Raw genomic sequence first — 56732 nt, 5'->3', positions numbered from 1 at the left:
TAAGGGGCAGGTTTCCGGCGTGTTCTGCTGCGGCGCACCGCCCACGTCACAGTTGCGTGGTACTGGCGGCCTCCTCGCCCACGGCCGCACGTCTGCGCGCACTGACCCTTGGGCATCCTGCTAGCATGGCACTTGTAGCGCCGAGGGGTTGCATGCGAGCGACCAGGCGCATTCTGAAACCGACGAACGTGGTTACGCCCCGGCATCATCTGCCACGGCTTGCCGATCAGGTGGGTCTTGAAACCATCGTTGCATGCACCAGGCCCTCGAAACCGAACCTGGTCCATTGCCGGGCCTGCCAGACGGCAGCCCCGGCAATGGGCTGCCATCCAGCATGGCGACGGGGCAGAACGCGACTGAGTTCAGTCGGTAGACTGCACCGTTGCGGTGTCGGCGGCGGGGGCCGGAGCCTGGGCCTGGACCTGGGCCTTTGACTTCGCACGATTGCGTCGATCCTGGCTGCGTTGCCGCGCAGCCTGCTGCTTGGCATGCAGCGCCTGAGCGGCGGTCACAGTACCCGCGGCCTGACCGTTCAAGTCAAGGCGCGGAGCATTCTCCACCATGCTCGCCCAGTATCGAGCGCCCCGGCACCACGTGGAAATGCCCAGCTTGAGCTGTTCACGGGTTAACCCAAGCAGCTCCAGGTGTTGCTCGGCATCCTTGAAAATGCCCTCCTTGAGCGGCACCTTGGGGGCCGGGTTGACCGGGAAAGCCAAGGGAAAATGCTTCTGCAGTGGCCAGATCGCTGCCACCGCCGGGTCCATCTCACGCGGCTTCGCCTGCGGGGGCGACTTGCGCTTGGGCGGTTTCGCGCTCTCGGCCTTTACCTGCCCTTTTTCCGCCCGCAGGCGGTCTCGTAGCTCAGCTAGTTGTTCAAAACCCATTGTTCATTCACTGCTTCGAAGTTGATTGCGTGGTGCAAGGATACCCCATGCAGCCAGCACATTGCTTGCGGGCCAACTTTCCCGGCCAGCCCAGGCACAAGCGCATGCCTGTGCGACGGCCCTCAGCTGAACACCCAAAGCACGCGTGTGGGCTTGTCGGTCAGGTTGGCATACCGAAAACGGGCGTGGGGTTGCAACTGAAAACTGTCATTGGCGTACAGCGTGACCGGGTCAGCATCGCCCAACCATACGGTCAGTTCGCCTTCGAGCACGAAGCAGCCCTGCTCCGAGCTGTCGTCCAGGTACTCCTCGCCACTGCTGGCCCCCGGCTGCAAATGGCTATCCAGCATGGAAAACGCGCCCGTTATGGAGGGCGATGCCAGCACATCGGTGATGCCACCTGCCAGGTGCAGCGTGCGACGCTCGTGCGGGCGGGTCACCCAGTCGAGCTCACGGGGTTTGTCCAGCTTGTAGAAGTAGGCTGTGGATACACCGAGCTCTTCGCTGATGGCTGTGAGATCGGCCACGGTCGGGCGTGACACGCCGCGTTCGACCTGGGACAGAAAGCCCACCGAACGGCCGATGCGCTGTGCCAGCTCGCCCAGTGTCAGGCCCTTGAACTTGCGCAGGTCGCGAATCAGTACTGCCAGGCCTTCGATTTCTTCGTGCACTTTCATGGTTGAATCGCGACTTTCAGACGGGAAATGGATGCCCAGAAAAGTACAGGATTCATTTCACAAAGCAAAATGCTTTGCGGAAGGTGCCTGACGTGAAATGTACGATTGCGGCACCGATCGAGCACCGCGCAGGCGGCGCTCGATCTCACAGGTGCTGAGAACAGCTAACCAGGCCCTCCGTCCTTACCGAACAGCCTCATAGGTCAGGTCCAGGCACTTGCGGGCTTTCTCCACCAGTTCGTCGATCTCTTCGATACTGATCACCAGCGGTGGGGCGATGATCATGGTGTCGCCTACAGCGCGCATGATCAGGCCGTTGTCGAAGCAGTGCTGGCGACAGATCATGCCGACACCTTTGCCTTCATAACGGGCCCGGGTGGCCTTGTCTTTCACCAACTCGATCGCACCGAGCATGCCCAGGCCGCGCACTTCGCCTACCAGCGGGTGGTCGGCCAGTTCGCGCAGGCGTTGTTGCAGATAAGGCGCGGTTTTATCGTGCACCTGCTGGATGATCTGCTCGTCACGCAGGATCCGCAGGTTCTCCAGGCCTACCGCTGCCGCCACCGGGTGGCCGGAATAGGTGAAGCCGTGGTTGAAGTCGCCGCCTTCGCTGATCACCTTGGCCACCTCGTCACGCACGATCACCCCGCCCATGGGGATGTAACCGGAGGTCAGGCCCTTGGCGATGGTCATCAGGTCAGGCTTGAGGTCGTAATAATCGGTGCCGAACCACTCACCGGTACGGCCGAACCCGCAGATCACTTCGTCGGCGACGAAGAGGATGTCGTACCTGGCCAGGATTTCCTTGATCTTCGGCCAATAGGTCTGCGGCGGAATGATCACGCCACCGGCGCCCTGGATCGGCTCGGCGATGAAGGCGGCGACGTTGTCCACGCCAACTTCGAGGATCTTCTTCTCCAGTTGCTCGGCCGCCCACACACCGAAGTCGGCCTCGCTCATGTCGCCGCCTTCGCCAAACCAGTACGGCTGCGGGATGTGCACGACATCCGGAATCACCCCGCCCTGCTGGTGCATGCCACTCATGCCGCCCAAGGCCGCGCCCGCCACGGTAGAGCCGTGGTAGCCGTTGATGCGGCCAATGATGACCTTCTTGTTCTTCTGGCCCTTCAGAGCCCAGTAATGGCGGACCATGCGCAGCACGGTATCGTTGCCTTCGGAGCCGGAGCCGGTGAAGAACACGTGGTTCATGCCTTGCGGGGCCACCTCGGCGATCGCCTTGGCCAGCTCCAGCGCGGGCGGGTGCGCGGTCTGGAAGAACAGGTTGTAGTAAGGCAACTGCTTCATCTGCTGGCTGGCGACATCGGCCAGCTCATCGCGACCATAGCCGACCGCCACGCACCACAGGCCGGCCATGCCATCGAGAATCTTGTTGCCCTCGCTGTCCCACAGGTACACGCCCTTGGCCGAGGTGATGATGCGCGGGCCTTTCTCGGCCAGTTGCCTGACATCGCTGAACGGGGCCAGGTGATGGTCGCGGCTCATGGTTTGCCAGGCAAGGGTCTGCGAATTCTGTTCACTCATTGACTTCACTCCATCAAGTTGCGCAGCCGCGCTGCGAGGGTATTTTTTACAGGTGGGAAAGGCCGCTGCTCAGGCAGACAGCAACAGCCTCTGGCGCAGTACCGAGCGGTGCCGGCAGGCCTTGCCAAAGGACTGGAAGATGGCCAGGTAATGGGGGTTATCCATGACCTGGAACTCGGGGTGCCATTGCACACCCAGGGCAAAACCCTTGCTGTTCTCGACCGAAATCGCTTCCACCAGGCCATCGGGCGCCAGCGCTTCCACCCTCAGCCCGGGGGCCAGTACGTCGATGCCTTGGCCGTGGATGGAATTGACGTCGAATATTGCCGGCAAGCCCATACGGTCGAGCATGCCGCCAGGCTCTACATGCAGGGTGTGGCGCGGCCCATATTGCTTGTCGAGGGGCTCATCCTTGCCTTCGCGGTGGTCCATGAACATGCCGGTCTCGTGGACCTTCTGGTGCAGGGTGCCACCCAGCGCCACGTTCATTTCCTGGAAGCCACGGCAAATGCCGAGTACCGGTACACCGGCGGCGATGGCGGCGCGCATCAGCGGCAACGTGGTGGCATCGCGCAGAGGGTCGTGATGGGTGCCCGCAGCACTGGCCGGGCCGTTGTAGTGGTACGGCTCGATGTTGGACGGCGAACCGGTGAAGATCAGCCCATCCACCACGTCAAGAATATCGGCGCTGTCCATCAACTCACCGAGGCTGGGAATGACGATGGGCAGCCCACACGCCGCCTTGGCTGCCGCGCGCGCGTACTTCTCGCTGATGGTCTGGGTTGCATGCAGCTCAATCATGCTGGTGCATGCGGTAATGCCGATCACGGGCACACGTGGCATATCTTCCTCCGGCAAATCCATATTGCGCGTTGTATTGAAACGGTAGAAAGGGAGGGTGCAGCGTCGCTGTTCCAACCTCGGCACCTACAGGAACCAGCGGTATTCGCGGGCATCGATGTGGTGCATGAAGTCCAGTTGCTCCTGGTATTTGTTTTCGCAATAGACCATCACGAACTCGCTGCCCAGGCCTTCGTTGACCACCGGGTGGTGACGCATGGCGGCCAAGGCGCTGAGGGCATCCTTGGGGAAGTCGATGCCGCTCTGGCGGTTGTCGTTCAGCGGGGCGATGGGCTCCACGCCACGATCCAGACCATGCTCCATCCCGGTCAAAATGGCCGCCAGTACCAGATACGGGTTGGCGTCGGCGCCAGCGAGGCGGTGCTCGATGCGCAGGTTGCGCGGGTCGGACTCGGGGATGCGGATGCACGCGTCACGGTCTTCGAAACCCCAGCTGGCCTTGCTCGCCGCGTTGACCATGGCGCCATAACGTCGGTAGGCATTGTGGTTGGGGGCAAAGATCGGCATGCAGTGCGGCAGCAGCTCCAGGCAGCCTGCCACCGCATGGCGCAGCTTGCGCTGTTCACTTCCCGCCAGGATGTTATTGCCGGCGGCGTCGTACAGGCTGACGTGCACATGCATGCCGCTGCCTGGCGCGTCCAGGTAGGGCTTGCTCATGAAGCTGGCACGGTAGCCGTGCTTCATCGCGATACCGCGGGTACTGCGGCAGAACAGTGCCGACCAGTCCGCCGCACTGAGGGCATCGTCGCTGTGCGAGAAGTTGATCTCGAACTGGCCTGGGCCCAGCTCTGCGGTGATGACGTTCGCCGGCACGCCCTGCTCGTTGGCGCCATCGACCATCTCGTGCAGGACCGACGAGAAGCGCGACAACCGCTCGATGTGCATGTTTGGCTGATCGTCTTCATCCTCGGTTGCCGTGTCACGTGGGTACTGCGGCAGGCCGTTATCAAGCTTGCGGTCGAACAGGTAGAACTCCAGTTCGAACGCCACCACCGGGCGGATGCCACGCTTGGCCAGACGCTGAAGCACACGCGCCAGCACTTCACGGGGCTCGAATTCGATCGGCTTTGCGGTGCCGTCGGACGTGATCAGCATCTGGGCGATCACTTCCTTCTCCCAACGCACCGGCTTCAGCGTACCCGGCACCAGGCGCCGGGCGGCATCCGGGTCGCCGTCGGCGAAGCAATAGTCACCAATCGGGTAAAGGCCGCCCTGGGTCCCCAGCAGCACGCAGTTCTGCGGCAGCTTCAGTGGCGCACCGGCTGCGACTTTTTCCAGCATGTCCATGGGGTAGCGCTTGCCGTAGAAGTGCCCGGGGATGTCCAGCGCAATCAGGTCGACATAGCGAATTGCCGGGTGTTCTGCTCGGAACGAGCGCACTTCAGCCAGCAGGTCCGGAAAGATGACACTCATCTTCTTATCCTTGTGAGGTGAACGAATTCAATTGAAGACCCAGAGCACACGGGTGGTTCTGTCCGTCAGGTTGGCGTAACGGAACGGCGCATGGGGTTGCAGCTGGAAGCAGTCGTTGGCTTGCAGGGTCACGGCATCGCCCTGGTCCAGCCACACCGTGAGTTCGCCCTCGAGCACGAAACAGCCCTGCTCGGAACGGTCGCTCAAGTACGCCTCCCCACTGGTGGCGCCCGGCTCTAGAAGGCTGTCGAGCATGGAGAAAGCGCCTGCGATGGTCGGCGAAGCCAGCACGTCGGTGATGCCCGACTCCAGGTACAACGTGCGCCGCTCGTGGGGGCGCGTGACCCAGCCAATGCTGCGGGGCTTGCTCAGGTTGTAGAAGTACGCGGTTGATACGCCGAGCGCTTCGCTGATAGCGGTGAGGTCTGCCACGGTCGGGCGCGAAACGCCGCGTTCGACCTGGGAGAGGAAACCCACCGAGCGGTTGATGCGCTCGGCCAGTTCACCCAAGGTCAGGTTCTTGAATTTGCGCAGGTCGTGAATAAGGATCGCGAGGGCTTCAACCTCTTCGTGTCTCTTCATCGTTTCGGACTGCCGTGAAATTTTTAGACTTATTTTTCATGAAAATTTACATGAAAAATTTCACGCGTCAAGCTGAACAATGAAAATGTGCAGCCGCCAACAGAGGGCTTGCTGCGCAGCGTGGCGGATTGCCTGCGGTGGCGCGGGTTTCTTTACAGGCGCTCGGCGAGTAGCCTCGTGGGTGAATCCTCCAGCCCGACCCTGTCCATCGCCATGCCAAACGGTTTCCCTGATTTGCCCTCACTCAATGCGCTACGTGTGTTCGAAGTGGTTGCCCGCCACCTGAACTTTCGCCTGGCCGCCGACGAGCTGGGGGTGACCCAGGCGGCAGTTGCACAACAGATACGCGGGCTGGAAGCGAGCCTGAACCTTCGTTTGTTCGAGCGCCTGCCCCGGGGCCTGGCACTGACCGATGCGGGGCTGGGCTACAGCGGCAGCATTCGCAACGCCTTGGCGATGATCGATGAGGCAACCCGCCTGCTGCGGCCACAAGCGTCTCATCTGACGGTCAGCGTGACACCGACCTTTGCCTCCAAATGGCTCATTCCCCGGCTGGGCCGCTTTGCGCACAGCCATCCGGACATTGATTTACGTGTACTGGCCACAGATCGGCTGTCCCACTTCAATACCGACGGCGTGGATCTCGCAGTCCGCTATGGCAAGCCCGACATCGGCGCGGGTTTGAACAGCGAACTGTTGATGGAACAGCATATCGTCGCCGTGGCCAGCCCAAGGTTGTTCGAAGCCAGCAAAGTCCCCACCAGCTTCGAGCAGCTTCAAGCGTTCACCCTGCTTCACGATGCCCATGATTTCTGGCCTCGGTTCCTTGCACAACTGTTCCCGCAACACGGGCAAGCGACTGCCAAAAACCTGCGGTTCAACCAGACTTCATTGGCCATCGATGCGGCCATCAGTGGTCAGGGTATTGCGTTGGCAAGCCTGGCGTTCGTCAGTGATGACCTCGTCGCGGGCAGGCTGACCCAGGTCTTCGCTCAGCAACTCAGGCTCGATAAGTCGTTCTACCTGGTGTGGCCACGAAAGTTGCAGCAGCCGGAGTCGCTAGGCATTGTCCAGCGCTGGTTCAAGCAACAGGCAGGCAATAGTTAATCTACTGCCTTGGTGAAGTTTAGCTGTCTCCCTCGCGGCCACGACTGCTGCTAATTTTAGTGCACCTAAGCATTAGGCCATTAACGTTCCGGAGGCAGCATGTCAGTAGAAAAAGTTGCGATCATCACAGCAGGTGGCAGTGGTATGGGCGCGGCAGCGGCACGGCGCCTGGCCGCTGACGGGTTCAAGGTTGCCATCCTGTCCTCCTCGGGCAAGGGCGAAGCACTGGCTGCCGAGCTTGGTGGTATTGGCGTAACAGGTAGCAACCAGTCGATTGAGGACCTGAAACACCTGGTCGATGCCGTGGTGGAGAAGTGGGGGCGCATCGACGTGCTGGTCAATAGCGCCGGCCATGGTCCGCGCGCGCCAATTCTGGAAATCAGCGACGAAGACTGGCACAAGGGCATGGACACCTATCTGCTCAATGTCATTCGCCCGACTCGCCTGGTGACGCCCTACATGCAGCGCCAGAAAGGGGGGGTGATCATCAACATTTCCACCGCCTGGGCGTTCGAGCCGAGTGAGCTGTTCCCGACGTCTGCAGTGTTCCGTTCGGGCCTGGCCGCATTCACCAAAATCTTCGCCGACCAATTCGCCGGGGACAACGTGAGGATCAACAACGTCCTCCCCGGCTGGATCGACAGCCTGCCAGCCACCGAACAGCGCCGCGACAGCGTGCCGCTCAAACGCTATGGCACCTGCGAGGAAATCGCCGCCACCATCGCGTTTCTTGCCAGCGAAGGCGCTGCCTACATCACCGGGCAGAACATCAAGGTCGATGGCGGCGTGACACGTAGCGTTTGATTGCCCGTTGGCCGCAGCATACGCAACGGCGACCCCCACCTCCTTCGAAGCTATCGGTCAGCGTCACCCTTGCTGGCCGGTGGCGGGTATTAGGTTAGCGAGACGGCGTGCCCATCTGCTGCTGATGCTGCATCATCTGATCCATCATCATCTGTTGCATTCCCATGTATCTGTCCATCATGTATTGGTGCTGCTTCATCTGCTCAGGCGTCATTCCGGCGTAATGGCTGCTCATCTGCCCCCAGCCCATCATGTGGCCGCTCCCCATCATGCGACCGCCCATCATGCCGCCGCAGCACCCCATCATTCCCTTCATCATGAGCATTCCTTGCTGCATCATGGCCTGGTGATCTTGCATGAGTTTCTGGCGCTGGACTGGATCGGTAGTTTTGTGGATCAGGCTCATTTGATCCTGCATTTTTTTCAGGTTTTCTTGAGCCTTCGCCATCTCCTGATCAAATTGCTCAATGTTCATCGACTGTTGAGTCGGCTCGGCGGCGCTGGAGGCCTGCTGGGCAAGGGTTAGAGCAGGAAAAAGAACACCCGCCAAAGCCAGGGCGACGAGTTTGGATGCTGTCATGGTTCAGATCCTTATAGGGAATGGCGGGCAGGGAATGGAACGTTGCTGTTCAGTATAGGTCTCGATTAAGGACGCAAACTGGTGCACGTTGAAAGGTGTCGCTGACACCTAAGCAAGTCGTGAGGGGCGCGCGCAAGCATTCATGGGCTACCGGCGCAAAGTTAAATAATGCGCCATCACCCAAACACTGTGTGTCGACAAGGGTTGTGCCGGCGGCGCCGATGGCAATCCAAACCGCCTCTTCGCGTGGAACGGCCCAACCTTCTGCCGTTCATGCTCGCCCCTGGCTTCATTTTTTAACGCGGGAGGATCGCCAAGAAGACCTCATGCGCATCATCAGGCGTAACTCAACCAAGCCGATGCGGCTTCGCCAGCGTCATTTCCACGCATCAAGACCGCCAGTAGGGTTCTCAGCTTTGCTTTTGAAAAACTCTCGTAAATGATCAACAAAATAAGCGACTTTCGCAGATAAATTCAGGCGTTCTAAATAGACAGCGTAAATGTCTGCCGGCTCGGTCTCATAATCGTTCAAGACTTCCACAAGCTGACCTGTACGTAGATAACCGGCCAGGTTCCATTCCGCTCGCATCAATATCCCATGCCCGTCCAGCGCCCAAGTCAACGCTACCTCTCCATCGTTAGTACTCAAGCTCCCGTGGACCTTGATGGCGTCGAACTGTTTGCCTTTAGACATACGCCATATCCCGAATGCGGATTCATTTTGACGCAACACGATACAGTTGTGCCGGACCAGGTCTTTTGCCGTCTCAGGAGTTCCGTGGGTACGTAAGTACTCAGGGCTTGCACACAAACGTCGGCGATTAACCGCTATTTTCCTGGCAATGAGCCTTGAATCAGGCAGTTCACCAAAACGGATCGCCACGTCAATTGCGTCATCAGGGAGATGGATAGGCCGGTCCGTCAGGTGAAGCTGAACTTCAACCTCTGGATAGCGCTTGGCGAAGAGTGAGATGGCTGGCCCTACATGGGTGCGGCCGAAGCCCAGCGGTGCATTCACGCGCAACAAACCCTTTGGCTCGGCCCTGCTGCTGGATACCTGCCGCTCCATCTCCTCGATCTCGCCGAGAATGCGTTTTGCATTGATCAGGTACGTCTCACCTTCGGCCGTGAGGCTGATGCTGCGCGTCGTTCGGTTCAACAAACGAACGCCAAGACGCTTCTCCAATTGCGCAAGCCGCTTGGTTACAGCGGGGGGAGTGAGGTTCAGCTCACGGGCTGTCGCTGCCAGGCTGCCAGCCGCCACCAACTGGCTGAAAAAAGCAAGTTCCGACACAGGATTCATAATTAACCTCAAGGAAATAATGTCTTAAATCTGAGTCTATTACACCACTCAGAAAAAACCATTACCTTAGGCCTGCCTGATTAACCACAAAAACGCTGGGCTATTTAGCTTTGCCGGTCTTGCCTGTCTGCCGCTTAGCCCAGTCGCCACATAAATCCGACTCACAACAATAATTCGGAGACGGCAATGGCCAAACGATGGATAAGTAAGCTGTATGTGCAGGTACTGATTGGCGTCTCAATTGGGGTACTGCTAGGCGTGCTCTGGCCGGAGGTCGGCGCAGACATGAAGCCACTGGGTGATGCCTTCATCAAACTGATCAAGATGGTTTTTGCACCGATCATCTTTGCAACCGTGGTTCTCGGCATCGCCAAAATGGAAAACATGAAGGAGCTCGGCCGTGTCGGTGCCCGGGCCCTGATCTACTTCGAGGTTCTCTCCTCTTTCGCATTGGTGCTGGGCCTGATCGTTGTGAACCTGGTGCAACCTGGCCAAGGCATGAACATCGACCCTGCCACCCTGGATAGCAATGCCATCTCTACCTACACCGCTGCTGCCGTTAGCGGATCGGGCGGCTTCACCGACTTCTTGTTGCATGTAATCCCCGGCAGCGTAGTGGATGCCTTTGCCAAGAACGAAATCCTGCAGATTCTGCTGTTCTCGACCTTACTCGGCATTGCGCTGGCCAATCTAGGAGAACGCGGCAAGCCCGTAGTCGATGTGCTCGAGTCGTTTTCTCACGGCATGTTCTACATCGTCGGCATGGTGATGCGCATTGCTCCGCTGGCAGCCTGTGGCGCCATGGCTTTCACCGTCGGCAAATATGGCCTGGGCTCCATCGTTTCGCTGGGCAAGCTGATGGCAACTATGTACGTGACCTGCTTCCTGTTCGTGGTGATCGTTCTCGGCTCAATCGCTCGGATGTCTGGGTTCAGCTTGTGGAAGTTCCTCAAGTACCTGCGGGAGGAGCTGTTCACCGTATTGGGCACCAGCTCATCGGAGTCTGTTGTGCCACAAATGATGAACAAACTGGAGAAGGTCGGCGTCTCGAAACCGGTAGTAGGCCTGGTCATTCCTTCGGGGCTGACTTTCAACCCTGACGGCCAATGCATCTACTACACAATGGCGGCGATATTCATCGCGCAGGCAACCAATACCCCACTGACCCTCATGGACCAGCTGATCGTCCTGGGCGTGCTCCTGCTCACATCCAAAGGTTCTGCAGGCGTCACGGGTTCGGGCTTCATCACCCTGGCCGCAACCCTGGCCACCATGGACAACATCCCTGTAGCCGGCATGGTTCTGCTTCTTGGCGTAGACCGCTTCATGTCTGAGGCTCGCGCCATTACCAACACCATCGGCAACGCCGTGGGCACCATGGCCATCGCCAAATGGGTCGGCGCCCTCGATAGCACCAGGATGAATCAGGTCTTGGATGGCCAAGTGGTGGGCGAGCCAGAAAAAAGCGAATCACTGCCTTCGGCTACCAAGCCTGCCATTGACTCTGACCCAAAAAACCTTGTGATGCACTGAGGAAGTAAACATGGAAACCGTAGACAAAGAAGCCGCTGTGGAATCGCTGACCGACGTCTTGGCGAAGTTCACCGCCTACATCGGCAAGCGCCTGCCCAAGGATGTAAAAGAAAAGACCGCCAAGCTGCGCGCAGCGGAAACCAACCCGCTGGCCATCGCCGTCTACGACTCGATGGCCGACAACCAGGATTACGCTGACAAGCTGAACCGCCCCAGCTGTCAGGATACCGGTGTGATCCAGTATTTCATTTCCGCCGGTGCACGCTTCCCGCTGCTGGGCGAAATGGAGGGCATCCTCGAGAACGCCACCAAGGAGGCGACCATCAAGGGCCCGCTACGCCACAACGCAGTTGAAACCTTCATCGAAAAGAACACCGGCACCAACACCGGCTCGAAGATCCCGTGGCTGGACTGGGAAATCATCCCCGATGCCGACTACGCCATTGTCGATGTGTACATGGCGGGTGGTGGCTGTACGTTGCCGGGCTCGGCCAAGGTGCTGATGCCAGGGCAAGGCTACGAAGGGGTCACAGAGTTCGTCTTCGATGTCATCACCTCCCGCGGTGTCAACGCTTGCCCGCCTTTGCTGGTAGGCGTGGGTGTATCGACCTCGGTCGAGACCGCGGCACGCCTTTCGAAAAAGGCCATCCTGCGCGAAGTGGATTCCAGCCATCCCAACGAAAGTGCAGCGATGATGGAGAAGCTGCTGGAGGAAGGCCTGAACGAAATCGGCATTGGCCCCCAGGGTTTGACGGGCAACAGCAGCGTGATGGGCGTGAACATTGAATCGTCGGCCCGACACCCCTCGACCATCGGCGTCGCGGTATCGACAGGTTGCTGGGCGCACCGCCGCGGCAAGATCCGCATCAATGCCGACCTCACTTATGACATCCTCTCCCATGAAGGCGTAGTACTGTGAAAAAGATCCTGACCACTCCAATAAGTGACGAAGATTTGGCAAGCCTGAACGTTGGCGACGTGGTTTACCTCACTGGCCAGTTGGTGACTTGCCGAGACGTTGCACATCGCCGGCTTATCGAGTTAGGCCGGGAGCTTCCTGTAAATCTTCGCGGCGGCGCGATCTTTCACGCAGGCCCCATCGTCAAGAGAAAGGACGATGGCAGCTTTGAAATGGTGTCGATCGGCCCGACGACTAGCATGCGCATGGAAAAGTTCGAGAAACAGTTCATTGAGCAAACTGGGGTAAAGCTGATCGTCGGCAAAGGCGGCATGGGCCCGGAGACCACCACGGGCTGCCTTGAGAACAAGGCGGTGCATGCAGTGTTTCCAGGCGGCTGTGCAGTCTTGGCAGCGACCCAGGTGGAAGAGATCGAACGCGCCGAATGGCAGGACTTGGGCATGCCGGAAACGCTATGGGTCAACCGTGTACGAGAGTTCGGCCCGCTGATCATTTCTATCGACACCAAGGGCAATAACCTGTTCGAGCAGAACAAAGCCCGGTTCAATGAACGCAAAGGCGCGGTGATCGAGAAGATCAATAGCCAAGTACGGTTCATCAAATAAGCGAATGGGCGGTGAAGGTGATCAACTCCACCGCCCAACACCGCCATCCCCTGCCCTCTCAACGTACTCGCTGAACGTCCAAAGTAGTGGAACGCGACGCGTCATACATCCCAAATACGCCCAGAGACAGCCATGCACAACCGCAGTCATCATCAATTGCGAAATGACTTCCGTGTTCTTCTCAACGGTCACGCTTGCCTGAGTACCGCTTCGGTTTTTGACCCTTTATCCGCACGCATCGCTTCGGATCTCGGCTTCGAAGTTGGCATACTGGGCGGCTCTGTTGCCTCCCTGCAAGTGTTGGGTGCTCCTGACATCGCTTTAATCACCCTTAGTGAATTCGCCGAACAGGCCACCCGAATTGGCCGCGTGGCTAGCCTTCCGATAATTGCTGACGCTGATCATGGATATGGCAACGCCCTTAACGCCATGAGGACAGTTGTCGAGCTAGAACGGGCTGGGGTTGCAGCACTCACCATCGAAGATACCCTCCTGCCTGCCCGATTTGGCAGCGGTGCCCTGGAGCTGATCAGCACCGAAGAAGCCACCGGTAAACTGCGCGCGGCGCAAGAAGCAAGGATTGATAGCTCACTCGCCATCATCGCCAGAACCCACGCTGGTGTGCAGCCGCTACAGGACGTTATCCGTAGAACCAGGGAGTTCGAGCGATCGGGTGCCGATGCGGTGTGCCTCGTTGGTGTGAAGGATGTTCATGAACTCGCCGCCATCGCCGATGGATTGACCCTTCCAGTGATGCTAATCACCTATGGCAACAGCGAGCTTCGGGATGCACCTGGCCTGGCAGAACTCGGCGTGCGCATCGTGGTGGATGGCCATCAAGCATACTTTGCCTCGGTTCAGGCCACCTATGAAAGCCTGCGCATACAGCGCCGTCGCCAGGTTAACGCTGACAAATCGGCCTCAACGCTCGTTGCTGGCTATTGCTTGCAAAACGAATATAAAGACTGGGCAGCAGAGTTCATGCTTTTCTCAAAGTAACAACTCAGCACTGTTGAACGCCCCTTTCCGATCCAGGCGACGAATCAATCAAGGGATGATCGCAAACCAGTCCCATCAGTGTCGGCCAAGGTCAGTTATCCCGCCATGTGTCTGGAGGCGTGTTTGCTTGCGGTAAAAGGCGTGAATAGCCCACACCACCCCTACGAACAACATGCCTATTCCAAGCGCTTCCATAGGAGACGGCCAGCGTTGGTTGATGAGCAGGCCCATCGTAGTTGCATAAATGGTCCCGCTGGCGATCAATTGCCCGCTCAGCGCCAGCGGTAGACGCCGCGTTGCGATTGACCATGCCCAGGCACCTGCAAGGGTGGCCCCTAACCCCTGAATCAGCCCACAGACGATCAGCGCCTGAGTACCTGCCAATCCGCTCGGATGGCTAGCGAAATGAGACAGTTTCAAGTACAGCCCAACCGGGATGAACGCCAGCATTTCGACACTGCACATGAAGATCAACATGGCTGACCACAACATGGGAGACATGCTTGGGCGTCGAGCCAAAGCACTTTCATTCAATAGACCAAAACCGGTCCAGAATGCGATTGCCAGCAATGATGCAAGCAGCCCAAGCAGTAACGATGCGGTTGGGAGCACTGCCGCCGCACGGCTAGCATCAAACACACTCAGATTGACCAGGCTGATGCCCAGACCCGCCACCAGCAGTGGCCCGGCAATGGCGCGCCAGGGCACGCTGGCACTGCGCAGGTTGCCGGCAATCGCAAGCACGATCGGTACTGACCCCATCATCACCGGAGGGATCACCGGCCCGGCTGCCAAGACCGCAGTGGTGATCAGGAAGAAGTAGCCAATGTATCCCAAGAAGCCCAGCAGTGCGGCACAGGCCCAGTCAATCAGTCGCAATTGCCGCACTGCGCTACGGTAAACGAACAGCACCAGCAGGCTACCTAACCCGGCAAAGGCATAGCTCACCACCGCCAGGTCAAAAAGGCTGTAGTCACCGACCAGCCCCGGAAAGATGTAGAGCAGTGACCAGGAAAAGGTGGCGGCAATGGCCGCTAACAAGCCCAGGGTCATACGCCCTGCTCCTGCCTCTGGATCCAGCAATGAGCTATTTGTCGGGCAGTGTCGAATACCCGCATGTCCTGGCCCATCGCGCCGCTGACAAAACTGCCCTCCAGCAAGATAAACAGCCCTTGGGCAACTGCGTCGGGGTCGTTTATACCGGCGCTCATGGCCAAGGCAGCAAGGTTTTCGCGTATCCCTTGCTTATGCCGGCTCACTGCCAAATGCACGGGGTGGCTAAACTGGGGGAATTCAGCCGCACTGTTGACGAACAGGCACCCGCGCTCGCTATCTTTTAAAAGAAAGCGTTCATACAGATCGAAAAAAGCGAGCATGCCACTGACCGGCTCAGGATGCCTGGCCAAGGTGCACGCTACCTCTTCACGCCAGCGTCGGTCACGCTCCTCAAGGCACGCCACTATCAGCGCATCCTTGGAGGGGAAATGGCTGTAGAGCGTCATTTTGGTAACACCCGCCATCGCGGCAATGGCCGTTACCCCCGTCACGTATACACCTTGCAACAGAAACAGCTTCAGCGCGGCATCAATCAAACGCTCACGGGTATTGTCCAATTCAAGGCACTCCGGCAAAGGGACGGAGCTGACTATACTGACCGGTAAGATTCAGGCCGCATCCAGATACGACCTGAAGCATGGCCGCTACGACACAGAGCGCAGCAGCAAAACGCAGGCCTGGCCAATCAGAAACTTGCTACGCCAGCTAAGCGCCCCCTGTACTTGGGATGCGAATCGGGGCTGTGTGGCTGATCGTGCCGTCTACCCGCTTGCGAAACACCGCTTGGCCCAACGTGTCTTGGGCATGCCGGTGGCAACTGTGTTTACCGAGATCGATCCCGACCCGTGCTGACTCGCTCGTGATGATGGCCTCCAAAACAAAACACCCTGCGAAAGCTTAGCCCTCGCAGGGTGTGGGGGTGACCCATTCATTTAGCCCGGCCTACGCTGGGCTTTCGTGCACGCTAAAGCCGGTGCTGCATGGATGTGGTCAAATCATCGATCATTTTTTGAAGAAGACCCGACAGCGTTGCTGAGGCCTTTCGAATTATGATCGCCTGGCGTCGTTCCAGAGATGGCCGTGGACTTGGCTAAACCGCGAGTGTCCTTGGAGTGAGCGACACCCGAGGTGGTGGTGCCATGACCGTTGTCGCTGTTGCGCGAGCTTCCGTAATGATTGCCGCTTACCCCATGATCGCGGGTCGCCTTTCCAGCGTGATCACTTCCAAGGCCCTTCCCGCTTCCACTATGCCCTCCCATGCCACCGCCATGTCCGGCGCCGTTTCCACCGCCATGTCCGCCGCCACCGCCATGACCACCGCCGCCGCCGCCACCGCCACCGCCACCGCCACCGCCACCGCCACCACCCTTGGCATAGGCGGAACTGATCGGGGAGATATCGGCGGGCAAGAATGCCGTCATCCCGAGTGCCAATGCACAAGCAAAGACAGCAACCAAAGGTTTTTTCATTTTTTGTTCGGCTCCGGAGGCGCGAGTGGGTGGCTAAAGTGCAGATTGGACCTGATACAGCCACCAAAGTTCTAGCATTCCGACAGACTGCCAGGGTAACGTCGCAGCGGCCGTGTCCGGCGTGGCGTCCGGCGCAGGCATTCTGTTTCACGTTGCAGCCGCCTCGTTAGGCCTTACCCTACTGATGCAAACCTCGGTGCTCGCATTTTGGGTGATCAAGCTCTGCCGGCTATCTGCTCTGGCTAGGGATCAAGGTGCTGCGCGCTCGTAGCCTGATAAGCTTTCAGCCGGCGTCCAGGCAATCGCTATCCAGCATTTTTCTGACCGGTCTGCTTTCGGCTGCGCTCAACCCCAAGCCAGGTTTGTTCGTGCTGGCGCTCATTCCCCAGTTCGTCGACCCCGCACGCGGGTCGGTCAGCGTGCAGATGTTGGTTTACGGCGTGTGGTTCGCTGCACTCACGGCATTGGGGTTTGCCTTGATGGGCATTTTCGCCACGGGACTGTCTCGCTACCTGTACCGGCGGCCACGGCTGGTGAATGGGCTGAACGTGGGCGCAGGCCTCACCTTCGTTGCGTCTGGCGTCTCGATTGCGGCGTTGAGCCAGAGATAGCAAGCAGGAGAAAGCGGCGGGGCTGCGTATGAGCCCCGCGTTTCATCACGATGCTGAAGCCTCGACGGCCAGCTTCGCATGGGTGTTCAGTTCCTCGGCGATGAAGGCCGAAATCATCGCCCGATAGACCTGTTCCACCACCTCAGCCGAGGCACCGGTTTCGTCAGCCATCTCACGAACCTTCTTGATCACTTGCTCGACCCGAGCGGGTGCACGCACATCATCGGTGGTTTTCTTGAAGCCCGCTGCTTGCGTTACAAGCCTTCCACGTTTGGCGAGAAGCGAAACGAGGCTGCGGTCGATTTCATCGATCCGTTGACGGACTTCGTCCAGAGAGGTGCAAGGTACATCCATTTACTTGACTTCCTTTTCATGAGCCTGCGATGGATTGGAGCAGGCTGTCGTGGGTGACTGGGTCGTGCAGTGTAGCTTCTATGCTAGGTTCGCTTCACGCTCCTTAGAGGGGTGTAACGCCGCAGCGAGTGGCCCGTCACGATGACCGGAAACACTGCATGCACGCGGGATATCTCACTCCTTATCGAACAACCAGCTCACGCCTGCGTGGCGCATGTCGTGAAAATGCAGATCGTCCACGCCAATCATCTTTCGCCCTGGCTTGAGCAGCCTGCTGGCGGGCGAATGTCTGGGACCTTTGGTAGACTAGGACACCCTTTTTCTTGAGGCGGATCTGGACGGTATAGCTAACCATTCCATCGGCCTTTTTCCTTGCTCTGATCGTTGCCATGATTTCCGGTGGTACGAGTGTGTTTGGCGGCGGTAGCCCGCACCACTATCAAACCCAACACGCCCCCGGAAAATGGTGCATAAATGCGTAGACCAGAATGCCCCTAGAATCAGCTTCAAAGCCACAAACCACGCGCCCTGAGCCGTCACGCCGCTTCAGCGTTGCCCCTATGATGGACTGGACCGACAGGCATTGCCGGTTCTTCCTGCGCCTGCTCTCCCGGCAAACCCTGCTCTACACCGAAATGGTCACCACCGGTGCCCTGCTGCACAACGACGCCCACCGTTTCCTGCGCCACGATGCTTCTGAGCACCCGTTGGCCCTGCAACTGGGCGGCAGTGTGCCGGCCGACCTGGCCGAGTGTGCGCGCCTGGCTGAAGAAGCGGGCTACGATGAGGTCAACCTCAACGTTGGCTGCCCGAGCGACCGGGTGCAGAACAACATGATCGGCGCGTGCCTGATGGCTCACCCGGCGCTGGTGGCCGACTGCGTGAAGGCCATGCGTGACGCCGTATCGACGCCTGTCACGGTGAAGCACCGCATTGGTATCAACGGCCGTGACAGCTACGCCGAACTGAGCGACTTCGTCGGCCAGGTGCGTGAGGCCGGCTGCCGGAGTTTTACCGTGCATGCACGCATCGCGATTCTCGAAGGGCTGTCGCCGAAAGAGAACCGCGAGATCCCGCCGCTGCGCTATGACATCGCAGCGCAGTTGAAGAGGGACTTCCCGGACCTGGAGATCGTGCTCAACGGCGGGATCAAGACCCTGGACGAATGCCAGGCACACCTTGAAACCTTCGATGGCGTGATGCTGGGGCGCGAGGCGTATCACAACCCTTATCTGCTGGCCGAGGTGGACCAGCAACTGTTTGGCAGCGATGCGCCGGTGGTCAGCCGTAGCGAGGCATTGGCGCAACTGCGGCCTTACATCGTGACGCATATGGAAAGTGGCGGTGCGATGCACCACGTTACCCGGCATATTCTGGGGCTGGCCCAAGGATTCAAAGGGGCGCGGCGCTTCCGCCAGTTGCTGTCGGCAGACATTCACAAGGCGGCCGAACCCTTGGCGGTGTTTGACCAGGCCGTGGAGTTGTTGCAGGGGCGGTGACCTCAGAGGGAGGGAACCTCGGGCTTGCTTGCGACTCGAATCTTCACCTTTCGTACAGCCCTGTGCGGGCCAGCGGGTCCGCAGGGTTTCGGCGGCCCTTGAGCGGCTGTCGGGGCTCGGGTAATGTCGAGTAAATGCACAGGACAGAGCACGCCCATGACCTCCAAGCTGGAACAACTCAAGCAGTTCACCACCGTGGTCGCCGACACCGGGGACCTGGACGCCATCACCCGCCTGAAGCCGGTCGATGCCACCACCAACCCGTCACTGCTGCTCAAGGCTGCTGCCATCCCGGGCTACGCCGACCTGCTGAAACAGGTGAAGGCCGACGCCAAGGGTAATGTCGACCTGGCCTGCGACAAGTTTGCGGTGGCGGTAGGCTCGGGCATTCTCAAGGTCATCCCGGGGCGAATCTCCACCGAGGTGGATGCACGCCTGTCGTTCGATGAGCCAGCCCTGCTGAACAAGGCTCGTCAGCTGATCGCCCTGTACGAGGCGGCCGGAGTGGCAAAAGAGCGTGTTCTGATCAAGCTGGCCTCCACCTGGGAAGGCATTCGCGCCGCCGAGCAGCTGGAGAAGGAAGGCATTCAGACCAACCTTACCCTGCTGTTCTCCTTCGCCCAGGCCCAGGCTTGTGCCGATGCCGGGGTGTTTTTGATTTCGCCGTTCGTGGGCCGTATCTACGACTGGTACAAGAAGAGTACCGGCCAGGAATACGTGGGCGCCGAGGACCCAGGCGTGCAGTCGGTTACGCGCATCTACAACTACTACAAGGCCAATGGTTACAACACCGTGGTCATGGGCGCCAGCTTCCGCAATATCGGCCAGATCGAACAACTGGCCGGCTGTGACCGCCTGACCATCAGCCCCGAGCTGCTGCAGCAGCTCAGCGATGACCAGGGTGAGTTGCCGCAGGTGCTGAAACCGGGCAACGCCGGTGAAGCCAAGCAGCACCTGAACGAAAGCCAGTTCCGCTGGGCGATGAACGAAGACGCCATGGGCACCGAGAAACTGGCCGAAGGTATCCGCCAGTTTGCGCGGGACCAGGAAAAGCTGGAGAAGTTGATGGCTGAAAAGGCCTGATACAGTTCGTGTTTGCCTGACGGGCGGGAAGTGTTCAGTATTTTTCGCCCGTTTTGTTTGCCACGCCTTAGTTGTGTATTGAATTCTCGGGCCTGTTCGCGGGCAAGCCCGCTCCTACACCGATCGATGTAAGGGCGGGCTTGCCCGCGAACAGGCCGCCATAGCCACCCGAGCTGTCGATGACCTCCCCTAACCCGTTGCCCCTCGTTCTCGCCGGCCCGGTACTGCGCCGCCTGGAACCCCAGCGTCTGGCCGTCTGGCTGGTCACTACCCAACCACTGCAGCCCGAGTTCGTCTGCCTGGCAAGCGAGGCCCAAGTCGATTGCCAAGTGGTGCCGATTGGCCGGCATGCCTACGTTCACCTGCTGGACATCCAATTCGCCAGCCCCCTGCCCTGCAACCAGCTGCTCGACTACGACCTGCTGATCAATGGCCAGGGTATCGCCGACTGGGCCCCACACCTACTCTACCCCGGCAACCCACGCCCGAGCCTGGTGCTGCGTGAGCGCCTCGACCATTTGCTGCACGGTTCCTGCCGCAAGCCGCACCACCCTGCTGCCGACGGCCTGCTGTGCGCCGACCGGCTGCTGCAAGGGTGCAAGAAGCCCGAAGACCGCCCCGCCGTGCTAGTGATGACGGGCGACCAGGTTTACGCCGACGATGTCGCTGGCCCCATGCTGCGCGCCATCCATAGCCTGATCTCGCGCCTGGGCTTGTTCGACGAGCAACTGGAAGGTGCGGTGGTAGCCGACAGCCAGGCGCTGTACCAGCACCCGGCCAGCTACTACCACCGCGCCGACCTGCTGCCGGCGCTGGAACGCAACGACACCCTGCGCGAGCGTTTTTTCGGCGGCAAGCGCAAGCCGATCTTCTCGTCCAGCAACGCCGACAACCACCTGGTGACCTTCGCCGAAGTCATGGCCATGTACCTGTTGGTGTGGTCGCCGGTGCCCTGGCAGCTGGTGGACCTGGGCATCCCCAGCGGGCTCAGCGACGAGCATCAAGCCCGATACCAGCAAGAGCTGCCGCTGATCCAGGGGTTTGCCGACAATCTCGGTCAGGTGGCGCGGGTGATGGCCCACCTGCCCTGCCTGATGATCTTCGACGACCACGACATCACGGACGACTGGAACCTCTCGGCGCAGTGGGAGGAAACGGCCTACGGCCACCCATTCTCGCGAAGGATCATTGGCAACGCCTTGCTCGGCTACCTGCTCTGCCAGGCCTGGGGCAACAACCCGGACGGTTGCAATCCGCTGATCGAACAGTGCCAGGTGCTGACCCGCCAGAACCAGGATGAGCTGATTGGCGAGCTGCTGCGCTTCCAGGGTTGGCAGTTCAGCCTGCCTACACAACCACCGCTGCTGGTACTGGATACCCGCACCCGCCGCTGGCGCAGCGAAAGTAACCTGGCCAAGCCGTCCGGCCTGCTGGACTGGGAAGCGCTGAGTGAATTGCAGCAAGCACTGCTCGATCATCCCTCGGCAGTCATCGTGTCGCCTGCGCCGATTTTCGGGGTGAAGCTGATCGAGACGGTGCAGAAGGTGTTCAGCTGGCTGGGCTACCCGCTGCTGGTGGATGCCGAGAACTGGATGGCCCACCGCGGTGCAGCGCAGGTCATCCTCAATATCTTCCGCCACTCGCGCACGCCGGGGCACTACGTGGTGCTGTCGGGAGATGTGCATTACTCGTTCGTGTATGAGGTGCTGATTCGCCACCGCCAGCGCAGCCCGCACTTGTGGCAGGTGACCAGCAGCGGAATCAAGAACGAGTTCCCCCGGCGTTTGCTGGATGTGCTCGACCGGCTCAACCGCTGGTTGTATGCGCCGCGCTCGCCGCTCAACTGGTTTACCAAGCGGCGGGAGATGGAAGTGGTGCCGCGCACGCCGAACCATAGCAAGGCGGGGGAACGGTTGTGGAATGGTGCCGGGCTGGGACAGGTGTTTTTTGATGAACAGGGGCGGCCGGCGCGGGTGTACCAGCTGGATGCGGGCGGGGGTGAGGCTACAGAGTTTAAAAACCGGGCGTAGTGAGATTCAGAGTTTTTACAGCCTGTGCCGGCCTCTTCGCGGGTAAACCCGCTCCTACACCTGATTGGGGGTGGACACACATTGGTGTTTGGGCGCAGGCCGTCGTAGGGGCGGTTTTACCCGCGAAGAGGCCGGCACAGGCCAGAGATCAGCCCCGCTCCAGCGCATTGACCAGATCATGGAAGGCTTCGCGGTTGGAGTCATTCAGGCCCATGAGGATCTTGTGCGCCTCCAGCACCTTGGAGCGCACCACCTCTTCATTCTGGTCCTGCGACGGCAAGTCGGTCAGGCAATCGGTGCAGGGTATCGGCCGATCGACAATGTTGAACACCTGATCGAAGCCCATCGACTGCAATAGCCGTGAAATGTCCGGATTGGTAGTCACCACCGTCGGCAGCAGGCCCACCTTCTGCCGCGACAGGATCGACAGCTTCGCCAGCAGGCCCAGTGTGGTGCTGTCGATACTCTCGGTTTCAGTCAGGTCGATGACAATCGCCGAGAAGTTCAGCGCAGTGAAAATCTTCTCGATCGTCGCATCCAGCGCCGAACACAGGGTCAGGCGCACTTCACCAACGAATTTCAGTACGAAGGTACCGCTCTGCTCGGCGAACTGAATTCTACCGGTACTCATTGAAGGTTCCTGCTCAACACCAATAGGGCGATATCATCCGGCATCTCCCCAAGCGTAGCCAATCCAAATCGTTGACGCAGCCCATCCAGACTGCCACCTGCTGCCTTGACGATCTCCGGCAAGGCGGCTTCTTTATCTTTGAGCGTATCACCCGGCAAAAGGTCCAGAATGCCATCGGACATCAGGCTGAGGCTGAACTGCGGGGGCAGCTCCACCACCAGGTCCTGGTAGGTGGCCTCATCGAACAACCCCACCGGCAGGCCGCGGCCTTCCAGGTAGCGGCAATGCTCGGGGGTATACAGTACCGGCAACGGCAAATGGCCGCCGACAGCGTAGGTCAGCAGGCCGGACTCTTCGTCGATCACCCCGCCGACCATGGTGACGTGCTTGCCCAGCTTGCTGTTGATCAGGCCGCGGTTGATGTGGCTGAGCACTTCAGACGGCTTGAACTCACGCATCCTGCTGCGTTTGAGCTCGAACATGAGGCGCGTGGTCATGAATTTCAACAGCACGGTGACAAAGGCCGACGACGCCCCATGCCCGGATACATCGGCGAGGTAGAAAGCAATGCGCCGCTCGTCCACGCGGAAATAATCGACAAAATCACCCGATAGGTACAACGACGGGATGATCTGGTGCTCGAAGGCGAACTCACCGGCCACCCAGGGGCTTTCCGGCAACATGTTCATCTGCACCTGGCGACCGGCGGTCTGGTCCTCCTGCAACAGGTGCAGGCTAGCCTCCAGTTCACGGTTGGCGGCTTCGAGCTTGTCGCGGTAGCGCTGGTTTTCCAGCACAAGGCGCGAGCGGTCGAGGGCGCGGCGCACCGAATGCTCGAGTACGGCCAGGTCTTCCAGCGGCTTGATGAGGTAGTCGGCGGCGCCCAGGCGCAACGCTTCCACCGCATCACTCATGACGCCGGCACCGGACACCACGATCACCGGCAACTGCGGCGCACGCTCGCTGACCTGACGGATCAGTTCGAGGCCGCCCATCTGCGGCATGCGCAGATCGCAGATCACGAGGTCGGGCTGGTGTTCTTCGAAGACCTGAAGCCCCTGCTGGCCATTACTGGCCTGGAGGACGCTGAAACCACTGTCTTCAAGGTAGGCGGCGAGGCTGGCACGGACCACGTCGTCGTCATCGATGATCAGCAGCGTTGCACTGGTTTTCTGCATGTGGGCGAACGGCGCCGATTTAGGTTGGTGCAGCGGTGTCGGCAAGGCAGACGGCCAGCTACGGGAATTCTTTATGGTCACACTCTACTTGAGTTGTAGGACAAGAACACCTGCCCGGCAACTGTCAGAGGTACCTTGTAAGGCGCAGACGGTACTCCCATCCGGCAGGGGTTTCAAGCATGCTGGGGTCGACCTCGCCGCTCTTTACAGGGCAAATCACCGGGAGTTATAAGAAAGTCGACCAGCGCAACCCGACGGGAAGGATGCAGCATGCCCCACACGCCCTCCAGCCATAGCGAAAAACGCGACTTCATTCGCATGCGCATCGACACCGAGGTCAGCCTTTTGCACGAAGGCCAGGTCATTGCGGCGGTGTGCCTGGACCTGTCCAGCGGCGGCATGCAGGTACAGGCGCCGCAGCGCTTTCTGGTGGGTGATCTGATCGAGGTACGGATCGACTCCGACCATCCGGCGCTGAAGGGGCTGCATGCCAGCACCGAAGTGGTATGGATTGCCGACCAGCCGGGCGGGCAGCAGAAGTTCGGGCTGCGGATTCTGGCCATGCATTGATCCTGAGACCGCTTTGCGGCCCCAGGTTCACAGATCAGAAGTCGTCTTCGACCTCGCCATCCTTCACCTTGAACTCGCGGTTTTGCAGGTAGGCATTACGAATGAAGATGTACTTGTCACCCTGAATCAGCTTTTCGGCCGAGAGCAGGCTGGCGCGGGTGTCGATCACGTCCAGCGCAAAGATCGAGTTGCGCGTAGGCACGTGGTCGATATAGCGATAGGGTTTGGTATAGGTGTCCGGGTACTTGGCCACACCGTCACGCACGGTGCTTGGGCCCAGCAGCGGGATGACCACATACGGCCCGCTCGGCACACCCCAGTAGCCCAGGGTCTGGCCAAAGTCCTCGTCGTTGCGCTGCAGGCCCATCTTGGTACCCACATCGAAGAAGCCACCCAGGCCGAAGGTGGTGTTGACGATCAACCGCGCCGTATCCACGCCCGCCGCATGCGGCTTGAACTGCAGCACGTCGTTGGCGAGGTTGGTCACGTCCCCCAGGTTGCGAAAGATGTTGTGGATGCCATCTTCGAGGAACTGTGGAGTGACCGCTTGGTAGCCCTTGGCCAATGGTTTGAGGGCATAGGTGTCGAGGGTATCGTTGAAGCGGAAGATCGGGCGGTTGACCGCTTCCCAGGGATCTTCCTCGGTGGCGGCCTGGGTGGCTGCCACGGGCGCCAGCAGCATGCTGGCGCAGACACAGGCCTGGGTGACTCGTTCGATCACACTGGCACCGATCCTACGCATAGATGTTTCTCCATCGAATTTCTCGGCCGCAAGCGCAACAGGTGGCGCTGCTGTTAAGGCGGCAGTATAGAGACTTGCGGGCTGATAAACAGCCTTACACATTTTTGCTGAATATTTTGTGAACAACTGTTGCGCAGCGGCCGATGTCACAAGACGGTAACAATCAACGCATAGCCTTCGAACCATTTGGGGGAAGTTGCCATGGACACTGCGCCCGCCTTCACTGCTGTGCTGTTCGGCTTGCGCGGCTGCCTGGTGCAGGCTACCCATGGCGCGCCATCACCCGCCCCCGGCGCCCTGGCCACGCTTGCCAGCCTGCGTCAGCGCCAAGTGCCGTGCATCTGGGTGGATGACCTCAATACCGCGCAAAGCGAGCGCCTGGCCCATGTGCTGCCCGACTGGCTGCCAGGGCATACGGTCAATGGCGTGCGCTGGCCAGCGCCGAACGCTTGCTGGCAGGCACTGATGGCGCTGGACAGCGAGCGCCTGGATGGCTGCGTATTGGTCAGCGGCGATCCGCGCCTGCTGCAGTCTGGCCTTAACGCCGGCTTGTGGACAGTAGGCCTGGCCGCCTGCAGCCCGTTATGCGACCGCACTTCTACACAATGGCAAGCCATGAGCCCGCAAGAGCAGGATCTGGCGCGCAGCAAGGCGACACTGGCGCTGTTCAGCCTGGGCGTGCACTCGGTGATCGACCATCTGGAAGCGCTGGACACCTGCCTGGTGGACATCGCCCAGCGCCGGCGCAAGGGTGAAAAACCCTGATACAGCAGCCTTGACGCGGATCATGCAAATCACCAGCAGGTAGATTACCCTGAAGACAGGCCAGAACCTTTGCCACGCCGCCGAGGTCCATGGCTTGCCAAGCCATTGATGGAGAATAGCCAATGCCTGCCCGCGAATTGCAAGAGCGCCTGAACAGCTTGCGCGAGCAACTGGACCGCAACGTACCGCTTTCGGAAGAAGAGCTGGCCGCCCTGCACGAAGAGGCGCGCCAGATCGAGGCGCAACTGAAACTTGAGGAAGCCACGCCAGACAACAACCTGGTGGACGGCGTGAACCTGGCAATCGAGCGCTTCGAGGCCGACCACCCCGACCTCACTGCCACCCTGCGCAGCATTGCCAACTCACTGCACAGCATGGGGATCTGAAATAGCGGGGGCCGCTAAGCGGCCCCCCTGTATTACTGCCGAACCAGGCGTTTGTTATCCGGGCTGATCGCCCCGGTGCTGCGATACGGGTTGATGTCCAGCCCACCGCGGCGCACATAACGTGCATAGACCGTCAGGTGCTCCGGCTGCAGCAGATTCTTCAAGTCCAGGTAAATCCGTTCCACACACTGCTCATGGAAGTCGGCATGCTGACGGAAGCTGATCAGGTAGGTCAGCAGGCTGGCGTGGTCCAGCGCCCTGCCCTTGTACTCAACCACCACGCTACCCCAATCCGGCTGGCCGGTGACCGGGCAGTTGGACTTCAGCAGATGGCTGTGCAAGGTTTCTTCCACCACCCGCGCCGGGTCGCAGCGCAACAGCTCTGGCTGCGGCTGCTCGTAGTTGCTGATGGCCACATCCAGTGCATCGATGCACTGCCCCGGTAACGCCACCACACCCTGGGCTTCAACCTCGGCCAAAGTGCGCACCTTCACCCCCACCGGCTTGCCGGCAGCGGCGGACAGGTCTTTTTCCAGGCATGCCTGCAACGCGTCCAGCGAGGCGAACACCGTCTGGTTCAGCGAGTTGAGGTACAGCTTGAATGACTTGGACTCGATGATGTTTGGCGAGTCCGCCGGGATGGCGAACTCGCCGATCGCCACCACCGGCTTGCCCGAAGGCAGCAACCAGCTCAGCTCGAAGCAGTTCCAGAAATCCACCCCCAGCCAGGGCAAGGTCTGTGCAGTGACGCCCAGCTCGGCCCACTTGGCAGTACGCGGGATCGGGAACAACTGCTCCGGGGAGTAGGTGGCGATGTATTCGCTGGACTTGCCCAGCGGGGAATGTTCGGCAGCGGGATGCATGGAAACTGACCTAGAGGTTCGAAAATGCCCCTAGTCTACCGGTTTTGCACACTGCCTTGCAGGGCCAGTCACTCAATGGTCAATGCCCCCACCATACCCGCCTGATAATGCCCCGGCACGTTGCAGGCAAACTCGATGGGCGCCGATTGGCGGAAGGTCCAGGTCAGCTCGGTGCGCTGGCCGGGCATGACCATCACAGTGTTGCCACCCCCGTGACCATGGCCGTCACCATGGTCCATCATTTGGCCGTGGTTCATCATCTTGCCGTGATCCATGCCTTCGTGGTTCATCGCCTGGGTGAACATCTTGCCTTGCATGGCGACCATTTCCTTCTGGTGTTCGGCATGCATGGCCTTGTCGCCCAGGTTGAATTCGTGCGGCAGCTTGCCCTCGTTGACCAGCACGAAACGCACCGTCTCGCCGGCTTTTACCTGCAGGCTTTTTGGCTCGAAGGCGATGTCCTTGAGCACCACGTTGACCGTGCGAGTGGCCTGGGCCGCCGGGGCAGGCTCGCCAAAGGCGAAGCTCTGCGCCTGGCCAGCGAAAGCCGGCAGGCTGCCCAGGATAAGGGTGGCGGCAATGAACAGGTGTTTCATGATGACTCCGGGGTTACACAATCGGGATTAAGCCACATTAGCCGGGGGCGACTGGCAGTTACCTGACAGGCACATTACAACTTTGTCAGCTTGGGCGGGCCGGCACATCGTCACGTATCATTTCACCCATCCCATTGCCCCTGTGCTAGCAGTAAAGCGACGCCATAGGCTACGCACAACCTTTCAGAATATGGACAGTGCATGAAACTGCTGATCGTCGAAGACCAGGCCCGCACCGGCCAGTACCTGAGCCAAGGCCTGAGCGAGGCCGGCTTTGCCACCGAGTTGGCTACCGATGGCGAGACCGGCCAGTTCCTCGCCCTGACCGGCGACCACGACCTGCTGATCCTCGACGTGATGCTGCCTGGCCGCGACGGCTGGCAGATTCTTCAGGCCGTGCGCCAGGCAGGCCTGGATACGCCAGTGCTGTTCCTGACCGCCCGCGACGCCGTCGAGGATCGCGTGCATGGCCTGGAACTGGGCGCCGACGACTACCTGGTCAAGCCGTTCGCCTTTTCCGAACTGCTGGCCCGGGTACGCAGCCTGCTGCGCCGTGGCACCAGCCCGAGCCAGGACACGACCCTGAGCCTGGCCGACCTGCGCCTGGACCTGATCCGACGCCGCGCCGAGCGCGCCGGGCTGCGCATCGACCTGACCGCCAAGGAGTTCTCACTCCTTGAGCTGCTGCTGCGCCGCCAGGGTGAGGTGCTGCCAAAATCGCTGATCGCCTCGCAGGTGTGGGACATGAACTTCGACAGCGACACCAATGTGATCGAAGTGGCCATCCGCCGCCTGCGCCTGAAAATCGACGACCCGCACCCCAACAAGCTGATCCACACCGTACGCGGCATGGGTTACGTACTCGAAGAGCGCACCGAGTGATGCGCCGGATTTCCCTCGGCAGCCGCCTGGCCCTGCTGTTCGCCGCCTGCACGGCCACCGTCTCGCTAGGCGCCGGCCTGCTATTCAGCCGGGCCAGCGAGCAGCACTTCGTCGAACTTGACCAACAACTGCTGGACTCGCGCCTGTCCTTGTTTCGTACGCAACTGGCTGATGTCAGCACGGCTGATGAGCTTCAGGCCCGCCTGCCTGCCCTGCGCGATGAACTGAGTCACCAGGCCGACTTGGCCTTGCGTATCAGCGCCAGCAATGGCGCCACCTGGTTCGAAAGCCGCAGCGGGCTGCCGCAAGCAGCGCTGGCCACCGGGCTGGCCACCCTGCATGCGCAAGGCATCGACTACCGCAGCCTGTCCGTGCCCCTGAAACAGGGCGCCATGCAGTCGCCGCGACTGACCCTGTACCTCGACATCACCCACCACCAGCACTTCCTGCAGGGCATGCAACGGCTGATCTGGCTGACGGTCGGCCTGTCGGCGCTAACCACCGCACTACTGGGTGCCTGGGCCGCCCGCAGCGGCCTGCGCCCATTGCGGCAGATGGGCCAGGTGGCCGCCAGCGTGTCAGCGCGTTCGCTCACCACCCGTCTGCCGGTGGCGCAGATGCCCGAAGAGTTGGCCGAGCTGGCCAGCAGCATGAACGCGATGCTGCAGCGCCTGGACGATGCCTTCCAGCGCCTGTCAGCGTTCTCGGCCGATATCGCCCACGAGTTGCGTACGCCGCTGTCCAACCTGCTGACCCACACCCAGGTCACCCTCACCCGCCCACGCAGCCTCGAAGAATACCGAGAGGCGCTGCATGGCAACCTGGAAGAACTGCAATGGATGGCGCAGATGATCAACGACATGCTGTTTCTGGCCAAGGCCGACCACGGCCTTCTGGTACCGGGGCACGCGCCTTTGACGCTGCATGACGAGGTGGATGCGCTGCTGGAGTACTACGCGCCTCTGGCAGAAGACAACGACGTGCAGATGCTGCGCGAGGGTGAAGCCGTACTGCACGGTGACCGGCATATGCTGCGCCGGGCGCTGTCCAACCTGCTGGACAACGCCATGCGTTTTACCCCGGCAGGAGGACAGATCAAGGTAACCCTGGGGCCGGGGCCGACGATCAACGTGGCCAATACCGGGCTGGCTATCGACCCGGCCGCTCTACCGCGGCTTTTCGACCGCTTCTACCGGGTGGACCCGGCGCGGCGGGAAGGCAGCAGCGAGCATGCGGGGTTGGGCTTGGCAATTACCCGGTCGATCGTGCAGGCCCATGGCGGGTGCATACGGGCGGAGTGCGAGGGTGGGTGGACCCGATTCGTGATCGAGTTCGCTCAAGATCGGTAACCCTGGGGCGCTTTACGCCCCCAGGATCTCAGGCAAACATCAAACCGCCAGGCCAATCGCCGGCTGCACCTGCGACGCCCGGTAGGCCGGGTAAAGGGTCGCCAGGAAACTCATCACCAGGCCGGCGGTGCAGATGATCGCCACATCCCCCCACTGCAACTGCGACGGCAAGCTGCTGACGAAGTACACATCCGACGTAAAGATGTGCTGCCCGCTCACCCGCTCCAGCCAGCCGACGATCTGGCTCACATTGAACGCCGCAATCACGCCCAGTACGCCACCAATCAGCGTGCCGACAATGCCGATCAGGCTACCCTGGACCATGAACGTGCCCATGATCTGCGCCGGCGTGGCGCCCAAGGTACGCAGGATGGCAATGTCCGGCCCCTTGTCGTTCACCACCATCACCAGGGTGGCGATGATATTGAACGCCGCTACCGCGATGATCATCATCAGCAACAGGCCGATCATGGTCTTTTCCATCTTCATGGCGCTGAACAGGCTGCCCTGGGTATGCGACCAGTCATCGGCCCGGTAGGCGTCCCCAAGCCCGGCAGCAATCGCCTTGGCCACCTGCGGAGCGGCATACAGGTCGTGCAGCTTAAGGCGCACACCTTGCACCTGGCCCGGCGCCCAGCGCTGCATCTCAGCTGCATCAGCAACATGGATATAAGCCTGCGACCCATCCAGCTCGGCGCCGACCTTGAAGATGCCGACCACGGTGAGGCGCTGCATGCGCGGGGTGATGCCACCCGGTTCCTTGCTGATTTCCGGCACGATCAAGGTCAGCTTGTCGCCGGCGTTCAGGCGGAAGCGGCGTGCGGTCAGCTCACCGATGACCACGCCGAACTCACCGGGCTGCAAGCCCTGCAGACGGCCCTGGACGATGTGCTGGCCAACGATGGAAACCTTGCCCTCCTCGGCCGGGTCGATACCACCCACCTGGATCGGCTGCATGGCGCCCTTGTACGACAGCATGCCTTCCATCTCGGTAATCGGCGCCACAGCCATCACCGCCGGATTCTTCATGGCAGCGTCGGCCACCTTGTGCCAATCGTCCAGCGGCTGCACGCCCAGGATGGCGGCATGCGGCACCAGGCCGAGAATGCGCGAGCTCATTTCGCGCTGGAAGCCGTTCATCACCGACAGCACCACGATCATCGCCAGCACGCCCAGCGACAGGCCGATCATCGAAGTCATCGAAATGAACGAGATGAAATGGTTGCGACGCTTGGCTCGGGTGTAGCGCGCGCCGATAAAGATGGGCAAGGGTCTGAACATGTACGAAATCACCCAATGGAAACAGGAAAACGGGGCAGCACCTGCCACCCCGGCAGTCGATCAGATGGCCACCAGGTGGCCATCGTCGAGCTTCAGCACACGGTCCATCTGCCGCGCCAGGTTGAGGTCGTGGGTGACCACCAGGAATGCCGTGCGCGAAGCGCTGGACAGCTCCTGCATCAGTTCCTGGATGCCTTGGGCGGTATGGTGGTCGAGGTTACCGGTCGGCTCGTCGAGCATCACCAGGCCGGGGCGGTTGACCAGCGCCCGGGCAATCGCCACACGCTGGCGCTCGCCGCCGGAAAGCTCGGCCGGCTTGTGGTTCAAACGGTGGCCCAGGCCTACCCGTTTGAGCAGCGCCTCGGCACGCTCCCGGGCCTCGGGGATGGGCGTTCGGCCGATCAGCAGCGGCATGCACACGTTCTCGATGGCGGTGAATTCCGGCAGCAGGTGGTGGAACTGGTAGACAAAGCCCAACTCACGGTTGCGTAGCAGGCCACGGGCACGCTCGCCCAGTGCCGACAGCTCTTCGCCAGCCAGCCACACGCTACCCTGGGTCGGCCGGTCGAGGCCGCCCAGCAGGTTGAGCAAGGTACTCTTGCCCGAGCCGGAACTGCCAACGATGGCCACCCGCTCACCGGCCTGCAGTTCCAGGTTGAGCCCGGACAGCACCTGCACCGACTCCGGGCCCTCGTCGTAGGACTTGCCCAGGTTGCGGCAACTCAGAACGGCTTTATCACTCATGCGCGACTCACTCATAACGTAGCGCCTCTGCAGGCTGGGTGCGGGCCGCACGCCAGGCCGGATACAGGGTGGCGAAGAAACTCAGGACCAGTGCCGCACCGCAGACCATGTACACGTCCTGGGCCAGGATCTGCGACGGCAGGTAATCGATGAAGTACACGTCGGCGTTGAGGAACTTGTGGCCGATCAGTGTCTCGATGCCGGCGATCGCCGCGCTCACGTTCAGGGCCGCGAAGATCCCGACGACGGCGCCGATCAGGGTACCGATCACCCCGATCACCGTACCCTGGACCATGAAGATGAGCATGATCTGCCCGGGCGTGGCGCCCAGGGTGCGCAGGATGGCGATGTCGCCGCGCTTGTCGTTGACCACCATCACCAGGGTGGAAATGATGTTGAACGCCGCCACCGCCACGATCAGCAGCAACAGCAGGCCGATCATGGCCTTTTCCATACGGATCGCCTGGTACAGGTTGCCGTGGGTACGGGTCCAGTCACGGCTATAGAACTCCTGTTCGCCCAGCTGCTGGGCGATGCTCCAGGCTACGCGCGGCGCCTGGAACAGGTCGTCGAACTTCAGGCGCAGGCCCTGGACCTGGTCGGGCTTCCAGCGGTGCAGGCGGGACAGGTCGCTGATGTTGGTCAGGCCCAGGTAGCCGTCGATCTCCCCCGCGCCAACGTGGAAGGTGCCGACCACGGTGAAGCGCTTCATGCGCGGGAACATGCCAGCGGGGGTCACGCTGACCTCGGGGGCGACGAAGGTGAGCTTGTCGCCGATGGCAACGCCCAGCTTGGCCGCCGCCTTGTCGCCGATCATGATGCCCCACTCGCCCGGCGCCAACTGGTCGAGGCGGCCTTGCAGGACGAAGTTGTCGATGATCGACACCTCGCGCTCGCGAGCAGGGTCGATGCCGTTGAGCAGCACCTTCTGCACCTTGCCATCATGGGTCAGCAGGCCCTGCATCTGGGTGAACGGTGCAACCGCCACCACCTGCGGATTCTGCTTTACTTGTTGGGCAAGGGCCTGCCAGTCGGCAATGGGCTGGCCGCTCTCCAGCGTGGCATGGGGAATCATCCCCAACACGCGGGTGCGCATCTCGTGGTCGAAACCGTTCATCACCGACAGCACCACGATCATTACCACCACGCCCAGGGCGAGGCCGATCATCGAGGTCAGGGAAATGAACGAGACGAAGTGATTGCGACGTTTGGCACGGGTATAACGCGTGCCGATGAATGCGAAAAGAGGTCTGAACATGTCGGGGCTTGTTCGGATGAAAGGGAACGTCCTTGTGGCGAGGCGCCTACGGCGGCTTTACACTCGGACCACCGCCGCTACCTTGGGTTCGCCATGACGACATTAGACGAAGAAGATCGCCGCGAATACTACCGCATCGAAGATCGGATCGCACTTCAAATAAGCCCCCTTAGCGCGGCCGAAGCCCTTGAACCAGATGTGTTGCAAGATGATTCGCCGTTGTTCAACCTGCTCAGCGAGCTGCACCTGTCCGACTTCGAGTCGCAACACCTGTTGCGCCAGCTAAGCGACAAGGACCGCACCCTCGCCGCGTTCCTGCGGGCACAGAACAAGCGCCTCGACTTGCTCAGCGCGGTGGTTGCACAAACCCTGCTTGGCGAGGTCGGCGAGCCGCTGCCGGTGGTCATTTCCGAAGGCGGCATCGAATCCGCCCAAGCCACACAGATTGCCCCCGGCACCCGGGTGAAAGTGAAAATGGTGCTGATGCCGCGCGCCCATGGCCTGCTGCTGCGCGGCAAGATCACCCATTGCGACCCTCGCCCGGAGGGCGGCTTCGAAGTCGGCACCGAGTTCATCGACATGACCGATGCCCAACGACAACTGCTGGCGCGTTACATCCTGCAGCGCCAGCAACAGCAACGGCGCCAGCAGCTGGAACTGAACGACCCCGCCTCCTGAGCCAATTTCTCCCTGATTTGAAGGAACGAACGTGACCCTGATCTACGGCCATCGCGGCGCCAAGGGCGAAGCACCCGAGAACACCCTGAAGAGCTTTCAGCAATGCCTGTCCCATGGCGTGACCCGCTGCGAGCTGGACCTGCACTTGTCATCCGACAACGAACTGATGGTCATCCACGACCCCACCCTCAAGCGCACCACGGGCCGGCGCGGCAAAGTGGTCGAGCACCCGGCCGCCGAACTGGTCAAGATCGATGCCCGCAAAGGCGGCCCGGGCCATGTGCAGCCCTGCCCGATCCCGAAACTGGAAGAGCTGTTCGAAAAATGCCCGTTCGAACACTGGCAACTGGAGGTGAAAAGCGCCTCGCGCACCCGCGCGGCCACCACCGTCCTGGCGATCCGTGAACTGGCCCAGCAATATGGCCTGCTGGACAAGGTGACCATCACCTCCAGCTCACGCGAAGTACTGGGCGCCGCCCAGGAACTGGTGCCAGATGTGAAGCGCGGGCTGGTGGCCGAATACGCCTGGCTCGACCCGCTGAAGGTGGCACAGAACTACGGCTGCGAACTGCTGGCATTGAACTGGACGCTGTGCACCCCCGAGCGCCTGCTCAAAGCACAGGGCCAGGGTTTGCATGTGTCGGTGTGGACGGTCAACGAGCCGGCACTGATGCGCCGGCTTGCTGACTTTGGTGTGGACAGCCTGATTACAGACTTTCCCGGTTTGGCCAAGACCACCCTCGGGTAGGGTTGAAATCGGTCTCTCCGACCGGCTCAGGCCACCGGTCGGAGCCGCTCAAAAAAGCCGGTTCAGGCCGTCATAGGCAGCTACCCGATAGGCTTCGGCCATGGTCGGGTAGTTGAACGTGGTGTTGACGAAGTACTTCAGGTTGTTCTGCTCACCCGGCTGGTTCATGATCGCCTGGCCAATGTGGACGATCTCCGAAGCCTGGTAGCCGAAGCAATGCACGCCGAGGATTTCCAGGGTTTCGCGGTGGAACAGGATCTTCAGCATGCCCTGCGGCTCGCCGGCGATCTGCGCACGCGCCATGCTCTTGAAGAAGGCCTTGCCCACTTCGTACGGCACCTTGGCCTGGGTCAGCTCCTGCTCGTTCTTGCCGATCGAGCTGATCTCGGGAATGGTGTAGATACCGGTCGGCACGTCGTTGACGAAGCGCCAGCTGCCGTTATCGACAATGCTGCCAGCGGCCGACCGGCCCTGGTCATGGGCGGCACTGGCCAGGCTTGGCCAGCCGATCACGTCGCCGGCACCGTAGATGTTCGGCACGGTGGTGCGGTAGGCCTCGTCGACCTCGATCTGGCCGCGGCTGTTCACCTTGATGCCGATGTTTTCCAGGCCCAGCTTGTCGGTGTTGCCGGTACGGCCGTTGCACCACAGCAAGGCGTCGGCCTTGATTTTCTTGCCCGACTTGAGGTGCAGGATCACCCCGTTGTCCAGGCCTTCGACGCGCTCGTACTCTTCGTTGTGGCGCACAGTGATGTTGTTGTTGCTGAAGTGGTAGCTCAGCGCCTGGGAAATTTCCGAGTCGAGGAAGCTCAGCAACTGGCCACGGTTGTCGACCAGCTCGACCAATACGCCCAGGCCACTGAAGATCGAAGCGTATTCGCAACCGATCACGCCGGCACCGTACACGATCAGCTTGCGCGGGGTATGGCTGAGGCTGAGGATGGTGTCGCTGTCGTACACGCGCGGGTGGTGGAAGTCGATGTCGGCCGGGCGGTAGGGGCGCGAGCCGGTCGCGATGATGATGTGCTTGGCGTTGAGCTTCTCGACCACGCCGTTCGGGCACACCACTTCCACGGTTTGCTCGTCGGCAAAGCTGCCGGTGCCGAAGAACACGTCGACGCGGTTACGGGCATAGTAGCCGGTGCGCGATGCCACCTGCTTGGCGATGACCTTCTCGGCGCTTTTCAGCACGTCCGGGAACGAGAACCAGCGCGGCTCGCCGATGGCACGAAACATCGGGTTGGTGTTGAACTGCATGATCTGCCGCACCGAGTGACGCAGTGCCTTGGACGGAATGGTACCCAAGTGGGTGCAGTTGCCACCGACCTGGCGACGGTCATCGACCATCGCTACCTTGCGCCCTGCTTTGGCGGCATTCATTGCCGCGCCTTCACCGGCCGGGCCGGAACCCAGCACCACTACGTCGTAGTTGTAGACAGCCATGCGTACTCCTTCAGAACTGGCCCGCAAGCCACGGTCGCTCGCGGGGCACGATCATGCCGCCGGGGCGCCATGAGAAAATTCGGGTGCAGTCTAATCAACCCTGAACGCCGCGCACATTAACCCTTGGTCGCGTCGTAGGCCAATTTTGCCCGCACTACATATGCTTCACCCATTCCGTGGCGGCAATCATCCCTGCTTGTGCTTTCACTGGCCTTTCACTGCCCGTTCGAACGCGGGCGTAGCTCGGGAGACGAAGCCTCCCTCTGCTCGAGTCACCAAAACCGCAGCCAAGTCATGCGCCACGGCAAAATCCCAGCCTTGCTGTGGGCCCAGGATGAGTAGCAGCGTCGAATAGCCATCGGCCAGCAGTGCTGAGGCGTCCAGCACCGTAACAGCAGCCAGGTCATGTTCGACCGGGCGCCCGAGGCGGGCATCGAAGGTGTGCGAATAGCGCCGGCCATTCTGCTCGAAATAGTGCCGATAGTCACCCGAGGTTGATACTGAAAGGCTATCGACCGGGATGATCTGACGGGCGATTTGACGGTCTTCGCGAGGCAGTTCCAGGGCAATACGCCAAGGGCTGCCGTCAGGCTTGCGGCCAACCGCCTTCAGCTCGCCAGTGGCCTCGGCGACAAAACTGCTGACACCCATGGCCTGCAGGCGCGCAGCGATCAAGTCGACAGCATGACCGGCGACGATGCTGTTGAAGTCGAGCTGCACAGGGGCATCCTTGCACAGGGCTCGACCTTTGACGCGCAGGTGCTGGTAGCCCACACGCTGGCGTACCTGGGCCAGTGCCTGTGGTTCGGGCACCTGCTGGTGACGGGCCTGAGGGCCGAAGCCCCACAGGTCGAGCAAAGGCTCTACCGTGAGGTCGAAGGCGCCATCGCTCTGCTCGGCAAGGTGCTGGCCCAGGCTGACCAACGCGAGCATGTCAGGCGGCAGGGCCAGGCACTGGCCGGCAGGTAAGCGGTTGAACTGGCTTACGATGGAATCGCCGCGGTAGGTCGAGTAGTGGTGGTCGATGTCGTGCAGGATGGTTTCCACCGCCCTCTGCACCTGGGCCGGCTCCGGGCCACCAGGCTCGCGGACGTACTGGATGCTGTAGCTGCTGCCCATGGTCGGGCCACCCAGGCGTTCCAGGGTGGGGCCCTGGTTGCAGGCGGTGAGTAGCAGCAGAATGAACAGTAGGGCTGTGCGCACAGTAGGGTTTCTCGGTTGCCAGTGCTGGCCTCTTCGCGGGTAAACCCGCTCCTACAGGGGCAGCGATAATCCTGTAGGCGCGGGTTTACCCGCGAAAGGGCCGGCACTGACAACACACATTCAGAATAAAAAAAACGGGAACCCGAAGGTTCCCGTTTTTTCATTGCCTTACAAGCGAATCAGCGTGGAAACGCTGGCGGGTTCACACCGGCCATGTCTTCCATCACACGAACCACCTGGCAGCTATAACCAAATTCGTTGTCGTACCAGACGTACAGAACAACGCGGTTGTCGTTGGCGATGGTCGCCTCTGCGTCAACCACACCGGCGTGGCGCGAGCCGACGAAGTCGGTCGAAACCACTTCCTGCGAAGCCACGTAGTCGATCTGCTTGTGCAGCTCCGAGTGCATGGCGATCTGGCGCAGGTACTCGTTGATCTCGTCGCGAGTGGTGGCCTTTTCCAGATTCAGGTTCAGGATGGCCATCGAAACGTTCGGCGTCGGAACACGAATCGCGTTGCCGGTCAGCTTGCCCTTCAGCACTGGCAGTGCCTTGGCCGCAGCGGTGGCGGCGCCGGTTTCGGTGATTACCATGTTCAGCGGCGCGGCACGGCCACGGCGGCTGCCCTTGTGGAAGTTGTCGATCAGGTTCTGGTCGTTGGTGAACGAGTGAACGGTTTCGACGTGGCCGTTGACGATGCCGTACTGGTCGTTGATGGCCTTGAGCACCGGCACGATGGCGTTGGTGGTGCAGGAGGCCGCCGAGATGATCTTGTCATCGGCAGTGATGTCACCGTGGTTGATACCGTGCACGATGTTCTTCAGCGCGCCCTTGCCAGGTGCGGTGAGGATCACGCGGGCAGCACCCGGGCAGGCCAGGTGCTGGCCCAGGCCGTCGGCGTCACGCCATACGCCGGTGTTGTCGACGATGAGCGCATTGTCGATGCCGTACTGGGTGTAGTCGACTTCGCTCGGGCTCTTGGCGTAGATAACCTGGATCAGGTTGCCGTTGGCGGTGATGGTGTTGTTGGCTTCGTCGATGGTGATGGTGCCATCGAACGGGCCGTGCACCGAGTCACGGCGCAGCAGGCTGGCACGCTTGACCAGGTCGTTTTCGGCGCCTTTGCGCACGACGATGGCACGCAGACGCAGGCCGTCACCACCACCGGTCTTCTCGATCAGGATGCGCGCCAGCAGGCGGCCGATGCGACCGAAGCCGTACAGGACAACGTCGGTGCCTTTGCGCGCCGAAGCGTTCTGCTGACCGACCACGTCGGCCAGCTCTTCACGGACGAACTGCTCGGCAGTGCGGCCATTGCCTTCCTGCTTGAACTTGTTGGCCAGCTTGCCCAGGTCGACCGATGCGGCGCCCAGTTTCAGCTCGCTCATGGCCTTGAGCAGGGGGAATGTCTCGTGGACGGACAGTTCGGTTTCGTCGGTTTGGCGGTGGCGCGCAAAGCGGTGCGCCTTGAGGATCGAGATAACCGAACGGTTGATCAGGCTGCGGCCATAAATCGAGCTCACCACATTGTTATTGCGGTAGAGCTGACCGATAAGCGGGATCATCGCTTCAGCCAGGGCTTCACGATCAATCCACTCACCAAGACACTGGTCGGGCTTCTGAGTCACGGGAACCTTCCACATGTAGGGACAGAAAAAAGGGGCTACATTATGACGCCCCAACGCGGAACCGGCAATGAGTGCCTGTCACAGTGACGCAAGCCAGCGTTCATGCCCTTTCGAGCCTGACAGCCGGCACTGTCACCGGTACAATCGGTCTCTTTGCCGCAACGCTTGGAGTGCAATCTCCCGTGTCAGTTCTGCGCCTACCGCAAATGTCGGCCACGGCCGGCAAACAAACCTGGGGCAACCTGCCCGGTGCCGCCCTCAGCCTTGCCATCGCCGAAGCCGCCAGCAGCGCTGGCCGCTTCACCCTGCTGCTGACGGCCGACAGCCAGGCCGCCGACCGTCTGGAGCAGGAGCTGCGCTTCTTTGCCCCAGACCTGCCAGTGCTGCCGTTCCCCGATTGGGAAACCCTGCCCTACGACCTGTTCTCGCCGCACCAGGACATCATCTCCCAGCGCATCGCCAGCCTGTACCGTCTGCCGGAGCTGAGCCACGGCATCCTCGTGGTGCCGATCACCACCGCCCTGCACCGCCTGGCACCCACGCGTTTTCTGCTGGGCAGCAGCCTGGTGCTGGATGTGGGCCAGACCATCGACGTGGAACAGATGCGCCTGCGCCTGGAGGCCAGCGGTTACCGTTGTGTCGACACCGTCTACGAGCATGGCGAGTTCGCCGTGCGCGGCGCGCTGATCGACCTGTTCCCGATGGGCAGCAAGCTGCCCTACCGCATCGACCTGTTCGATAACGAGATCGAAACGCTGCGCACCTTCGACCCCGAGACCCAGCGCTCGATCGACAAGGTGGATTCGGTGCGCCTGCTGCCAGCACGCGAATTCCCGATGCAGAAGGAAGAAGTGACCCGCTTCAAGGCACGCTTTCGCGAGCGCTTCGACGTCGACTTCCGCCGCAGTGCAATCTTCCAGGACCTGGCCAGCGGCATCATCCCCGCCGGTATCGAGTACTACCTGCCGCTGTTCTTCGAAGAAACCTCGACCCTGTTCGACTACCTGCCGACCGACACCCAGGTGTTCTCGCTACCCGGTGTGGAACAGGCCGCCGAGCACTTCTGGAACGACGTGCGCGGGCGCTATGAAGACCGCCGCGGCGACCTCAGCCGGCCGCTGTTGCCGCCGGCCGAGCTGTTCCTGCCGGTGGAAGATTGCTTCGCCCGGCTCAAGCAGTGGCCCCGGGTGGTGGTCAGCAGCGAAGCGCTGGAGCCTGGCGTGGGCCGCGAGCGCTTCCCGGCGCGCGCCTTGCCCAACCTGGCCATCGAGGCCAAGGCCAACCAGCCGCTGGCCGAGCTGGCCAACTTCCTCGACCAGTTCCCCGGCCGCGTGCTCTTCACCGCCGAATCAGCGGGCCGCCGGGAAGTGCTGCTGGAACTGCTCGAACGGCTGAAGCTGCGCCCGCATACCGTCGAAGGCTGGGACGATTTCATTACCGGTGCCGAGCGCCTGGCGATCACCATCGCCCCGCTGGACGACGGCCTGCTGCTGGACGATCCAGGGCTGGCCCTGATTGCCGAAAGCCCACTGTTCGGCCAGCGAGTGATGCAGCGCCGGCGCCGTGACAAGCGCGGCGAAACCGCCAACGACGCGGTCATCAAGAACCTCACCGAGCTGCGCGAAGGTGCGCCGGTGGTGCACATCGACCATGGCGTCGGGCGCTACCTGGGCCTGGCCACCCTGGAAATCGACGGCCAGGCTGCCGAATTCCTGACACTGGAATACGCCGAGAACGCCAAGCTGTATGTGCCGGTGGCCAACCTGCACCTGATCGCCCGCTACACCGGCAGCGACGACGCCCTGGCACCGTTGCACCGGCTGGGTTCGGAGGCCTGGCAGAAAGCCAAGCGCAAGGCCGCCGAACAGGTCCGCGACGTGGCCGCCGAACTGCTCGACATCTATGCCCGCCGCGCCGCGCGCAAGGGCTACGCGTTTGCCGACCCGTCCGCCGACTACGCCACTTTCAGCGCCGGCTTCCCGTTCGAGGAAACCCCGGACCAGCAGGCCGCCATCGAGGCCGTGCGCGCCGACATGCTGGCACCCAAGCCAATGGACCGCCTGGTCTGCGGCGACGTGGGCTTCGGCAAGACCGAAGTGGCCATGCGTGCGGCGTTCATCGCCGTGCACAGTGGCCGCCAGGTGGCCGTACTGGTGCCCACCACCCTGCTTGCCCAGCAGCATTACAACAGCTTCCGCGACCGCTTTGCCGACTGGCCCGTGACCGTGGAAGTGATGAGCCGCTTCAAATCGGCCAAGGAAGTGGCCGCCGCCGCCGCGGACCTTGCCGAAGGCAAGATCGACATCCTCATCGGCACCCACAAGCTGCTGCAGGACGACGTACGCTTCAAAGACCTGGGCCTGGCCATCATCGATGAAGAGCACCGCTTTGGCGTGCGCCAGAAAGAACAGTTGAAGGCGCTGCGCAGCGAGGTCGATATCCTCACCCTGACCGCCACGCCGATTCCGCGCACGCTGAACATGGCGGTGGCGGGCATGCGCGACCTGTCGATCATCGCCACACCGCCAGCACGCCGCCTGTCGGTGCGCACCTTCGTCATGGAACAGAACAAGAGCACGGTCAAGGAGGCGCTGCTGCGCGAACTGTTGCGCGGTGGCCAGGTGTATTACCTGCACAACGATGTGAAAACCATCGAAAAATGCGCCGCCGACCTTGCCGAGCTGGTGCCCGAGGCACGCATCGGCATCGGCCACGGGCAAATGCGCGAACGCGAGCTGGAACAGGTGATGAGCGATTTCTACCACAAGCGTTTCAACGTGCTGGTGGCCTCGACCATTATCGAAACCGGTATCGACGTGCCCAGCGCCAACACCATCGTCATCGAGCGCGCCGACAAGTTCGGCCTGGCCCAGCTGCACCAGCTGCGTGGCCGGGTTGGCCGTAGTCACCACCAGGCCTACGCCTACCTGCTCACACCTACCCGTCAGAAGGTGAGCGCCGACGCCGAAAAGCGCCTGGAGGCGATCGCCAACACGCAAGATCTTGGCGCAGGCTTTGTGCTGGCCACCAACGACCTGGAAATCCGCGGTGCCGGCGAGCTGCTGGGCGAAGGCCAGAGCGGGCAGATCCAGGCAGTGGGCTTCACCCTGTACATGGAAATGCTCGAACGTGCGGTCAAGGCAATCCGAAAAGGTACCCAGCCGAACCTTGAGCAACCCCTGGGTGGCGGCCCGGAGATCAACCTGCGCCTGCCGGCACTGATCCCCGAGGACTACCTGCCTGACGTGCATGCGCGCCTGATCCTGTACAAACGCATTGCCTCGGCTGCCGACGAGGAGGGCCTCAAGGACTTGCAGGTCGAGATGATCGACCGCTTCGGCTTGCTGCCAGAGCCGACCAAGAACCTGATGCGCCTGACGTCACTCAAGCTGCACGCGGAAAAGCTCGGCATCAAGAAAGTCGATGCGGGGCCCAACGGTGGCAAGCTCGAGTTCGAAGCCGAAACACCGGTCGACCCACTGACCCTGATCAAGCTGATCCAGGGTCAACCCAAACGCTACAAGTTCGAAGGCGCCACCCAGTTCCGCTTCCTGGTACCGATGGAACGCCCCGACGAACGTTTCAATACCCTGGAGGCGCTGTTCGAGCGCCTGACCCCACAGCCTGCCTAAGGAAGACTCATGCGTGCCATCCGTTGCCTGACCCTGCTGCTGGCGCTGTTCGCCCCAGCGGCCTTCGCCGAAGGCCTGTATCAGGTAGAAATGATTCTGGTGCGGCAGAACAGCGTGCCCGCCTTCACCAGCCCGTTCGCCCCCGAAGACTGGAGCGCTGGCGCCCCACGCCTGGCGAAAGAGGCCGAGCGCCCCCCAGCACTTGAAGATGAAGCCACCCGCCTGGAAGCCACCGCCGACTACACGGTGCTGATGCACAAGGCCTGGCAACAGCAGGTGGGCAGCGAACCCAGCCGCATCGCACTGGGCGGAGGCACCGAACAGTTCGGGCACTTCCCTATCGAAGGCAACCTGAGCATCGCTGAAGGCCGCTTCATCACCGTCGAGGCCAACTTCTGGGTCAACCAGCTGGATGGCAACGGCAACGTGCTGCAAAGCGAGCAGTTCAGGCAAAGCAACAGCAACGTCAAGGGCGGCCAGCTGACCTTTCTCGACGGCGGGCACCTGGCGGTGCTGCTGAAGGTGACCCCACCAGGCACGCCGAAAATGCCGGTGATGGACCCGGAGATGATGGAGCAGTAAGCCCATGAAGGACGATGCCGCCGAAATGGTGAACGCCTATCCGAACTGGATTCAATCGTTCAGCAAAGCTGCCCTGCAGCGCGGTGAGCGCTATGCCGAGGAAGGCAGGGCCGAACTGGAAGGCATTCATGGGCCAACCATAACGGCCAGTTGCCAGGGGAGCGGCAACAACCACTACCGGCAACACATCAAGTTGCACGTAGCGGGCGGCCGGTGCCATGTGCGCGGTGACTGCGATTGCCCGGTACGGCAAAACTGCAAGCATTGCGCCGCTGTCCTTTTTTGCGTCAGCGAGCGCTTTTCCAGCAGTAAGGACACGCAAGCCAACCCGGGCGCCTTGTCCGCCGAACTGCAGCACTGGTTGAGCGGCCTGGAGCAGGCCCCACCCAAGACCGACGCGACCGAAGACAAACGCGGGCGCATGGTGTGCTATCAGCTGCAGCTCACCGACGATGCGGGCTGCGCCCTGCTTGTGCGCAAGGGCACGCGAACGGAGGACGGCATCCGCTTCAGCCGCGTCCAGTCCCTTTACGATTTCCTCTACGAGCCACCGCGCTTCGTAACAGACGAAGACATCCGCATTCTGCGCCTGCTCTCGGCCCTGAATCAGGGCGGCGGCCAGGATCGCGGCTACCGACTGAAGGGCCATGAAGGTGGCGAGCTGTTCCAGCGCGCCCTCGAAACCGGGCGGATGTTCTTCGACACCGACCTACCCCTGCTTCATGAAGGCCCGGTGCGCCACGCCGAGTTTCGCTGGGTACGCCTGGACAACGGAAATTACCGGGGGCGGTGGTACAGCGGCGAAGCGATGCTGCGCTGCGTCATCCCGCTGCTGCCGCTTTACTACCTGGACCTGCCGACCCGTGAAGTGGGCAAGGTCGAGCACAGCCTGGATCCCCACGTCGCCGTACAGCTGACTATTGCACCCGACGTGCCGGAACACCTGGTCGTACCCCTGAGCCACAAGCTCAATGCCCTCAGCCATAAGGTGCCGACCCCGACGCAAGTGCAGGAGCAGTTGCTCGATAACATCCAGCCAAAGCCCCTTCTTGCTCTCGGCAGCCTTGAATACACCGCCTACATGCCGAAAACCGGTCGCATGCAACGGCAAATGCAACACCGCGCCGCATTGGCGTTCGATTATGACGGCTTGCAGGCCAGCGGCACCGACGAAAAGCCGCTGACCCGCCTGGCAGGCAGCACCAGCCAGCGCATTCGCCGCCAGACTCAAGCCGAGCAGGCGCTGCGCAAGGTACTGCGCGATTTCGGCTTCAAGCCCGCCACACGGCAGAGCAAGGCCCTACCCGACAGCGCCGGCGAAATGCACCAGTTGCCTGACGACGAAGCCTGGCTGCGCTTTGCCCGCGAAGGCCTGCCGCGCCTGCGCGAAGCCGGCTGGGACATCGATATTCATCGCGACTTCGCCTTCAACCTGCAGGAGGTGGACGACTGGTATGCAACCATCGACGAAGCGCCTGGCCATGAATGGTTCGACCTGGAACTCGGCATCGTGGTCGATGGCCAGCGCCACAGCCTGCTGCCGATCGTGTTGCACCTGCTGCGCAGCAGCCCGGAGCTGCTACGCCCTAGCGAACTGGCCCGGCGCAGCGATGATGAACACCTGCTGATCGACCTCAATCGCGGCCGTCTCGATGCCCCGGCTTTGCGCGTCGCCCTGCCCTATGGCCGCATCAAGGCAGTCATGGGCACCCTGGGCGAGCTCTACCTGCACGAGGACACTGCAGGCCCGTCCCTGCGCATGGAGCGCGCCGACGCCGCGCGCCTGAACGAAATAGAAGGCCTGCCCCTGCACTGGGAAGGTGGCGAGCACGTACGCGATCTGGGCCGGCGCCTGCGCGATGCCCGGGACCTGCAGGTAGAACCGCCCACAGGGCTGCAGGCCAGCTTGCGCCCCTATCAGCAGCAAGGCTTGAACTGGCTGCAGGCCCTGCGCGAGATGGGTACCGGCGGTATCCTCGGCGACGACATGGGCCTGGGCAAGACCCTGCAGGCCTTGGCCCATCTGCTGCTGGAGAAACAGTCCGGGCGCCTGAATGCACCGGCCCTGGCAGTCATGCCGACCAGCCTCATACCCAACTGGCTGGACGAAGCCCAGCGCTTCGCCCCCGACCTGCGCGTCCTGGCACTGCATGGGCCGGGGCGCAGCAAGCACTTCACCAAACTCCATGAGTACGATCTGGTCCTGACCACTTACGCCTTGATGCCACGCGACCTGGAACAGCTGCGCCCCCAGGCTTGGCACGTGCTGATACTGGACGAGGCGCAAAACATCAAGAGCAGCAGCAGCAAGGCTGCCCTCGCCGTCTGCGAGCTACAGGCCGGGCAGCGCCTGTGCCTGACCGGCACGCCAATGGAAAACAACCTGGGCGAACTGTGGTCGATCTTCCACTTCCTGATGCCCGGCTGGCTGGGCGACCTGAAGCGCTTCAACCAGGATTACCGCAACCCGATCGAGCGCCACGGTGACAGCGAGCGCATGGCCCACCTGGCCAGCCGCATCCGGCCGTTCCTGCTGCGCCGCACCAAGGAGCAGGTGGCCACAGAACTGCCGGCCAAGACCGAGATGGTGCACTGGGTCGAGCTCAGTGATGCCCAGCGCGATACGTACGAAGCCGTGCGAGTGGCCATGGACCAGAAAGTCCGCGACGAAATCGCCCGCAATGGCGCCGCACGCAGCCAGATCGTGATCCTCGATGCGCTGCTCAAGCTGCGCCAGGTGTGCTGTGACCTGCGCCTGGTCAAGGGGGTAGAAAGCAAAGGCAACCAGGCCGACAAGGGCAAGCTGGGTGCGCTGCTGGAGATGCTCGAAGAACTGCTCAGCGAAGGGCGCCGGGTGTTGTTGTTCTCACAGTTCACCTCGATGCTGGCACTGATCGAGCAGGAGCTCGAGAAGCGCAAAATCCGTTACAGCTTGCTGACCGGTGATACTCGCGACCGTCGCGCGCCAGTGCAGCAGTTCCAGCAAGGTGAAAGCGAAGTGTTCCTGATCAGTCTCAAGGCAGGGGGCGTAGGCTTGAACCTGACGGCGGCGGACACCGTGATCCACTTCGACCCCTGGTGGAACCCGGCCAGCGAAAACCAAGCTACCGACCGTGCCTACCGCATCGGCCAGGACAAGCCGGTGTTCGTGTTCAAGCTGATTACCCGGGGTACGGTGGAAGAGAAGATCCAGTTGTTGCAGCAGGAAAAGGCTGCATTGGCGGCCAGCCTGCTGGACGGCGGGCAGGCTGGGCAATGGCGGCTTGGCGATGAAGAAATCGAGGCCCTGTTTGCGCCATTGCCTGGAAAGCGCGGGCGGTAGACCAAAAGCGGATACAGCCTGTGCGGGCCTCTTCGCGGGCAAGCCCGCGCCTACACACGCATCGGTGGTTCGGCACAGGCCGCTGTAGGAGCGGGTTTACCCGCGAAGAGGCCGGACCTGCCGGCCAATTACCACCCGCCGTTCACCGTTGCCGCCGCCACCGTATCCGCGGGTAAACCCGCGCCTACAGGCACGCATCGGAGGTTCGGCACAGGTCGTCGTAGGAGCGGGTTTACCCGCGAAGAGGCCGGACCTGCTGGCCAATTACAACCCGCCGTTCACCGTTGCCGCCGCCACCGTATTCGCGGGTAAACCCGCGCCTACAAGCATGAGATGCGGTACCTGTGAGCGCGAACAGGCCAGCGCAGTCAATCGACCAGCTGAGCTTCCTTCAACGCCCCCAACGCCTCCAGCCAGCGCGGCTGCTGGCGATAATCGGTCCGCGCAAACCCTTGTCCACGCATCCGCGCAATCCGCGGCGATGGCTTGACCTTCATGCGCTGCGCCGCACTCAGCGCCAGCTCCGCCGCCGCCCGGTCATTGCACACCAGGCCCATATCACAACCGGCGCTCAGCGCCGCCTCGATACGGCTGGCCGCGTCGCCCACCACATGCGCACCGGCCATCGACAGGTCATCACTGAAAATCACCCCATCAAAGCCCAGCTCGCCACGCAGGATGTCCTGCAACCAACGCCGCGAGAAGCCAGCGGGCTGGTTGTCAACCTGCGGGTAGATGACATGCGCCGGCATCACTGCCGCCAGCTGCCCACTCAGGCGGGTAAACGGCACCAGGTCGGCCCGGCGCAGTTGTTCCAGGCTGCGCTCATCGGTGGGGATGGCCACGTGCGAATCGGCTTCGGCCCAGCCATGCCCTGGGAAATGCTTGCCACACGCGGCCATACCTGCCGCATTCATGCCTCGGATGAACGCGCCGGCCAGTCGCGTTGCACGCAGCGGGTCACCCTCGAAGGCGCGGCTGCCCACCACGGCGCTACGCTGGTGGTCCAGGTCGAGCACCGGAGCGAAGCTGAGGTCCAGGCCAACTGCCAGTACCTCGGTCGTCATCAGCCAGCCGCACTGTTCAGCCAGGTATTCAGCATTGTCGTTATCGGCCAGCGCACGCATGGCCGGCAGGCGCACAAAGCCCTGGCGCAGACGCTGTACGCGACCACCTTCCTGATCCACGGCCAGGATCAGCTCGGGGCGAATGGCGCGGATGGACGCGCACAGTTCGCGCACCTGGCGCGGGCTGTCGATATTGCGGGCGAAGATGATCAGGCCAGCCACTTCCGGCTGGCGAAGCAGTTGACGGTCTTCGGCGGTCAGCCATTTACCGGCGATATCCACCATCAGGGAGCCTTGCAGGCTGACAGTCATGGGTAATCCTTCATTGAAGACAGAGAGAAGCCCACCGGGGGGCAGCAGACACCGGCAGACACGCGCTGTTGGCCACAGGCGAAGCCATAAAGGCGCTGGTCAGCAAGGGAAATGTGAAGTAGATCGAGATAGGGCATGGGCGCTAGCTTAGCGGAAGCGCCCCGCCACGCCCAGCCTTCAGGCCTTGGCGGTAGCCGAACTGGTCTTGGTTCGCGGACGCAGCTGCGCAGTGGCCATCGCCTCGTCGGTCACACCGCTGTCAGCGCGCATGCCTGCCGCCAGGAACGGCACCATCAGGCGCATCACCTGCTCGATCGAGGTATTGATGCCGAAGTCAGTCTCGGCAATCGCCCGCAAGGCCTTGATACCGGACATGCTGAAGGCCGCGGCACCCAGCATGAAGTGCACACGCCAGAACAGTTCCAGTGGCGGAATGCGTGGCGCAGCCTCGTTCACCAGCAGCATGTAGCGGCGGAACACCTTGCCGTACATGTCTTCCAGATAGCGCCGCAGGTGACCCTGGCTCTGGCTGAACGCCAGACCCAGCAGGCGCATGAAGATCGACAGGTCGTTGTTGCTACGCGGCTGCACGGCCAGCGCCTGCTCTACGAGCATTTCCAGCAGTTCTTCAAGGCTGGGCTTTTGCTCCGGCTTGGCCTGGCGGCGCTCCAGCTCACGCTCGAGACTGGCGCAGAATGGGCCGAGGAAACGCGAAAAAACAGCCTGGATCAGCGCCTTCTTGGAGCCGAAATGATAGTTGACTGCCGCCAGGTTGACCCCGGCCTTGCTGGTAATCAGCCGCAACGAGGTTTCGGCGAACCCCCTTTCCGCGAACAGCTGCTCGGCAGCATCGAGAATGCGTTCAACGGTTTCCGATTGGGCCATGACTACTCCGACTACTCCGCCAGACAAACAGGTGTTTGAAACATACGTTTCAGCCCTGCTTCTGTCAAGGCTCGGTGACTGGGCGGTCGCCATTTAAAAGCGCCAGCCGGCCCACTGCAAGCGCCACCTCTTCTGTTTATTGCGGCTTTTGGCTTGCAGCGCACTCAGTACTGTATATAATCCCAGTCACTGTACAAAAAGACAGAGCGCTTACCATGTTGAAACTGACGCCACGCCAAGCCGAAATTCTCGCGTTCATCAAGCGCTGCCTGGAAGACAACGGCTTCCCGCCTACCCGCGCCGAGATTGCTCAGGAGCTGGGCTTCAAGTCGCCCAATGCCGCCGAGGAGCACCTCAAGGCCCTTGCCCGCAAGGGCGCGATCGAAATGACGCCGGGCGCTTCCCGCGGCATCCGCATCCCTGGCCTGGAAGCCAAGGCCGAAGAAACCGGCCTGCCCATCATCGGCCGGGTCGCTGCCGGTGCGCCGATTCTTGCCGAACAGCACATCGAGCAATCCTGCAACATCAACCCTGCCTTCTTCCACCCCCAAGCCGACTATTTGCTGCGCGTACACGGCATGAGCATGAAGGACGTCGGCATCTTCGACGGTGACCTGCTGGCGGTGCACACCTGCCGTGAAGCCCGTAACGGCCAGATCGTGGTGGCGCGCATCGGCGACGAAGTTACCGTCAAGCGCTTCAAGCGTGAAGGCAGCAAAGTCTGGCTGCTTGCCGAAAACCCCGAATTCGCCCCCATCGAAGTCGACCTGAAAGAACAGGAGCTGGTGATCGAGGGCTTGAGCGTCGGCGTCATTCGCCGCTGATCCAGGAGGCGTCATGCAGCAGTTCATTCACGCACCCGAGCAAGTCCAGTTGCCCCTGTTCGAAGCATTCCTCGCCCAGCCCGTGCTGCCAGGCCTGAAAGCCAGGGAACCGGCGCGCAAGAGCAGCCAGCCCGAGCTGTTCAGCGAACTGTCGCTGCGCGGCGCCCCTGGCCACTGCCAAAGCCTGCTGGCGCCCGTGCTGCGCGAGCTGAGCGAAGAGGACGAGGCCCGCTGGCTGACCCTGATCGCCCCACCGCCAAGCCTGACCCAGGCCTGGCTGCGCGATGCCGGGCTCAACCGTGAACGTATTCTGCTGCTGCAACCCCGCAGCAATCAAAGCGCGCTGCAGCTGGCCTGCGAGGCTTTGCGCCTGGGCCTCAGCCACACCGTGGTGAGCTGGCTGGGCAACGTCAATGCCACTGCACGCCAGCAACTGCTACGTGCAGCCAGTGCCGGAAACGCACAAAGCCTGAACATCCGCCTCGGCTGATGTTCAGGCTTTGCCTGTCACTTCAAATAGCCTGATACGCTGCTGCACACTCAGTGCAGCACACGCGGCCCTTCATCACGCTCGAGCTCGCCATCCATCAGGCGACCGGCCATCTGCACGCCCACACTGAGCATGGCCTTGGCCACTTCCACATGCTGACCCTGCAGGAACACCTTGGCGTCTTCCGAGAAATCCAGGGTTACCAGAGAGCCCTCATCCTCGGCGCGACGAAGTTCGATGCGGCCATCAGGCAACTCGACAATTTCCAGAAAAGACGTAGACATAAATGGCAGTTCTCCGCGAAAGGCGATTATTGTACCAGCCGTTGCGGCTATCAGCACTCACTCAACGCGTCGCGGAAACGTCTCACCAAACTTTTGAGGTCGTTGCGCCAGCTTTCCAGCTCGGCACGCGACAGCGCTGGATGCTCAGGCTCATCAAGATTGACGGCTTGAATCAGAGGCTGGGTAACGTCGGTTTTCGGCGCTTTTCTGGCGACCGGTGGTCGGAACAAATCGGCATAAGCACCGAGCATTTGCGCCAGCCAGGTTTCGCGTTGGCGAGCCAGCTCCAGCAACTCGGCCACTTCCGGGATGGCGATACCGTTCAGGGCATCGTCGGCCAGGGCTTGCTCTACCGTTGCGACGACCGGCAGGCGATAGAAGCCCCCGATTTCATGGCACAGCCCCAACAGAGCGCCATACAGGTGGAACAGCGCCGACTCGCGCTCAGCCTGGACCAGGCCTTGGGCATTCATGGCCTGGCTTTGTTCAGCCTTGGCCATGGACTCGAGGGCGAGGCCGGCGAAGAACAGTTTCTGGTTGGTGCGGGTGTAGAGTTCCTGGGCCATTTCAGTGCCCTCCCATAAGGCTACAAGGCGGATATCTGCATCATAAATGATTGGGGCCGCTTTGCGCCCCTTCGCGGGCTGCCCGCTCCCACCAGTACAGCGCCACATTCAAGGGCGGCGCGATACCTGTGGGAGCGGGCAAGCCCGCGAAGGGGCGCAAAGCGGCCCCAAATCACAGCACCGATGGATCAGCGCTTGTCTTCAACCTTCCAGGCATTGCCGTCGTAAAACGCCTTCCAACCGGTCGGCTTGCCATCGACCTCGGACTGCACGTACTGCTCCTTGGTCTTGCGGCTGTAACGAATCACCGCCGGGCGGCCATCCGGGTCTTTCTGCGGCGCATCGCACAGGAAGTGGTACTTCGGGTCAATCTCATGCTTGTGCGGCACAATCTCCAGCACCAGCGGCGCACGGGTTTCGCGGTTCTTGGGGAACTGGCTGGCAGCCAGGAACAACCCAGAAGCACCGTCGCGCAGCACGTAGGTATCATCGACCTTCTCGCACTTGAGCTCCGGCATGTCCACCTTGTCCATCTTCGGTGGCGCCGCCTCGCCGCTCTTGAGCAGCTTGCGGGTGTTCTTGCATGCCGGGTTGGTGCAGCCGAAGAACTTGCCGAAACGGCCGGTCTTCAATTGCATCTCGCTACCGCACTTGTCGCACTCCAGGCTCGGCCCTTCGTAACCCTTGATGCGGTAGTTGCCTTCTTCGATCTCGTAACCGACACAATCCGGGTTGTTACCGCAGATGTGCAGTTTGTGTTTCTCGTCCAGCAGGTAGGCGTCCATCGCGGTGGCGCAGATCGGGCAACGGTGCTTGCCCAGCAGTACGCGCGACTCCGACTCGCCCTCGTCGTCAGCAGCAATCTCGTCGCCCGGCACCAGGTTGACGGTAGCCTTGCAGCGCTCTTTCGGCGGCAGGCTGTAGCCAGAGCAGCCCAGGAACACACCCGTAGAAGCGGTGCGAATCATCATCGGCCGACCACATTCCTTGCATGGAATGTTGGTCATGGTCGGCTGGTTGGCGCGCATGCCGTCTTCACTGGACTCGGCAGTCTGCAGCTTTTTGCTGAAATCGCCGTAGAACTCGTCGAGCACGTTCTTCCAGTCACGCTCGCCCTGGGCCACGTCGTCGAGGTTCTCTTCCATGTCGGCGGTAAAGCCGTAATCCATCAGGTTGGAGAAGCTCTCCGACAAGCGCTCGGTGACGATATCGCCCATCTTCTCGGAGTAGAAGCGGCGGTTGTGCAGCGTCACATAGCCACGGTCCTGGATGGTGGAAATGATCGCCGCGTAGGTCGATGGGCGGCCAATGCCGCGCTTTTCCATTTCCTTGACCAGGCTGGCTTCGGTAAAGCGTGCAGGCGGCTTGGTAAAGTGCTGGCTCGGGTCGATCTGGATCAGTTTCAGCGCTTCACCCTGCACCATCTCTGGCAGGACGTCGTCTTCGCCCGGCTTGCTCTGCTGTGGCAGCACACGGGTGTAGCCGTCGAACTTGAGGATGCGGCCCTTGGCACGCAGCTCGAAATCGCCGGCAGCGACGGTAACGCTGGTGGACAGGTACTGCGCTGGCGGCATCTGGCACGCCAGGAACTGGCGCCAGATCAGCTCGTACAGGCGCTCGGCGTCACGCTCCATGCCGCTGAGCTTGGTCGGGTGGGTATTCACGTCAGAAGGCCGAATCGCTTCGTGCGCCTCCTGGGCGCCCTCCTTGCTGCCGTAAACCAGTGGCGCCTCCGGCAGGTACTGCTTGCCGAACTCCCGTTCGATGTAGCTGCGTGCCATATCCAGGGCGTCAGCCGACAGGTTGGTCGAGTCGGTACGCATGTAGGTGATGTAACCGGCTTCGTACAAGCGCTGGGCCATCATCATGGTTTTCTTCACGCCAAAGCCCAGGCGGTTACTGGCCGCTTGCTGCAAGGTGGACGTAATGAACGGTGCCGATGGCTTGCTGCTGGTCGGGCGGTCTTCGCGCTTGACCACGCTGTAACTGGAAGCCTTGAGCTTTTCCAGTGCAGCCATGGCCTGAGCTTCGTTCAGCGGCTTGAAGGCCTCGCCCTTCTCGCGCGCCACCTCGAAACGCACCTTGGCGTTCTTGGCGGTGCCGAGGTCGGCGTGGATCTCCCAGTACTCTTCCGGGATGAAGGCGCGGATCTCACGCTCACGCTCAACCACCAGCTTCACCGCCACCGACTGTACACGGCCAGCGGACAGACCACGGGCAATCTTGGCCCACAGCAGTGGCGAAACCATGTAACCGACCACGCGGTCGAGGAAACGCCGCGCCTGCTGGGCGTTGACCCGGTCGATGTCCAGCTCGCCTGGCTGCGAGAAGGCTTCCTGAATGGCCTTCTTGGTAATTTCGTTGAACACCACGCGCTTGTAGCGGGTGTCGTCACCCCCGATGGCCTCGCGCAGGTGCCAGGCAATGGCTTCCCCTTCGCGGTCCAAGTCGGTTGCGAGGTAGATGGTGTCGGCATCCTTGGCCAGGCGGCGCAGCTCTTCGATCACCTTTTCCTTGCCAGGCAGGATCTCGTACTTGGCCTTCCAGCCATGGTCGGGGTCGACGCCCATGCGTGCCACCAGCTGGCGGCGGGCCTTCTCTTTCGGCGAAAGCGCCGGCGCCTCACCCGCAGCCTTGCCACGCTTGGCGGCCGGCTCTTTGCTCGCGCTGGCCGAACCGCTGGTGGGGAGGTCTCGGATATGGCCGATACTCGACTTCACCACGTACTGGTTGCCCAGGTACTTGTTGATGGTCTTGGCCTTGGCCGGGGATTCCACAATGACCAGCGATTTGCCCATGGATCGGAGTATTCCTGAATCTGAAGATAAAAAACGCGCCAAGTGCCAGACGCGGCACCGCTATATATAGTGGCAAAAGTGTGAGGTCAAGCTCGGACGATCACGCGTGCGACTTGCCCAGCAACCCGGGCAGCCCCTCTTCGACCTTGACCAAAGCAAAGCGTGGCACCTGCTCGCCGTCAAATTCGACGGACTCCTGGAACATCGACAGGGGACGTACCCAGAAGCTGTAATCACCATACAGGCATTGGTAGAACACCATCCACTCTTCGGTTTCGGAGTGCCGCGCAACACTGAAGACACGGTACTCAGGCCCTTTGTAATGCCGGTATACGCCTGGTTGTATCTGCATGTTGCTCACCTCCTGAATAAAACCTGAAAAAACAAAACCGGGGCACTAGGCCCCGGCTGCTGTCCCGCTACGCGATCAGACGCGTTCGAAGACAGTGGTGATACCTTGGCCCAGGCCGACGCACATGGTCGCAACACCCAGCGTACCGCCATTTTGCTTCATGACGTTGAGCAGGGTGCCGGAAATCCGCGCCCCGGAGCAACCAAACGGGTGGCCCAAAGCAATGGCGCCGCCGTGCAGGTTAACCTTCTCATCCATCTTGTCGAGCACTTTCAAGTCTTTCAGCACGGGCAGGGCCTGTGCAGCGAAGGCTTCGTTGAGCTCGATGAAGTCGATATCGGCCATGGTCAAGCCCGCACGCTTGAGGGCTTTCTGGGTCGATGGCACCGGGCCATAGCCCATGATTGCCGGGTCGACACCGGCCACTGCCATCGAACGGATCACCGCCAATGGCTGGATACCGAGGTCCATGGCACGCTGACCGGACATGACGATCATGCACGAGGCGCCGTCGGTGATCTGCGACGAGGTACCGGCCGTGACCGTACCGCCTTTCGGGTTGAACGCAGGCTTCAGCGATGCCAGGCCTTCGAGGGTGGTTTCCGGGCGAATGGTTTCGTCGAAATCGAACACCTTCAGGAAGCCGTTCTCGTCGTAGCCCTGCATCGGGATGATCTCGTCCTTGAACTTGCCTTCGACCGTGGCCTTGTGGGCCAGCTGGTGCGAACGCAAGCCGAACAGGTCCTGCTGCTCACGGGTGATGCCGTGCATCTTGCCGAGCATTTCTGCAGTCAGGCCCATCATCCCGGAAGCCTTGGCGGCATGCAAGGACAGGTGCGGGTTGGGGTCTACGCCATGCATCATGCTGACGTGGCCCATGTGCTCCACGCCACCGACCACGAACACATCACCGTTACCGGTCATGATCGCCTGGGCGGCCGTGTGCAGCGCGCTCATGGACGAGCCGCACAGGCGGCTGACGGTCTGCGCCGCGGAAGTGTGCGGGATCTGGGTCATCAGCGAGGCCATGCGGGCGATGTTCCAGCCCTGCTCCAGGGTCTGGTTGACGCAGCCCCAGATCACGTCCTCGACTTCTTTCGGGTCAACCTTGCCGTTGCGTTCCAGCAGCTTGCTGATCAGGTGCGCCGACATGTCTTCGGCGCGGGTGTTGCGGTGCATGCCACCCTTGGAGCGGCCCATTGGCGTGCGACCGAAGTCGACAATCACCACGTCTCTTGGATTCAGGCTCATATCAAATCTCTCGCTCTAGCTCGTTGACCGCTCAGTTGAAGAAGCGCTGGCCGTTCTTGGCCATTTCACGCAGCTTGGCGGTCGGGTGGTACAGCGGCCCCAGGTCGGCATACTGATCGGCCAGGGCGACGAATTCGGCCACACCGATCGAGTCGATGTAACGCAGCGCACCACCGCGGAAGGGAGGGAAACCAATGCCGTAGACCAGGCCCATGTCGGCTTCGGCAGCGGTTTCGACGATGCCGTCTTCCAGGCAACGCACGGTCTCCAGGCACAGCGGGACCATCATCCAGTTGATGATGTCTTCGTCAGTGACTTCACGCTGCTCGAACACAATCGGTTTGAGCACGTCGAGCACGGTGGCATCGAAGACCTTCTTCGGTTTGCCGCGCTTGTCGGTTTCGTAGGCGTAAAAGCCCTTGCCGTTCTTCTGGCCCAGGCGGTTGGCCTCGTACAACGCGTCGACTGCCGAGCGGCGCTCGTCCTTCATGCGATCCGGGAAGCCTTCGGCCATGACGTCACGGCCGTGGTGGCCGGTGTCGATGCCGACCACGTCCATCAAGTAGGCTGGGCCCATCGGCCAGCCGAACTTCTCCATGACCTTGTCGATGCGCACAAAGTCGACACCGGCGCTGACCAGCTTGGCAAAACCGCCAAAGTACGGGAACAGCACACGGTTGACCAAAAAGCCCGGGCAGTCGTTGACCACGATCGGGTTCTTGCCCATTTTCTTGGCGTAGGCCACGGTGGTGGCAACCGCCACTTCACTGGACTTCTCGCCACGGATCACTTCAACCAGCGGCATCATGTGCACCGGGTTGAAGAAGTGCATGCCGACGAAGTTTTCCGGGCGCTTGAGCGCCTTGGCCAGCAGGTTGATCGAGATGGTAGAGGTGTTGGAAGCGAGGATCGCATCGTCCTTCACCTGGCCTTCCACTTCCGCCAGTACCGCTTGCTTGACCTTCGGGTTCTCGACCACAGCCTCGACGACGATGTCGACATTGGCGAAATCGCCATAGGACAGGGTCGGGCGAATGGCGTTGAGGGCCTCGGCCATCTTGGCCGGGGTCAGGCGGCCCTTCTCGACGCGGTTGCCAAGCAACTTGGAGGCCTCGTTCAGACCCAGCTGAATGGCTTCCTCGCGGATGTCTTTCATCAGGATCGGCGTACCCTTGACCGCCGATTGGTAGGCGATGCCGCCGCCCATGATGCCGGCGCCGAGCACGGCGGCCTGCTTCACGTCGTGGGCGATCTCGTCATGCGCCTTGGCCTTGCGCTTGAGTTCCTGATCGTTGAGGAACAAGCCGATCAGGCTCTCGGCGACCGAGGTCTTGGCCAGCTTGGCAAAGCCTGCGGCTTCAACTTCCAGGGCCTTGTCGCGACCGAAGTTGGCGGCTTTCTGGATGCTCTTGATCGCTTCGACCGGGGCCGGGTAGTTCGGGCCGGCCTGGCCAGCGACGAAGCCCTTGGCCGTCTCGAAGGCCATCATCTGCTCGATGGCATTGAGCTTG

At 61.4% G+C, this 56732-nt stretch carries 52 protein-coding genes and 2 pseudogenes (1 of these 54 only partly in view); 22 read left to right on the top strand and 32 right to left on the bottom strand.

Annotation, left to right across the window (positions count from 1 at the left end; all coding sequences use genetic code 11):
* Positions 1-362: 362 nt before the first annotated feature.
* The 6 genes from AA098_RS09405 to AA098_RS09380 form a co-directional block, all read right to left on the bottom strand.
* Complete coding sequence (locus AA098_RS09405; protein WP_064614120.1) at positions 363-884, bottom strand: ProQ/FinO family protein; 522 nt, start codon at positions 882-884, stop codon at positions 363-365.
* Between the two features lie 122 nt (positions 885-1006).
* Complete coding sequence (locus AA098_RS09400) at positions 1007-1561, bottom strand: helix-turn-helix domain-containing protein (protein WP_003248854.1); 555 nt, start codon at positions 1559-1561, stop codon at positions 1007-1009.
* Between the two features lie 183 nt (positions 1562-1744).
* Positions 1745-3103, bottom strand: coding sequence for an aspartate aminotransferase family protein (locus AA098_RS09395; protein ID WP_064614119.1), 1359 nt, complete (start codon positions 3101-3103; stop codon positions 1745-1747).
* Positions 3104-3172: 69 nt separating this feature from the next.
* Positions 3173-3946, bottom strand: coding sequence for a gamma-glutamyl-gamma-aminobutyrate hydrolase family protein (locus AA098_RS09390; RefSeq protein ID WP_012053133.1), 774 nt, complete (start codon positions 3944-3946; stop codon positions 3173-3175).
* 84 nt (positions 3947-4030) lie between these two features.
* Positions 4031-5377 carry a glutamine synthetase family protein gene (locus AA098_RS09385; protein WP_003248849.1) on the bottom strand — a complete coding sequence of 449 codons (1347 nt, stop codon included), beginning with the start codon at positions 5375-5377 and terminating at the stop codon, positions 4031-4033.
* A gap of 27 nt (positions 5378-5404) precedes the next feature.
* Positions 5405-5959, bottom strand: coding sequence for a helix-turn-helix domain-containing protein (locus tag AA098_RS09380; protein ID WP_004576758.1), 555 nt, complete (start codon positions 5957-5959; stop codon positions 5405-5407).
* Positions 5960-6172: 213 nt separating this feature from the next.
* Between AA098_RS09380 and AA098_RS09375 the strand changes: the two genes are divergently transcribed.
* Together AA098_RS09375 and AA098_RS09370 are read left to right on the top strand one after the other, a co-directional pair.
* Entirely contained in the window at positions 6173-7066 is an 894-nt protein-coding gene (locus AA098_RS09375; protein ID WP_054889209.1) for a LysR substrate-binding domain-containing protein, read from the top strand.
* A 99-nt stretch (positions 7067-7165) separates the two neighbouring features.
* The gene (locus AA098_RS09370) at positions 7166-7870 is read left to right on the top strand and encodes an SDR family oxidoreductase (RefSeq protein WP_064614118.1); all 705 of its coding nucleotides are present in this window, start codon (positions 7166-7168) and stop codon (positions 7868-7870) included.
* 94 nt (positions 7871-7964) lie between these two features.
* On the opposite strand, the gene AA098_RS09365 is transcribed toward AA098_RS09370, so the two are convergent.
* Positions 7965-8450 (bottom strand): hypothetical protein, encoded by a 486-nt coding sequence (locus AA098_RS09365; RefSeq protein ID WP_014859676.1) that lies wholly within the window; start codon positions 8448-8450, stop codon positions 7965-7967.
* A gap of 376 nt (positions 8451-8826) precedes the next feature.
* A complete protein-coding gene (locus AA098_RS09360) occupies positions 8827-9753 on the bottom strand; it encodes a LysR substrate-binding domain-containing protein (RefSeq protein WP_004576754.1) in 927 nt (308 codons plus the stop codon).
* A gap of 186 nt (positions 9754-9939) precedes the next feature.
* On the opposite strand from AA098_RS09360, the gene AA098_RS09355 reads away from it, so the two are divergent.
* From AA098_RS09355 to AA098_RS09340, 4 genes are all read left to right on the top strand, one after another.
* Positions 9940-11286, top strand: coding sequence for a dicarboxylate/amino acid:cation symporter (locus AA098_RS09355; RefSeq protein WP_064614117.1), 1347 nt, complete (start codon positions 9940-9942; stop codon positions 11284-11286).
* Positions 11287-11296: 10 nt separating this feature from the next.
* Positions 11297-12205: a L(+)-tartrate dehydratase subunit alpha gene (ttdA, locus tag AA098_RS09350; protein ID WP_004576752.1), complete on the top strand. Its 909-nt coding sequence runs from the start codon at positions 11297-11299 to the stop codon at positions 12203-12205.
* A complete protein-coding gene (ttdB, locus tag AA098_RS09345; RefSeq protein WP_004576751.1) occupies positions 12202-12810 on the top strand; it encodes a L(+)-tartrate dehydratase subunit beta in 609 nt (202 codons plus the stop codon). Before ttdA ends, ttdB begins: the two co-directional genes overlap by 4 nt.
* 132 nt (positions 12811-12942) lie before the next feature.
* Entirely contained in the window at positions 12943-13809 is an 867-nt protein-coding gene (locus AA098_RS09340) for an oxaloacetate decarboxylase (RefSeq protein ID WP_004576750.1), read from the top strand.
* A 75-nt stretch (positions 13810-13884) separates the two neighbouring features.
* On the opposite strand, the gene AA098_RS09335 is transcribed toward AA098_RS09340, so the two are convergent.
* From AA098_RS09335 to AA098_RS29145, 3 genes are all read right to left on the bottom strand, one after another.
* Entirely contained in the window at positions 13885-14862 is a 978-nt protein-coding gene (locus tag AA098_RS09335; RefSeq protein WP_064614116.1) for a DMT family transporter, read from the bottom strand.
* A complete protein-coding gene (locus tag AA098_RS09330; protein WP_003248835.1) occupies positions 14859-15422 on the bottom strand; it encodes a TetR/AcrR family transcriptional regulator in 564 nt (187 codons plus the stop codon). The genes AA098_RS09335 and AA098_RS09330 overlap by 4 nt, the downstream gene beginning before the upstream one ends.
* A 438-nt stretch (positions 15423-15860) precedes the next feature.
* Positions 15861-16334: a hypothetical protein gene (locus AA098_RS29145; protein WP_156747518.1), complete on the bottom strand. Its 474-nt coding sequence runs from the start codon at positions 16332-16334 to the stop codon at positions 15861-15863.
* A gap of 91 nt (positions 16335-16425) precedes the next feature.
* On the opposite strand from AA098_RS29145, the pseudogene AA098_RS09320 reads away from it, so the two are divergent.
* Positions 16426-16945: pseudogene (locus AA098_RS09320) on the top strand (LysE family translocator); the annotation flags it as partial.
* A 45-nt stretch (positions 16946-16990) separates the two neighbouring features.
* On the opposite strand, the gene AA098_RS09315 reads toward AA098_RS09320, so the two are convergent.
* Positions 16991-17299, bottom strand: a complete 309-nt coding sequence (locus AA098_RS09315) for a chorismate mutase (RefSeq protein ID WP_014859670.1) — start codon at positions 17297-17299, stop codon at positions 16991-16993.
* A gap of 83 nt (positions 17300-17382) precedes the next feature.
* Positions 17383-17536: pseudogene (locus AA098_RS30150) on the bottom strand (site-specific integrase); the annotation flags it as partial.
* A gap of 251 nt (positions 17537-17787) precedes the next feature.
* On the opposite strand from AA098_RS30150, the gene dusA reads away from it, so the two are divergent.
* The 3 genes from dusA to AA098_RS09300 all read left to right on the top strand — a co-directional run bounded on the left by dusA (position 17788) and on the right by AA098_RS09300 (position 21911).
* Positions 17788-18798: a tRNA dihydrouridine(20/20a) synthase DusA gene (gene dusA / locus AA098_RS09310; RefSeq protein ID WP_064614113.1), complete on the top strand. Its 1011-nt coding sequence runs from the start codon at positions 17788-17790 to the stop codon at positions 18796-18798.
* Between the two features lie 156 nt (positions 18799-18954).
* Positions 18955-19881 (top strand): transaldolase, encoded by a 927-nt coding sequence (tal, locus tag AA098_RS09305; protein WP_020190071.1) that lies wholly within the window; start codon positions 18955-18957, stop codon positions 19879-19881.
* A 179-nt stretch (positions 19882-20060) separates the two neighbouring features.
* A complete protein-coding gene (locus AA098_RS09300; protein ID WP_064614111.1) occupies positions 20061-21911 on the top strand; it encodes an alkaline phosphatase D family protein in 1851 nt (616 codons plus the stop codon).
* 148 nt (positions 21912-22059) lie between these two features.
* Here AA098_RS09300 and rssC read toward each other — a convergent pair whose 3' ends face one another.
* Both rssC and rssB read right to left on the bottom strand, forming a co-directional pair.
* Positions 22060-22542, bottom strand: coding sequence for an anti-sigma factor antagonist RssC (gene rssC / locus AA098_RS09295; RefSeq protein WP_003248823.1), 483 nt, complete (start codon positions 22540-22542; stop codon positions 22060-22062).
* Entirely contained in the window at positions 22539-23720 is a 1182-nt protein-coding gene (gene rssB / locus AA098_RS09290; protein ID WP_003248822.1) for a two-component system response regulator RssB, read from the bottom strand. Before rssB ends, rssC begins: the two co-directional genes overlap by 4 nt.
* A gap of 270 nt (positions 23721-23990) precedes the next feature.
* On the opposite strand from rssB, the gene AA098_RS09285 reads away from it, so the two are divergent.
* Entirely contained in the window at positions 23991-24290 is a 300-nt protein-coding gene (locus tag AA098_RS09285; protein ID WP_003248821.1) for a PilZ domain-containing protein, read from the top strand.
* Between the two features lie 34 nt (positions 24291-24324).
* Here the strand turns inward: AA098_RS09285 and AA098_RS09280 are convergent, their stop codons facing one another.
* Positions 24325-25032, bottom strand: coding sequence for a VacJ family lipoprotein (locus tag AA098_RS09280; protein ID WP_064614109.1), 708 nt, complete (start codon positions 25030-25032; stop codon positions 24325-24327).
* A gap of 201 nt (positions 25033-25233) precedes the next feature.
* Here AA098_RS09280 and AA098_RS09275 point away from each other — a divergent pair, with 201 nt between their 5' ends.
* Positions 25234-25797: a hypothetical protein gene (locus tag AA098_RS09275; RefSeq protein ID WP_004576983.1), complete on the top strand. Its 564-nt coding sequence runs from the start codon at positions 25234-25236 to the stop codon at positions 25795-25797.
* Positions 25798-25919: 122 nt separating this feature from the next.
* A complete protein-coding gene (locus AA098_RS09270; RefSeq protein ID WP_003248815.1) occupies positions 25920-26183 on the top strand; it encodes a DUF4404 family protein in 264 nt (87 codons plus the stop codon).
* A gap of 32 nt (positions 26184-26215) precedes the next feature.
* On the opposite strand, the gene queF is transcribed toward AA098_RS09270, so the two are convergent.
* Positions 26216-27046 (bottom strand): NADPH-dependent 7-cyano-7-deazaguanine reductase QueF, encoded by an 831-nt coding sequence (gene queF / locus AA098_RS09265; RefSeq protein ID WP_004576985.1) that lies wholly within the window; start codon positions 27044-27046, stop codon positions 26216-26218.
* A 68-nt stretch (positions 27047-27114) separates the two neighbouring features.
* Positions 27115-27642 carry a plastocyanin/azurin family copper-binding protein gene (locus AA098_RS09260; RefSeq protein WP_064614107.1) on the bottom strand — a complete coding sequence of 176 codons (528 nt, stop codon included), beginning with the start codon at positions 27640-27642 and terminating at the stop codon, positions 27115-27117.
* Positions 27643-27843: 201 nt separating this feature from the next.
* Here AA098_RS09260 and cinR point away from each other — a divergent pair, with 201 nt between their 5' ends.
* Together cinR and cinS are read left to right on the top strand one after the other, a co-directional pair.
* The gene (cinR, locus tag AA098_RS09255; RefSeq protein ID WP_020193569.1) at positions 27844-28524 is read left to right on the top strand and encodes a two-component system response regulator CinR; all 681 of its coding nucleotides are present in this window, start codon (positions 27844-27846) and stop codon (positions 28522-28524) included.
* Positions 28521-29873, top strand: a complete 1353-nt coding sequence (gene cinS / locus AA098_RS09250) for a two-component system sensor histidine kinase CinS (protein WP_033726881.1) — start codon at positions 28521-28523, stop codon at positions 29871-29873. Before cinR ends, cinS begins: the two co-directional genes overlap by 4 nt.
* Before the next feature lie 39 nt (positions 29874-29912).
* On the opposite strand, the gene AA098_RS09245 is transcribed toward cinS, so the two are convergent.
* From AA098_RS09245 to AA098_RS09235, 3 genes are read right to left on the bottom strand one after another with little or no spacing between them, the layout of a single operon-like run.
* Positions 29913-31154, bottom strand: coding sequence for a lipoprotein-releasing ABC transporter permease subunit (locus AA098_RS09245; RefSeq protein WP_064615180.1), 1242 nt, complete (start codon positions 31152-31154; stop codon positions 29913-29915).
* A 60-nt stretch (positions 31155-31214) separates the two neighbouring features.
* Positions 31215-31898, bottom strand: a complete 684-nt coding sequence (lolD, locus tag AA098_RS09240; protein ID WP_014753922.1) for a lipoprotein-releasing ABC transporter ATP-binding protein LolD — start codon at positions 31896-31898, stop codon at positions 31215-31217.
* A gap of 7 nt (positions 31899-31905) precedes the next feature.
* Positions 31906-33156 carry a lipoprotein-releasing ABC transporter permease subunit gene (locus tag AA098_RS09235; RefSeq protein WP_003248802.1) on the bottom strand — a complete coding sequence of 417 codons (1251 nt, stop codon included), beginning with the start codon at positions 33154-33156 and terminating at the stop codon, positions 31906-31908.
* A 93-nt stretch (positions 33157-33249) separates the two neighbouring features.
* On the opposite strand from AA098_RS09235, the gene AA098_RS09230 reads away from it, so the two are divergent.
* Both AA098_RS09230 and AA098_RS09225 read left to right on the top strand, forming a co-directional pair.
* Entirely contained in the window at positions 33250-33834 is a 585-nt protein-coding gene (locus AA098_RS09230) for a PilZ domain-containing protein (protein ID WP_003248801.1), read from the top strand.
* Positions 33835-33865: 31 nt separating this feature from the next.
* Positions 33866-34582, top strand: coding sequence for a glycerophosphodiester phosphodiesterase (locus AA098_RS09225; RefSeq protein WP_004576988.1), 717 nt, complete (start codon positions 33866-33868; stop codon positions 34580-34582).
* Between the two features lie 48 nt (positions 34583-34630).
* Here the strand turns inward: AA098_RS09225 and sthA are convergent, their stop codons facing one another.
* The 3 genes from sthA to AA098_RS09210 form a co-directional block, all read right to left on the bottom strand.
* Positions 34631-36025 (bottom strand): Si-specific NAD(P)(+) transhydrogenase, encoded by a 1395-nt coding sequence (gene sthA, locus AA098_RS09220; RefSeq protein ID WP_003248797.1) that lies wholly within the window; start codon positions 36023-36025, stop codon positions 34631-34633.
* Positions 36026-36229: 204 nt separating this feature from the next.
* A complete protein-coding gene (locus AA098_RS09215) occupies positions 36230-37228 on the bottom strand; it encodes an FAD:protein FMN transferase (RefSeq protein WP_064614105.1) in 999 nt (332 codons plus the stop codon).
* Between the two features lie 179 nt (positions 37229-37407).
* Positions 37408-38871, bottom strand: a complete 1464-nt coding sequence (locus AA098_RS09210) for a glyceraldehyde-3-phosphate dehydrogenase (protein WP_033725352.1) — start codon at positions 38869-38871, stop codon at positions 37408-37410.
* A gap of 167 nt (positions 38872-39038) precedes the next feature.
* Between AA098_RS09210 and mfd the strand changes: the two genes are divergently transcribed.
* Genes mfd through AA098_RS28260 form a run of 3 tightly spaced genes read left to right on the top strand, consistent with a single transcriptional unit; the run spans position 39039 to position 46392 of the window.
* Positions 39039-42488: a transcription-repair coupling factor gene (gene mfd, locus AA098_RS09205; RefSeq protein ID WP_012053155.1), complete on the top strand. Its 3450-nt coding sequence runs from the start codon at positions 39039-39041 to the stop codon at positions 42486-42488.
* Positions 42489-42497: 9 nt separating this feature from the next.
* The gene (locus AA098_RS09200) at positions 42498-43070 is read left to right on the top strand and encodes a CsiV family protein (RefSeq protein ID WP_004576991.1); all 573 of its coding nucleotides are present in this window, start codon (positions 42498-42500) and stop codon (positions 43068-43070) included.
* A gap of 4 nt (positions 43071-43074) precedes the next feature.
* Complete coding sequence (locus AA098_RS28260; protein WP_019752113.1) at positions 43075-46392, top strand: DEAD/DEAH box helicase; 3318 nt, start codon at positions 43075-43077, stop codon at positions 46390-46392.
* 368 nt (positions 46393-46760) lie between these two features.
* Here AA098_RS28260 and nagZ read toward each other — a convergent pair whose 3' ends face one another.
* Both nagZ and AA098_RS09185 read right to left on the bottom strand, forming a co-directional pair.
* Entirely contained in the window at positions 46761-47759 is a 999-nt protein-coding gene (nagZ, locus tag AA098_RS09190) for a beta-N-acetylhexosaminidase (protein ID WP_177342693.1), read from the bottom strand.
* A 189-nt stretch (positions 47760-47948) separates the two neighbouring features.
* On the bottom strand, positions 47949-48656 hold the full coding sequence (locus AA098_RS09185) for a TetR/AcrR family transcriptional regulator (protein ID WP_003248784.1): 708 nt from the start codon (positions 48654-48656) through the stop codon (positions 47949-47951).
* Between the two features lie 215 nt (positions 48657-48871).
* On the opposite strand from AA098_RS09185, the gene lexA reads away from it, so the two are divergent.
* Complete coding sequence (gene lexA, locus AA098_RS09180) at positions 48872-49480, top strand: transcriptional repressor LexA (RefSeq protein WP_003248781.1); 609 nt, start codon at positions 48872-48874, stop codon at positions 49478-49480.
* A 13-nt stretch (positions 49481-49493) separates the two neighbouring features.
* Positions 49494-49970 carry an SOS-induced cell division inhibitor SulA gene (sulA, locus tag AA098_RS09175; RefSeq protein ID WP_003248779.1) on the top strand — a complete coding sequence of 159 codons (477 nt, stop codon included), beginning with the start codon at positions 49494-49496 and terminating at the stop codon, positions 49968-49970.
* Between the two features lie 50 nt (positions 49971-50020).
* Here sulA and AA098_RS09170 read toward each other — a convergent pair whose 3' ends face one another.
* From AA098_RS09170 to fadB, 6 genes are all read right to left on the bottom strand, one after another.
* Positions 50021-50254 carry a hypothetical protein gene (locus AA098_RS09170; protein WP_003248777.1) on the bottom strand — a complete coding sequence of 78 codons (234 nt, stop codon included), beginning with the start codon at positions 50252-50254 and terminating at the stop codon, positions 50021-50023.
* Positions 50255-50304: 50 nt separating this feature from the next.
* Positions 50305-50820: a DUF6586 family protein gene (locus tag AA098_RS09165; RefSeq protein ID WP_003248773.1), complete on the bottom strand. Its 516-nt coding sequence runs from the start codon at positions 50818-50820 to the stop codon at positions 50305-50307.
* A 188-nt stretch (positions 50821-51008) separates the two neighbouring features.
* The gene (gene topA / locus AA098_RS09160) at positions 51009-53618 is read right to left on the bottom strand and encodes a type I DNA topoisomerase (RefSeq protein ID WP_003248770.1); all 2610 of its coding nucleotides are present in this window, start codon (positions 53616-53618) and stop codon (positions 51009-51011) included.
* Positions 53619-53718: 100 nt separating this feature from the next.
* Positions 53719-53970, bottom strand: coding sequence for a DUF1653 domain-containing protein (locus AA098_RS09155; protein WP_060538993.1), 252 nt, complete (start codon positions 53968-53970; stop codon positions 53719-53721).
* A gap of 75 nt (positions 53971-54045) precedes the next feature.
* Positions 54046-55221 (bottom strand): acetyl-CoA C-acyltransferase FadA, encoded by a 1176-nt coding sequence (gene fadA / locus AA098_RS09150; RefSeq protein WP_003248768.1) that lies wholly within the window; start codon positions 55219-55221, stop codon positions 54046-54048.
* A 31-nt stretch (positions 55222-55252) separates the two neighbouring features.
* Positions 55253-56732 carry the 3' portion of a fatty acid oxidation complex subunit alpha FadB gene (gene fadB / locus AA098_RS09145; protein WP_003248763.1) on the bottom strand. It continues 668 nt past the right edge of the window, so 1480 of the gene's 2148 nt are visible here — the last part of the coding sequence; the start codon falls outside the window, past its right edge — the gene reads right to left on this strand; the stop codon is at positions 55253-55255.

It is taken from the genome of Pseudomonas sp. JY-Q, assembly GCF_001655295.1.
GTDB lineage: Bacteria > Pseudomonadota > Gammaproteobacteria > Pseudomonadales > Pseudomonadaceae > Aquipseudomonas > Aquipseudomonas alloputida.
The sequence above is the reverse complement of the archived record's forward strand: the minus strand, read 5'-3'. Positions and strand labels throughout refer to the sequence as shown.

Bases quoted from the DNA above. Each gene is read 5' to 3' on its own strand.
- AA098_RS09405 (WP_064614120.1), bottom strand. From the start codon at position 884: ATGGGTTTTGAACAACTAGCTGAGCTACGAGACCGCCTGCGGGCGGAA.
- AA098_RS09400 (WP_003248854.1), bottom strand. From the start codon at position 1,561: ATGAAAGTGCACGAAGAAATCGAAGGCCTGGCAGTACTGATTCGCGAC.
- AA098_RS09395 (WP_064614119.1), bottom strand. From the start codon at position 3,103: ATGAGTGAACAGAATTCGCAGACCCTTGCCTGGCAAACCATGAGCCGC.
- AA098_RS09390 (WP_012053133.1), bottom strand. From the start codon at position 3,946: ATGCCACGTGTGCCCGTGATCGGCATTACCGCATGCACCAGCATGATT.
- AA098_RS09385 (WP_003248849.1), bottom strand. From the start codon at position 5,377: ATGAGTGTCATCTTTCCGGACCTGCTGGCTGAAGTGCGCTCGTTCCGA.
- AA098_RS09380 (WP_004576758.1), bottom strand. From the start codon at position 5,959: ATGAAGAGACACGAAGAGGTTGAAGCCCTCGCGATCCTTATTCACGAC.
- AA098_RS09375 (WP_054889209.1), top strand. From the start codon at position 6,173: ATGCCAAACGGTTTCCCTGATTTGCCCTCACTCAATGCGCTACGTGTG.
- AA098_RS09370 (WP_064614118.1), top strand. From the start codon at position 7,166: ATGTCAGTAGAAAAAGTTGCGATCATCACAGCAGGTGGCAGTGGTATG.
- AA098_RS09365 (WP_014859676.1), bottom strand. From the start codon at position 8,450: ATGACAGCATCCAAACTCGTCGCCCTGGCTTTGGCGGGTGTTCTTTTT.
- AA098_RS09360 (WP_004576754.1), bottom strand. From the start codon at position 9,753: ATGAATCCTGTGTCGGAACTTGCTTTTTTCAGCCAGTTGGTGGCGGCT.
- AA098_RS09355 (WP_064614117.1), top strand. From the start codon at position 9,940: ATGGCCAAACGATGGATAAGTAAGCTGTATGTGCAGGTACTGATTGGC.
- ttdA (WP_004576752.1), top strand. From the start codon at position 11,297: ATGGAAACCGTAGACAAAGAAGCCGCTGTGGAATCGCTGACCGACGTC.
- AA098_RS09340 (WP_004576750.1), top strand. From the start codon at position 12,943: ATGCACAACCGCAGTCATCATCAATTGCGAAATGACTTCCGTGTTCTT.
- AA098_RS09335 (WP_064614116.1), bottom strand. From the start codon at position 14,862: ATGACCCTGGGCTTGTTAGCGGCCATTGCCGCCACCTTTTCCTGGTCA.
- AA098_RS29145 (WP_156747518.1), bottom strand. From the start codon at position 16,334: ATGAAAAAACCTTTGGTTGCTGTCTTTGCTTGTGCATTGGCACTCGGG.
- AA098_RS09315 (WP_014859670.1), bottom strand. From the start codon at position 17,299: ATGGATGTACCTTGCACCTCTCTGGACGAAGTCCGTCAACGGATCGAT.
- dusA (WP_064614113.1), top strand. From the start codon at position 17,788: ATGCCCCTAGAATCAGCTTCAAAGCCACAAACCACGCGCCCTGAGCCG.
- tal (WP_020190071.1), top strand. From the start codon at position 18,955: ATGACCTCCAAGCTGGAACAACTCAAGCAGTTCACCACCGTGGTCGCC.
- AA098_RS09300 (WP_064614111.1), top strand. From the start codon at position 20,061: ATGACCTCCCCTAACCCGTTGCCCCTCGTTCTCGCCGGCCCGGTACTG.
- rssC (WP_003248823.1), bottom strand. From the start codon at position 22,542: ATGAGTACCGGTAGAATTCAGTTCGCCGAGCAGAGCGGTACCTTCGTA.
- rssB (WP_003248822.1), bottom strand. From the start codon at position 23,720: ATGCAGAAAACCAGTGCAACGCTGCTGATCATCGATGACGACGACGTG.
- AA098_RS09285 (WP_003248821.1), top strand. From the start codon at position 23,991: ATGCCCCACACGCCCTCCAGCCATAGCGAAAAACGCGACTTCATTCGC.
- AA098_RS09280 (WP_064614109.1), bottom strand. From the start codon at position 25,032: ATGCGTAGGATCGGTGCCAGTGTGATCGAACGAGTCACCCAGGCCTGT.
- AA098_RS09275 (WP_004576983.1), top strand. From the start codon at position 25,234: ATGGACACTGCGCCCGCCTTCACTGCTGTGCTGTTCGGCTTGCGCGGC.
- AA098_RS09270 (WP_003248815.1), top strand. From the start codon at position 25,920: ATGCCTGCCCGCGAATTGCAAGAGCGCCTGAACAGCTTGCGCGAGCAA.
- queF (WP_004576985.1), bottom strand. From the start codon at position 27,046: ATGCATCCCGCTGCCGAACATTCCCCGCTGGGCAAGTCCAGCGAATAC.
- AA098_RS09260 (WP_064614107.1), bottom strand. From the start codon at position 27,642: ATGAAACACCTGTTCATTGCCGCCACCCTTATCCTGGGCAGCCTGCCG.
- cinR (WP_020193569.1), top strand. From the start codon at position 27,844: ATGAAACTGCTGATCGTCGAAGACCAGGCCCGCACCGGCCAGTACCTG.
- AA098_RS09245 (WP_064615180.1), bottom strand. From the start codon at position 31,154: ATGTTCAGACCCTTGCCCATCTTTATCGGCGCGCGCTACACCCGAGCC.
- lolD (WP_014753922.1), bottom strand. From the start codon at position 31,898: ATGAGTGATAAAGCCGTTCTGAGTTGCCGCAACCTGGGCAAGTCCTAC.
- AA098_RS09235 (WP_003248802.1), bottom strand. From the start codon at position 33,156: ATGTTCAGACCTCTTTTCGCATTCATCGGCACGCGTTATACCCGTGCC.
- AA098_RS09230 (WP_003248801.1), top strand. From the start codon at position 33,250: ATGACGACATTAGACGAAGAAGATCGCCGCGAATACTACCGCATCGAA.
- sthA (WP_003248797.1), bottom strand. From the start codon at position 36,025: ATGGCTGTCTACAACTACGACGTAGTGGTGCTGGGTTCCGGCCCGGCC.
- AA098_RS09210 (WP_033725352.1), bottom strand. From the start codon at position 38,871: ATGTGGAAGGTTCCCGTGACTCAGAAGCCCGACCAGTGTCTTGGTGAG.
- AA098_RS09200 (WP_004576991.1), top strand. From the start codon at position 42,498: ATGCGTGCCATCCGTTGCCTGACCCTGCTGCTGGCGCTGTTCGCCCCA.
- AA098_RS28260 (WP_019752113.1), top strand. From the start codon at position 43,075: ATGAAGGACGATGCCGCCGAAATGGTGAACGCCTATCCGAACTGGATT.
- AA098_RS09185 (WP_003248784.1), bottom strand. From the start codon at position 48,656: ATGGCCCAATCGGAAACCGTTGAACGCATTCTCGATGCTGCCGAGCAG.
- lexA (WP_003248781.1), top strand. From the start codon at position 48,872: ATGTTGAAACTGACGCCACGCCAAGCCGAAATTCTCGCGTTCATCAAG.
- sulA (WP_003248779.1), top strand. From the start codon at position 49,494: ATGCAGCAGTTCATTCACGCACCCGAGCAAGTCCAGTTGCCCCTGTTC.
- AA098_RS09170 (WP_003248777.1), bottom strand. From the start codon at position 50,254: ATGTCTACGTCTTTTCTGGAAATTGTCGAGTTGCCTGATGGCCGCATC.
- AA098_RS09165 (WP_003248773.1), bottom strand. From the start codon at position 50,820: ATGGCCCAGGAACTCTACACCCGCACCAACCAGAAACTGTTCTTCGCC.
- topA (WP_003248770.1), bottom strand. From the start codon at position 53,618: ATGGGCAAATCGCTGGTCATTGTGGAATCCCCGGCCAAGGCCAAGACC.
- AA098_RS09155 (WP_060538993.1), bottom strand. From the start codon at position 53,970: ATGCAGATACAACCAGGCGTATACCGGCATTACAAAGGGCCTGAGTAC.
- fadA (WP_003248768.1), bottom strand. From the start codon at position 55,221: ATGAGCCTGAATCCAAGAGACGTGGTGATTGTCGACTTCGGTCGCACG.